Origin of the sequence: Desulfitibacter alkalitolerans DSM 16504, from assembly GCF_000620305.1 — a bacterium.
Classification (GTDB): Bacteria; Bacillota; DSM-16504; order Desulfitibacterales; family Desulfitibacteraceae; genus Desulfitibacter; species Desulfitibacter alkalitolerans.
Genome location: NZ_KK211103.1, coordinates 187,664 through 238,958, shown reverse-complemented (window position 1 = coordinate 238,958; position 51,295 = coordinate 187,664). Strand labels below are relative to the sequence as shown.

58 protein-coding genes and 2 riboswitches are annotated in these 51,295 nt (G+C 39.1%); of the genes, 54 read left to right on the top strand and 4 right to left on the bottom strand.

All coding sequences use genetic code 11. From position 1 onward, the window contains the following. Positions 1-439: 439 nt before the first annotated feature. The 11 genes from K364_RS0117670 (at position 440) to K364_RS0117615 (ending at position 10,761) form a co-directional block, all read left to right on the top strand. On the top strand, positions 440-853 hold the full coding sequence (locus K364_RS0117670; protein WP_028309128.1) for a hypothetical protein: 414 nt from the start codon (positions 440-442) through the stop codon (positions 851-853). Between the two features lie 198 nt (positions 854-1,051). Continuing rightward, a complete protein-coding gene (locus K364_RS0117665) occupies positions 1,052-1,699 on the top strand; it encodes a hypothetical protein (protein WP_028309127.1) in 648 nt (215 codons plus the stop codon). Positions 1,700-2,457: 758 nt separating this feature from the next. After that, the gene (comX, locus tag K364_RS0117655; RefSeq protein WP_156946515.1) at positions 2,458-2,706 is read left to right on the top strand and encodes a competence pheromone ComX; all 249 of its coding nucleotides are present in this window, start codon (positions 2,458-2,460) and stop codon (positions 2,704-2,706) included. Between the two features lie 90 nt (positions 2,707-2,796). Beyond that, positions 2,797-3,750 carry a polyprenyl synthetase family protein gene (locus tag K364_RS0117650; protein ID WP_028309125.1) on the top strand — a complete coding sequence of 318 codons (954 nt, stop codon included), beginning with the start codon at positions 2,797-2,799 and terminating at the stop codon, positions 3,748-3,750. Between the two features lie 19 nt (positions 3,751-3,769). Further along, positions 3,770-4,390 carry a response regulator transcription factor gene (locus K364_RS0117645; protein ID WP_028309124.1) on the top strand — a complete coding sequence of 207 codons (621 nt, stop codon included), beginning with the start codon at positions 3,770-3,772 and terminating at the stop codon, positions 4,388-4,390. Between the two features lie 55 nt (positions 4,391-4,445). Beyond that, positions 4,446-6,320 carry a sensor histidine kinase gene (locus K364_RS0117640; RefSeq protein ID WP_028309123.1) on the top strand — a complete coding sequence of 625 codons (1,875 nt, stop codon included), beginning with the start codon at positions 4,446-4,448 and terminating at the stop codon, positions 6,318-6,320. A 344-nt stretch (positions 6,321-6,664) separates the two neighbouring features. Further along, positions 6,665-7,273 carry a hypothetical protein gene (locus K364_RS0117635; RefSeq protein ID WP_156946514.1) on the top strand — a complete coding sequence of 203 codons (609 nt, stop codon included), beginning with the start codon at positions 6,665-6,667 and terminating at the stop codon, positions 7,271-7,273. Between the two features lie 183 nt (positions 7,274-7,456). Next, entirely contained in the window at positions 7,457-8,014 is a 558-nt protein-coding gene (locus K364_RS0117630) for a hypothetical protein (RefSeq protein ID WP_156946513.1), read from the top strand. 2 nt (positions 8,015-8,016) lie between these two features. Continuing rightward, on the top strand, positions 8,017-9,729 hold the full coding sequence (locus tag K364_RS0117625) for a transposase (RefSeq protein ID WP_028309120.1): 1,713 nt from the start codon (positions 8,017-8,019) through the stop codon (positions 9,727-9,729). Continuing rightward, the gene (locus K364_RS26400; RefSeq protein ID WP_084295473.1) at positions 9,671-10,045 is read left to right on the top strand and encodes a transposase; all 375 of its coding nucleotides are present in this window, start codon (positions 9,671-9,673) and stop codon (positions 10,043-10,045) included. The genes K364_RS0117625 and K364_RS26400 overlap by 59 nt, the downstream gene beginning before the upstream one ends. Positions 10,046-10,170: 125 nt before the next feature. Beyond that, positions 10,171-10,761, top strand: coding sequence for an ABC transporter ATP-binding protein (locus tag K364_RS0117615; protein WP_051534188.1), 591 nt, complete (start codon positions 10,171-10,173; stop codon positions 10,759-10,761). Here the strand turns inward: K364_RS0117615 and K364_RS0117610 are convergent. After that, the gene (locus K364_RS0117610) at positions 10,753-10,998 is read right to left on the bottom strand and encodes a hypothetical protein (RefSeq protein WP_028309118.1); all 246 of its coding nucleotides are present in this window, start codon (positions 10,996-10,998) and stop codon (positions 10,753-10,755) included. The genes K364_RS0117615 and K364_RS0117610 overlap by 9 nt on opposite strands. A gap of 129 nt (positions 10,999-11,127) precedes the next feature. Between K364_RS0117610 and K364_RS0117605 the strand changes: the two genes are divergently transcribed. From K364_RS0117605 to K364_RS0117590, 3 genes are all read left to right on the top strand, one after another. Next, entirely contained in the window at positions 11,128-11,388 is a 261-nt protein-coding gene (locus K364_RS0117605; RefSeq protein WP_028309117.1) for a hypothetical protein, read from the top strand. Positions 11,389-12,791: 1,403 nt separating this feature from the next. Continuing rightward, positions 12,792-13,124 carry a nucleotidyltransferase family protein gene (locus K364_RS0117595; protein WP_028309115.1) on the top strand — a complete coding sequence of 111 codons (333 nt, stop codon included), beginning with the start codon at positions 12,792-12,794 and terminating at the stop codon, positions 13,122-13,124. Next, positions 13,090-13,428, top strand: coding sequence for a HepT-like ribonuclease domain-containing protein (locus K364_RS0117590; protein ID WP_028309114.1), 339 nt, complete (start codon positions 13,090-13,092; stop codon positions 13,426-13,428). The genes K364_RS0117595 and K364_RS0117590 overlap by 35 nt, the downstream gene beginning before the upstream one ends. 30 nt (positions 13,429-13,458) lie before the next feature. On the opposite strand, the gene K364_RS0117585 is transcribed toward K364_RS0117590, so the two are convergent. Together K364_RS0117585 and K364_RS0117580 are read right to left on the bottom strand one after the other, a co-directional pair. After that, positions 13,459-14,613: an aminotransferase class V-fold PLP-dependent enzyme gene (locus K364_RS0117585; protein WP_028309113.1), complete on the bottom strand. Its 1,155-nt coding sequence runs from the start codon at positions 14,611-14,613 to the stop codon at positions 13,459-13,461. Beyond that, positions 14,610-15,512, bottom strand: a complete 903-nt coding sequence (locus K364_RS0117580; protein WP_028309112.1) for a selenium metabolism-associated LysR family transcriptional regulator — start codon at positions 15,510-15,512, stop codon at positions 14,610-14,612. Before K364_RS0117580 ends, K364_RS0117585 begins: the two co-directional genes overlap by 4 nt. Before the next feature lie 267 nt (positions 15,513-15,779). After that, positions 15,780-15,955, top strand: a riboswitch (cobalamin riboswitch). A 197-nt stretch (positions 15,956-16,152) separates the two neighbouring features. Between K364_RS0117580 and K364_RS0117575 the strand changes: the two genes are divergently transcribed. The 32 genes from K364_RS0117575 (at position 16,153) to trxB (ending at position 43,934) form a co-directional block, all read left to right on the top strand. Beyond that, entirely contained in the window at positions 16,153-17,538 is a 1,386-nt protein-coding gene (locus K364_RS0117575; RefSeq protein ID WP_028309111.1) for a cobyrinic acid a,c-diamide synthase CobB, read from the top strand. Positions 17,539-17,577: 39 nt separating this feature from the next. Further along, positions 17,578-18,759 carry a cobalt-precorrin-5B (C(1))-methyltransferase CbiD gene (cbiD, locus tag K364_RS0117570; protein ID WP_242841744.1) on the top strand — a complete coding sequence of 394 codons (1,182 nt, stop codon included), beginning with the start codon at positions 17,578-17,580 and terminating at the stop codon, positions 18,757-18,759. Next, positions 18,747-19,376 (top strand): precorrin-6y C5,15-methyltransferase (decarboxylating) subunit CbiE, encoded by a 630-nt coding sequence (gene cbiE / locus K364_RS0117565; RefSeq protein WP_028309109.1) that lies wholly within the window; start codon positions 18,747-18,749, stop codon positions 19,374-19,376. Before cbiD ends, cbiE begins: the two co-directional genes overlap by 13 nt. Further along, positions 19,369-19,959 (top strand): precorrin-6Y C5,15-methyltransferase (decarboxylating) subunit CbiT, encoded by a 591-nt coding sequence (gene cbiT, locus K364_RS0117560; RefSeq protein ID WP_028309108.1) that lies wholly within the window; start codon positions 19,369-19,371, stop codon positions 19,957-19,959. The genes cbiE and cbiT overlap by 8 nt, the downstream gene beginning before the upstream one ends. Before the next feature lie 4 nt (positions 19,960-19,963). Then, on the top strand, positions 19,964-20,689 hold the full coding sequence (cobI, locus tag K364_RS0117555) for a precorrin-2 C(20)-methyltransferase (RefSeq protein ID WP_028309107.1): 726 nt from the start codon (positions 19,964-19,966) through the stop codon (positions 20,687-20,689). Then, positions 20,686-21,432, top strand: coding sequence for a precorrin-4 C(11)-methyltransferase (gene cobM, locus K364_RS0117550; protein WP_028309106.1), 747 nt, complete (start codon positions 20,686-20,688; stop codon positions 21,430-21,432). The genes cobI and cobM overlap by 4 nt, the downstream gene beginning before the upstream one ends. After that, complete coding sequence (locus tag K364_RS24675; RefSeq protein ID WP_051534187.1) at positions 21,410-22,528, top strand: cobalt-precorrin 5A hydrolase; 1,119 nt, start codon at positions 21,410-21,412, stop codon at positions 22,526-22,528. The genes cobM and K364_RS24675 overlap by 23 nt, the downstream gene beginning before the upstream one ends. Continuing rightward, positions 22,465-23,175, top strand: a complete 711-nt coding sequence (gene cobJ, locus K364_RS0117540; RefSeq protein ID WP_028309105.1) for a precorrin-3B C(17)-methyltransferase — start codon at positions 22,465-22,467, stop codon at positions 23,173-23,175. The genes K364_RS24675 and cobJ overlap by 64 nt, the downstream gene beginning before the upstream one ends. Beyond that, complete coding sequence (gene cobK / locus K364_RS0117535; protein ID WP_028309104.1) at positions 23,172-23,933, top strand: precorrin-6A reductase; 762 nt, start codon at positions 23,172-23,174, stop codon at positions 23,931-23,933. Before cobJ ends, cobK begins: the two co-directional genes overlap by 4 nt. An 85-nt stretch (positions 23,934-24,018) precedes the next feature. After that, entirely contained in the window at positions 24,019-24,393 is a 375-nt protein-coding gene (locus K364_RS0117530; RefSeq protein ID WP_028309103.1) for a sirohydrochlorin chelatase, read from the top strand. A gap of 156 nt (positions 24,394-24,549) precedes the next feature. Continuing rightward, positions 24,550-25,188, top strand: coding sequence for a precorrin-8X methylmutase (locus K364_RS0117525; protein ID WP_028309102.1), 639 nt, complete (start codon positions 24,550-24,552; stop codon positions 25,186-25,188). Beyond that, positions 25,181-25,753: a bifunctional adenosylcobinamide kinase/adenosylcobinamide-phosphate guanylyltransferase gene (cobU, locus tag K364_RS0117520; protein ID WP_035270039.1), complete on the top strand. Its 573-nt coding sequence runs from the start codon at positions 25,181-25,183 to the stop codon at positions 25,751-25,753. The genes K364_RS0117525 and cobU overlap by 8 nt, the downstream gene beginning before the upstream one ends. Positions 25,754-25,883: 130 nt before the next feature. Continuing rightward, positions 25,884-27,422 (top strand): cobyric acid synthase, encoded by a 1,539-nt coding sequence (locus tag K364_RS0117515; RefSeq protein WP_028309100.1) that lies wholly within the window; start codon positions 25,884-25,886, stop codon positions 27,420-27,422. Then, on the top strand, positions 27,413-28,357 hold the full coding sequence (gene cbiB / locus K364_RS0117510; RefSeq protein ID WP_028309099.1) for an adenosylcobinamide-phosphate synthase CbiB: 945 nt from the start codon (positions 27,413-27,415) through the stop codon (positions 28,355-28,357). Before K364_RS0117515 ends, cbiB begins: the two co-directional genes overlap by 10 nt. Positions 28,358-28,384: 27 nt before the next feature. After that, positions 28,385-28,948: a cob(I)yrinic acid a,c-diamide adenosyltransferase gene (locus tag K364_RS0117505; RefSeq protein WP_035270036.1), complete on the top strand. Its 564-nt coding sequence runs from the start codon at positions 28,385-28,387 to the stop codon at positions 28,946-28,948. After that, on the top strand, positions 28,948-29,694 hold the full coding sequence (cobS, locus tag K364_RS0117500; protein WP_028309097.1) for an adenosylcobinamide-GDP ribazoletransferase: 747 nt from the start codon (positions 28,948-28,950) through the stop codon (positions 29,692-29,694). The genes K364_RS0117505 and cobS overlap by 1 nt, the downstream gene beginning before the upstream one ends. Next, positions 29,694-30,557: a GHMP family kinase ATP-binding protein gene (locus K364_RS24670; RefSeq protein WP_035270035.1), complete on the top strand. Its 864-nt coding sequence runs from the start codon at positions 29,694-29,696 to the stop codon at positions 30,555-30,557. The genes cobS and K364_RS24670 overlap by 1 nt, the downstream gene beginning before the upstream one ends. 1 nt (position 30,558) lies before the next feature. Then, positions 30,559-31,647 (top strand): threonine-phosphate decarboxylase CobD, encoded by a 1,089-nt coding sequence (gene cobD / locus K364_RS0117490; RefSeq protein WP_028309096.1) that lies wholly within the window; start codon positions 30,559-30,561, stop codon positions 31,645-31,647. Beyond that, positions 31,647-32,234 (top strand): alpha-ribazole phosphatase, encoded by a 588-nt coding sequence (gene cobC, locus K364_RS24665; RefSeq protein ID WP_035270032.1) that lies wholly within the window; start codon positions 31,647-31,649, stop codon positions 32,232-32,234. The genes cobD and cobC overlap by 1 nt, the downstream gene beginning before the upstream one ends. Positions 32,235-32,381: 147 nt before the next feature. Then, positions 32,382-33,215, top strand: coding sequence for a methyl-accepting chemotaxis protein (locus K364_RS0117480; protein WP_028309095.1), 834 nt, complete (start codon positions 32,382-32,384; stop codon positions 33,213-33,215). 158 nt (positions 33,216-33,373) lie between these two features. After that, on the top strand, positions 33,374-34,039 hold the full coding sequence (locus K364_RS0117475) for a DUF3786 domain-containing protein (protein ID WP_169734770.1): 666 nt from the start codon (positions 33,374-33,376) through the stop codon (positions 34,037-34,039). Between the two features lie 18 nt (positions 34,040-34,057). Further along, positions 34,058-34,726, top strand: coding sequence for a cytochrome c biogenesis CcdA family protein (locus K364_RS0117470; protein WP_028309093.1), 669 nt, complete (start codon positions 34,058-34,060; stop codon positions 34,724-34,726). A gap of 68 nt (positions 34,727-34,794) precedes the next feature. Beyond that, a complete protein-coding gene (locus tag K364_RS0117465) occupies positions 34,795-35,301 on the top strand; it encodes a TlpA family protein disulfide reductase (protein WP_028309092.1) in 507 nt (168 codons plus the stop codon). Positions 35,302-35,333: 32 nt separating this feature from the next. Next, positions 35,334-36,746, top strand: a complete 1,413-nt coding sequence (gene scfB / locus K364_RS0117460; RefSeq protein ID WP_277995611.1) for a thioether cross-link-forming SCIFF peptide maturase — start codon at positions 35,334-35,336, stop codon at positions 36,744-36,746. Between the two features lie 116 nt (positions 36,747-36,862). Further along, a riboswitch (cobalamin riboswitch) is annotated at positions 36,863-37,055 on the top strand. A 347-nt stretch (positions 37,056-37,402) separates the two neighbouring features. Further along, positions 37,403-38,125 (top strand): energy-coupling factor ABC transporter permease, encoded by a 723-nt coding sequence (locus K364_RS0117455; RefSeq protein WP_028309090.1) that lies wholly within the window; start codon positions 37,403-37,405, stop codon positions 38,123-38,125. Between the two features lie 33 nt (positions 38,126-38,158). After that, on the top strand, positions 38,159-38,449 hold the full coding sequence (locus tag K364_RS0117450; protein WP_028309089.1) for an energy-coupling factor ABC transporter substrate-binding protein: 291 nt from the start codon (positions 38,159-38,161) through the stop codon (positions 38,447-38,449). Then, a complete protein-coding gene (gene cbiQ / locus K364_RS0117445) occupies positions 38,446-39,219 on the top strand; it encodes a cobalt ECF transporter T component CbiQ (RefSeq protein ID WP_028309088.1) in 774 nt (257 codons plus the stop codon). The genes K364_RS0117450 and cbiQ overlap by 4 nt, the downstream gene beginning before the upstream one ends. Position 39,220: 1 nt before the next feature. Beyond that, entirely contained in the window at positions 39,221-40,072 is an 852-nt protein-coding gene (locus tag K364_RS0117440; protein ID WP_028309087.1) for an energy-coupling factor ABC transporter ATP-binding protein, read from the top strand. Between the two features lie 79 nt (positions 40,073-40,151). Next, entirely contained in the window at positions 40,152-40,901 is a 750-nt protein-coding gene (locus K364_RS24660; RefSeq protein WP_051534186.1) for a precorrin-6A/cobalt-precorrin-6A reductase, read from the top strand. A 225-nt stretch (positions 40,902-41,126) separates the two neighbouring features. Beyond that, positions 41,127-42,542 (top strand): peptidoglycan DD-metalloendopeptidase family protein, encoded by a 1,416-nt coding sequence (locus K364_RS0117430; RefSeq protein WP_028309086.1) that lies wholly within the window; start codon positions 41,127-41,129, stop codon positions 42,540-42,542. Positions 42,543-42,591: 49 nt separating this feature from the next. After that, positions 42,592-42,975 (top strand): CoA-binding protein, encoded by a 384-nt coding sequence (locus K364_RS0117425; RefSeq protein ID WP_028309085.1) that lies wholly within the window; start codon positions 42,592-42,594, stop codon positions 42,973-42,975. Positions 42,976-43,025: 50 nt separating this feature from the next. After that, a complete protein-coding gene (gene trxB, locus K364_RS0117420) occupies positions 43,026-43,934 on the top strand; it encodes a thioredoxin-disulfide reductase (RefSeq protein WP_028309084.1) in 909 nt (302 codons plus the stop codon). A gap of 10 nt (positions 43,935-43,944) precedes the next feature. Here trxB and K364_RS0117415 read toward each other — a convergent pair whose 3' ends face one another. Beyond that, positions 43,945-44,703 carry a tRNA 2-thiocytidine biosynthesis TtcA family protein gene (locus K364_RS0117415; protein WP_028309083.1) on the bottom strand — a complete coding sequence of 253 codons (759 nt, stop codon included), beginning with the start codon at positions 44,701-44,703 and terminating at the stop codon, positions 43,945-43,947. A gap of 196 nt (positions 44,704-44,899) precedes the next feature. Here K364_RS0117415 and K364_RS0117410 point away from each other — a divergent pair, with 196 nt between their 5' ends. The 8 genes from K364_RS0117410 to K364_RS0117375 all read left to right on the top strand — a co-directional run bounded on the left by K364_RS0117410 (position 44,900) and on the right by K364_RS0117375 (position 50,931). Continuing rightward, positions 44,900-45,136, top strand: a complete 237-nt coding sequence (locus tag K364_RS0117410; protein WP_156946509.1) for a copper ion binding protein — start codon at positions 44,900-44,902, stop codon at positions 45,134-45,136. 141 nt (positions 45,137-45,277) lie between these two features. Beyond that, entirely contained in the window at positions 45,278-45,655 is a 378-nt protein-coding gene (locus tag K364_RS24655; protein ID WP_051534184.1) for a cytochrome c maturation protein CcmE domain-containing protein, read from the top strand. 15 nt (positions 45,656-45,670) lie between these two features. Next, complete coding sequence (locus tag K364_RS0117400) at positions 45,671-47,575, top strand: heme lyase CcmF/NrfE family subunit (protein WP_028309081.1); 1,905 nt, start codon at positions 45,671-45,673, stop codon at positions 47,573-47,575. A 19-nt stretch (positions 47,576-47,594) separates the two neighbouring features. Beyond that, positions 47,595-48,293 (top strand): ABC transporter ATP-binding protein, encoded by a 699-nt coding sequence (locus K364_RS24650; RefSeq protein WP_051534183.1) that lies wholly within the window; start codon positions 47,595-47,597, stop codon positions 48,291-48,293. Position 48,294: 1 nt separating this feature from the next. Continuing rightward, positions 48,295-48,975, top strand: a complete 681-nt coding sequence (locus tag K364_RS0117390) for a heme exporter protein CcmB (RefSeq protein WP_028309080.1) — start codon at positions 48,295-48,297, stop codon at positions 48,973-48,975. A gap of 31 nt (positions 48,976-49,006) precedes the next feature. Then, positions 49,007-49,681, top strand: coding sequence for a cytochrome c biogenesis protein (locus K364_RS0117385; protein WP_207640879.1), 675 nt, complete (start codon positions 49,007-49,009; stop codon positions 49,679-49,681). Positions 49,682-49,686: 5 nt separating this feature from the next. Continuing rightward, complete coding sequence (locus tag K364_RS0117380) at positions 49,687-49,896, top strand: CcmD family protein (RefSeq protein WP_028309078.1); 210 nt, start codon at positions 49,687-49,689, stop codon at positions 49,894-49,896. 153 nt (positions 49,897-50,049) lie between these two features. Further along, the gene (locus K364_RS0117375) at positions 50,050-50,931 is read left to right on the top strand and encodes a peptidase MA family metallohydrolase (protein WP_051534182.1); all 882 of its coding nucleotides are present in this window, start codon (positions 50,050-50,052) and stop codon (positions 50,929-50,931) included. The last annotated feature ends 364 nt before the right edge of the window (positions 50,932-51,295 follow it).

Here is a 51,295-nt window from a genome sequence, read left to right as displayed (position 1 = left end):
GGGAGTGGACCCTACTTTACCAAAGGCAAAGGTCAGGTTTAGCTTTATTTTAAACCTTCCCCGGCCTGAAGTAAAGGAGAGATTAAAGGCTGGGGAGGTGGTGATTATGATGGTGATCTAGGATTTTTCTTTAACACTCAATCGAATGATTTAATAGTTATTGAACAAAATCTTGACGTAATAAGTAAGGATTTGAATAAGATGTTCAATAATTTAGAAGTGGAATATGCTATAACAGATACTTGGGAGCATAAAATATTTAAACCATCAGATATAGTTGTAAGACATACAATTCAAAATGGCTCTATACCTAATTATATATTTTAAAAATCAAACCATGGAGAAGTTTTCCCAAAGAGTTTTGTTGAAGACTATACAGAATACTGGGTTTCTGTACGATATGATTTAATAGCTGGTCCTCGTTGGGATGAAATGAGAATTGGCGTTTAGGCATAATAATACTCACCGGGATTTTATTGGACATATATATTGGAGTGGTCGACATCTTGAAAGAAGTCAAATTTTCAGTCCATTTATAGGTTTTGCAATAAGCGCAGGGCCCCTAACTGGAGGTACTGTAGTAAATCTTAATCCAACTGTTCGAGAAATAACTTGGACAAATGTATATGAAGGTGGCGGAAATTATCCTTTTAGAGCCCAACATAATTTTAACCAAACTAAAGCTACTAACGACTCTCATTCTTTCATGTGCAATTATCGTATTGTTAAACATGCAGGCAACTCTGGTACAAAAAGGATTACGGTATCTTACCGAGCACCTTATTATGAGAATTTTGAAAACAGGCTTATCACAACACCTAATGTTACACTTACTTTAAATTATAACAATTAAAACATTAAAAATTATATGTTTTACTATTGGTTTATCAGGGGGCAAGGGTTTTAAGTTCCTTTAATCTTTGCCCTAATTATTCTTATTGCTAATGTAACATTTAATTTAAATGGCTGTTCTCTCTTTACTTTTCTAATATAGTACAATTATTAAGATTGAGAATTAAAGATAAGAATAATTTATCCCAGAAGGTTGTGAGTGAAAATGTTTAAAAAAATTGTGATAGGAATTTTGATAATAGTGGTTGTCACAATTGCTTTTACTCAGCATCAACAGAATAAGAAATACGAAAGATATATTTCTTTGGAGGTAAGGAACAGCCTTCTTAATGTTATTAATGCTACAATATTTTGCAATCACATTTTTAGTGAAATCTATCAAGCTAATGAAATTACCTATGAGCAAGTGCAATTGCTCAGACATAGTTTTGGAATAATTGGTCCATCAACCCACCGCTTAATTTCTATAGCACAGATATATAATGAAAATGTTCCTCAAGGTATTTTTGCGGCTAATGCAGAAATGGATATCTATATACTCCAACAATTTGCGGATATCCTTGTAAAAGAAGGCGATTCCATTTTATTAACTGAAGAACAAATTTATACCATAAAGTGTTTTAATTTAATTATTGCTGGTTTTATAGATGAAATAGAAAAGAAAATTGCAGGTGTTTACGTTCCGGATGCTGAAGAAATTAAAGAATTCTATTTTGGTGAGGGTAGATATATCGTTGATATAGATGTATGGAACAAATATTATGGCGATAATATGGTTAGACATAAGGACTGGCAGAAGCTGCTTTGGGCATTAGATGAAGCATATCGGGAAAAATATGATTTTTGATAGCGGTAGAGTATTTGCAGTATCTTTATGAGGTGTCACAAAAGATATTTTGGATTTCAGGTATCATGTATTTCTGCCAAATTTTCCAACTGTAAATTTGGAATTCTGCTGAATTCGTCAGTATTATTTGTCCTCTTTCTTCAAGCTTAACACGTATTTCCCCGTAATATAAAGCTGCCTTATCAGAAAAAGGAAAAGCCCTGCATTTGGCAGGGCTTAATCGTTAATTATCTTATTTAAATCAAAACTGCAATTATTTTATTTCTATTGAGCTGAAAAGATTTTTAATGAACTGACCCAAATCCCAAAAAAAGAGGTTTTTAGATCAGTTTATGTTAAATACTAGCAAGTTAAAACTATACTAAATGCAAATACTGATATGGTCCCATAATAACTATAAAATTATATTTGATATGGTCCCCTTGGTAAACTGTTTGTTGTAAGATAAAAATTCCAAAAGTTCCCAGTCAAATACCCATAATATTGCAATTGGGAATTCCAATATTATTACAAAAAAGCTATTGCAGGCATAAACCATACCAAGTATCCTTGTATCTGGCCAAAGAATGCAAGGAGGAGAGGAGAATGCTTACAATAGATATGATCATTATAACCCCATATAATATTTGGCATTACATTACTTCCCACTAACACAAGTTGTGTGGGATTTTTTATTTAATTCGACAAAATATGTCACTATTATACAAGGACATTACATCAAAAAAGTCGAATATATTAAGTAGAAAAAAATAGCAGATATGGATAATGAAGCAATTAAAGAAAAAAGGAGGATGACAAATAAAATGTATAATGAAAAATTTGCTAAATTAGTTCATAAGTTAGTAAAAAACCCACAAGAACAAGAAAAATTTCTAAATGGTAAGGCTTCACTTGGAGTATCTTGCAACTCTATTGAACACAAAGCCTTAACAAATGTATTCTCTCAACAAGAAAGGATTATGTCTAGTTCAGTAGTAGGTATTGTTCCTATGGGATATTGGATGTAACTTCTTATACCAGGTAACAGTATTATCCCCTATTCTGTTTGAATAGGGGATAATACTATATAAAGCAAATAAAAACTCGGGAGTAGGATCATGAATATAGACAAACAAATATCTATTAAACTAAATGATGTCCTATTAAATTCAATGTTGGATTTAGAAATGAGAAAGTTAATTATTTCATGCTGGGAAGAATCGTTAAAAACAGCAGACCCATATAAGTGGGCTAAGCTGACATTTTTTAGTTCTGAACTTTTTACTGGAGATGAGGAAAAAGTCTTGCCAGGAGCACTGGCAATGGAATTGTTTGCTTTAGCAGCAGACATTTTTGATGATATCCAGGACCAAGATAATCACCAGATGCCCTGGCGAAAAATACCTTTTGCTCAAGCCATCTCTCTAGCGAATTGTTTACTGTTTCTCAGTTACCAGGCTTTACTGACCATTGAAAATACCTACAAGCTTAGTAAGATAGTTCAAATATTTAATGAAACAGGTCTAAAGGCCAGTCAGGGGCAGTATAAAGAATTTGAAGAACAAACAAGGTATTCCTTTAGCATTGATGAATATATAGACATACTAGCAAAAAAATCCGGTAGTTTTGCAGAATGTGCCTGCAAAATAGGAGGAATATTAGCAGAAGCACCCCAAGAAGCAATAAATGATATGGGTGAAATTGGGACCAATATAGGGATTATTGCACAAATAAGTAATGATTTAAGAGATATAACGGATTTTGAAAATAAAAGTGATTTTGTGTACAAAAAGAAAACCCTTCCTTTTTTATATTTGATTAATGTACTAGAAAAAGAAAGAGCTGAAGAATTTGCCAACCTGATTAGAGTTGCTCGTATCAATCAGACAAATCTCAGCCAAAAAGAACAAGAGTCATTATTAGCAATAATTAAGGAGGAGGGAGCAATCCATTTTTGCCTTATTTTTCAAGATATGTTTAGACAAAAAGCATTAAAACTATTGGAACAAATCCAAGTAAAAGAAGAAAAAAGGAGTAAACTAGAACAGCTGATTAATGTTATTTCCCAATAGGATGGCAGGTGAAGCTGCTTTGCAAACAAATATTAGTGAGAAAATAAAAGTACTAATAGTGGATGACCACCCGGTGGTTGTGAAGGGTATAGTTTCATTATTGGCTGATGAGCTGCAAATTAATGTTGTAGGAATAGCTAATGATGGAGCAGAGTGTATAAGATTAATTCGAGATACGAATCCAGATGTCATATTACTTGATATTAATTTGCCGGATATTTGTGGAATTAAATTAATTGATAAAATAAAGGAAATTAACTCCCAGGTAAAAATAATTTTAATTACCGGTCAGGATATTGAGCCATATAAAAGAGCAGCAATGACAAAAGATGTGGATAGTATCTTATCAAAAGACTGCAGTGGACATGAAATTATTAATGCTACTCTTATGGTATCAGGCAGAAAACCACCAACTGAACAGAAATCTAACAGCTCAGATAATCTATTGACTTCTAGAGAAAAAGAAATAATGGATTATATCGTCAATGGACTACAAAACAAAGAAATAGCCTCTGAATTAAAAATTAAAGCCAGAACAGTTGATTTTCATGTAAGTAATATATTTAAAAAGTTGAAAGTCAACACTCGCCTAGAGGCAGCATTAAAATGGTCAAAAATTATAACTGACAGAATTGATTGAGCGATTGCCTGTTTTGGTAACAGGCTTTTTGGCTATTTGAAGGGAAGATTATTTAATGATATTACAAAATTTATTACAGAATAAAAAATATGCTATTGCTAATTTAGCATTTATCATCACATGGGTGATATATTTTACCGCCACATTTTATCACCCATATATTGGGATTGATTTGGAAAAAGAGGAAGAGCAATGGAAAGTTGTCAAAGTGGATCCCCAAGGTAAGGGTTATAAACTGGGTATTCAAAAAGGCGATATAATTGTCAAGGTTAATCAGTTGAATCCAGACCAATTTCCAGCAGTAAAAAAATGGCGGGAAATAGAAGGGGCAAGACAGTTAGAAATTCAAATTCCTGGACAAGCAAGTAGAATAGTTGAGGTTCCTCGGGTTTTTTTTGTTAAAAATTTATTTTACGAAGCACCATATGCCTTATTAAGCTTGGGATTTTGGGTTACGGGTTTTATAACCCTGGTAAGAAGACAATACACTTCCCAGGTCCAAGCCTTATTTTGGTTCAGCTGGCTAGTAGCTATAGCCATAGTTCTAGCCTCTGCTTCTAGCCGACACTTGTTATGGGGTAGAGAGTTAGGTGCAATAGTTTATTCTTTTATTCCAGTCATGCTGCTGAATCTTATTGCTGTTTTTCCTTATGAGCGCAGGACCTTGATTTTTCGATATACATATAGACTATTTGCTGTTATACCCATATTAACTATAATGTTACTCTACTCCAGATATGCCATTACAATATCAAGCTTTCTATTAGTTGCATTGATAGTTAGCTCCATCACTGCGTTAGGTCACCTTATTATATCTATATCAAAGTTGTCAAAAAACAGCCCAGAAAGGAAACAAACTGCTACAATACTAACTGGTTTGATAATAGGACTTTTGCCATTTATAATTCTTACTGCAGCGCCTACTATTCTTTGGGGAGACCCTATAGTGAATCCTCGTTTTAGCATAATGTTTGTATTGTTTATACCATTGACATTAAGCTATGTTTTTATAAAAAAATACTTGCCTGCGGGAGAATTAGTATTATTTGAGTTGAGCATCTTTTTACTGGCTGCAATTATAGCAGGTGTAATATTGTCCAGCTTGATGTTTTTAAATGACCTAACTAATGACCCCCGCCTGGCTAGAATTGTTTTTTCACAAGCTTTAATTGCTATTTTGATTTTTTCAAGCGTTAAAGTAGGCATTGGTTATTTATTCAACAAATTAAGCTTTATGAATAAAGAGGATAACAATCCAAACAAAGAAGAAGTACAAAGTTTGAAATTATTAAGAATTATCAATAGAGCGTTGTTTTTAGATATAGAAGAAGAGAAGAAAAGAATAGCTAGAGAGCTTCACGATGGCCCTTTACAGTTGGGAATGGAACTTAATCGAAGGATTAAGCATAAGTGTGAGGGTGAAAAAAATGGTGTTTGTGAAGAGTTAAAAGAGTTGGCTGATGAGCTTAATTACCAGCTCCGCTACTTATGTTCAGAATTACGTCCAGCTACCTTATCAGACCTTGGACTTGTTCCGGCAGTGGAAGTATTATGCCAGGAACTAATGGAAAGGAATCTTATCGAAATTTCTCTTAGTATAAAATTTATTTCTAGAGAACAACGATTTAGTGAAGAGTTAGAAATCACAGCCTACAGGTTTATTCAAGAGGGATTAAATAATGTCATAAGGCATTCCAAAAGTAAAATAGCAAAAGTTGAAATATCTATAAAAGAAAACTGTTTGATCATACTAATACAAGATTATGGAAAGGGATTTGATAATGAACTGATTAGTCAATGGGCACTGCAAGGAGAACGCCTGGGGATAGTAGGAATGAAAGAAAGAATTGCTAGAATTGGTGGTGACTTGAAAATAAAGGCACAGCCGGGCAAAGGAGTTATTCTTACTGCAACTATTCCTATAGATTGAAATAAAACTCTAATGAACTGACCCAAATCCCAAAAAGAGGTTTTTAGGTCAGTTTTTTAATCTAGGACCTGTAGAAATTACCAGGTATACAAGGAGAAGAAAATATGGTAGGTTAATGGTAATATATTCTAAAAGTACTCCCAGACAAATTGCGCCAACCTGGTAAGTTCCAATTTGTCCGGGAGTGGACCCTCCTTTACCAAAGGCAAAGGTCAGGTTTAGCTTTATTTTAAACCTTCCCCAGCCTGAAGTAAAGGAGAGATTAGGCTGGGGAGGTGTGCCAACATGATTGTTTTATCACTCATAATTATAACAAAATAACAAGTATTTACAGAAAATCTTTATTGGAGAATGAATATAAACCTTTAGGCATACTTGATTCTTATCCTCTCATGGCTGATGTTTCTTCTTACACTATTTCATGGGTAAAAACAGAACTTTCAGCAAAAGAACTTAGAGATATTGTTGCAAAACAAATTCCAGAATATAGCTTTATGATTTTGAACCGCATTGAAATTATTGAAAATATTTTAAACCAATACGGTTTTCTAGATTTTAAAAATTTGATATTGTTTATCTTCATTACTATTTTAATACTACTGTTCATTAGCTATCGTGAAGCTGTGGCCTTTAAAATGGACTTTGCACCTTATCAGTTTGTTTTAGAAATAATTGGTCTTAATAAAAGAATTCTTTTTTTTGGGAGAGTATTCTATATTATTTCTTTATTAACTATAAGCAGTTTGTTAGCTTATTTCACTACAATATATATAACCTACCCTTTTATACTGAAAAGCATTACCTCTTTGCCCATGCCCTCATTATTGAAACTATACTTATTGGTCATTACACTAATTATTACCGGTGTTGTAACTTTAGGAACTATTTTATTTTATACATTTAGTAACTGCTATAGAATACAAGAACTATACGATTTTAGATGGGAATTCTAACACTAAATATTTATATAGGAAAGGTGTTATTGATCTATGTATATATGGAAAATATTTTTTAATGATTACCAAACGGTTGTAAAGAGGATTTTCTACTTATTCATTATACTTAGCTTTGCTAGTGCTATGTTTTCATTCTCATTTTATAATATAATAGGCTCTTTATCATGGAGTGTAAATCAATTGAAAGATTCAGAATATGTTGGCCTTTTAAAGGAAGAAGATCTAAAAAATATTGAATTCAACGGCTATGCTCAAATGATGGGAAATATACTAGTTGCTAAACCCAATGCAAAAGATCCTGTTTTTCTGCCAAATTCATCATACGCAAATGTTATATTATCAAATGAGAGAGAAATTCCATCAGTTATGGGGAAAGGAAATATATTATACACTAATAACAAGGCAAATCAACTTCCAAAAGCCTGGATAGATTATAATACAGCTAAAAGATTAAAAATTAGTTTAAACGATACAATTTGGGTCTTATATATAAAGGAGGAAGAAAATGGTATGCCAGTTAGACTCGACTTAGAGTTTCAAGTATATGGTTTACTAAGACCATATTTTGGATTGTTAGAAAATGCAAACAATGGCCGATTAGTTGCTTTAGAAAAGCCTGGATTAATTGCGTATTTAAAAGAATACAAAGAGGCTCTTGCTCATAATCGTGGGAAAAAGCTGGACATTGACCCTGCTCTATGTTATGATATAATTAAATTTTGTGAGCGGGAGAGATGATTATGTCAGGTAAATTGAGTTGGAAAGACGTCCTCATAAATCAGTTAATAAAGGGCGGTTTCAGCAAAGAGGAATCACACTCGGTCTATCTGGTTGAAATGGAAGCAAGAAAGTTTTTTGATTTCGATGGAATAGTGCCAAGCAGTCTGATACTGCAGAACATTGAGCAGGACAAGAAAGAAATACAGTACTTCTGGGAATCGGATTCTGTGGAAGCACTATGCCCATTTTGCGGAGCGCTGAGCACAAGGCCGAGCAGCGACTACTACACCAAGCTAATACAAGATATACCATACAACAACAAGGCTGTGTATCACGTCATACGCTTCAACAGATACTTCTGCGAGAATTCAGAGTGTAAATACGAGGAATTCATTGAGCGATTCAGTCATTTTTCCGAAGAGAAAGCAAGGAAAACGGTTCGTTTCAAAAAATACTGTATAGAACGTTCACTTGGATGTGGATGCAACCATGCGGAATACGAGCTAAGGATGGAAGGCGCTGTGATAAGTAATGATACACTTGGGAGATATTTAAAATCCGAAGCCGCGGCAAAAATTGAAGACAACATAACGCGGGATGATGTGAAAGTGTTGGCAGTAGACGACATTAACCTGCGCAAGGGAGACAAAAAGTCGGGTTGTACCGTACTGCTGGACGAAGAGACGCATAAGGTTTTAATCATCATAAAAGGCACGACAAAAGAAATGACCAGGCGTGCATTGGAGATGTTTCCCTCAGCACAGTTTTTTAGCAGAGACAGGGCAACTTCATATTCTTCAGCAGGTGCTGAGTGTGGGAAGATACAAATCGCGGATCGGTTTCACCTGATTAAGAATGCACAGGAAGCGATTCAAAACGCGCTGATGGCATCTATTCCGGCGACAATATTCGTACGTGACGGGGATGGTTGGGTACAGACAACACCGGAGGATTCCGTCAATTCCACGTCATATTTTTACGTTCCGGATGAGAGGGCTGAGGAATATATAAAGCTTGCGGGGCTGACACCTGCCAAGGCCAGAAAATACAGAAACACCTTAAAACTATTGGAACTGGCGGACAAAGGCCTGAAAACAGCCGACATAGCAAAGGAAATGGATGTGCCGTATAAGGACGTACAGGCTCTCCGCAGGAGTGCCGCCAGCACACTTCGCTATGTTGAAGACAGGATCAAAAAAAATATTGATGCTCAGAACGATGCCATAGAAAACCGCGAAGAAAGACTGGGTAGTCATACACCAAAGACAGTGGGAGGTCCGAATGTGCGACCGGCAAGTGAATCCATCGTCGAACCGTATAGAGAAACGGTTATGGCCATGGTGAAGTCAGGCGGAAATCACAGAACGATATACCCGGTTATTCAGGAGATGGGCTATACCGGCAGCAGTAATGCCATTTATCAATATATTTTGAAACTGCGCAAGGAAGTTCCGGATCAACTCAATCGCAACCTGACCGAGATGCCTCCTGAAATGACACTGGAAAGCTATCCCAGAGACAAAATATATTCAGCGATTTTGAAAGAAGCATCAAATAGTCGACCAGGAAATGCAGAGAACAGCGAGCAGGACACAAAATCTGAAGCAACAAAGAAAACCCCTAAGGCTAATAACTCGCCTTTCAGCGCAAAAGTGACCGAACTGATTTTGGGGCCTGAAAAGGAAATACCTGAGGAAAAGGAAAAACCTAAAAAAAAACCAACTCTTCCATAAAGCAATAGAGATGTACCCGATAATCCTGATTCTCATCCAATTCCTTAAAGACGTGTATAACGTATTCGACTCCCGTGATGTCGGTGCGCTTGATATGCTGATTCATACATACAGTGAAAGCGATGTCGACGCTTTGGCGCAATATGTGAAGGGACTGTCCGATGATTATGAAGCTGTAAAAAACAGCTTAATTTATGGCGAGATAAGCAATGGCCCCATGGAAGGAGTCAACAGCAGGATCAAAGCAATCCACCGAAGAAGTTCGGGCAGAGCAGGCATTTTCTTGCTCAATGCGTACATGGTTTTGCCAGGCTAAAATACACAGAAATTGCAATATTACCCACGCTTATGAGCAAGAGCCTACAAAGATTATATTACCTATCCATTATTTCAATAGAAAATGTATATGTGAGTTTTAAAAACCGTGAGAGAAGGGTAGATGTGCTAGAGGATTTTAGCTTACATGTAAAAGAATATGAACTTTTAGGCATAACGGGTCCATCAGGCAGTGGCAAAACAACACTACTCAATTTAATGACCGGGTTATTAAAACCCGATAGTGGTAAGGTTAGGCTTTTTAACAAAGATATAAATACTTTGAAACAATCGGAGCTGTCTGAATTAAGGCTTAATTTAATAGGTTTTGTATTTCAAAATTTTTATTTATTCCCTAGACTTAATGCTCTGGAAAATGTAGCCCTACCTTTATACATAAACGGACTGAAATCAAAAGAGGCTCAGAAGAAAGCCAAATTATTATTAGAGTCATTTGGGTGTAGTCATAGATGTTTTCATTTTCCTGCTGAGCTATCTGTTGGAGAACAACAACGAGTTGCACTCGCTAGGGCACTTGCCAATGATCCACCATTAATAATAGCAGATGAGCCTACAGGAAATTTAGATATTAAAAATAGAGAAAATATATTTAATATGTTTGTTGAGATTAATAAGAAAAAAGCAAAAACAATACTATTAGTAACACATGATAAGGAGCTGATACAAATGTGTTCAAGAATTATTTCTTTAAAATAAAGTTCCATTGAACCGCAAATTAAAGAATTCATCTACTATTCCAACTATAGGTTGAAGTTCAAACTGTCCTCCATTTATTGGAGGTGGGTCAAAGTCACTGTAAGCTAATTCTAAATTTTCACAGGGGCTTATATTAACTGTTAGAATTCCATTTGGATTAACTACCCCATCAACGTCAAATATTATATTATATGATCCAGCTGTGTATATACCTTTAAAGTTGAAGATGATTATCAATATAGAGTGATAACTCGCATTGAAGACGAGCTAAAATTAAAATTGGAAGCTCTCGTAACGTCTTCCATTGATATATCTACAGATAGTTTGCAGATTACGCCTATTATTTAAGAGTCGTTAACACTAAATATGTCAAATGAAATTGAAACAGATATTCCTATAGAACTTAATGTAGAAATAAAAAATAGCTATTCAGACTTAGATAAGTTTTCATTGGATGTTTATAAAATCTTAAATAGTCTATATTCCTCTAGTCTTAAATTTACAAAAATAGAGATATACTCATTTTTCCCTGGTGATGGAGACAAGTTATATTTTTTTTACACTGAAGATACTGAAAAAACTTATTCTTTAGAAGAAGTTATGGAAATAGTTTATGTTAAATACTAGCAAGTTAAAACTATACTGTGAATGATAAAATAAAGTATACCATAGTATTGCATCTCTATTTTTCATAAAATTGCAAGTTCTATTTCCCTATTGCATTCCCAAGTAGCAACACAAAGAAGAGTTTGCGCCGTAAACAATAGTTCCACATGTGCGAAGTGAGCTGGTTCCGATTGAGCATAACATGAAGTTAATCCTAGGTTCTGCTTAGCTGTACGATAAAAAACTTCAATTTTCCAACGTTTAAATAATACCATCCATTTCGATTATGGGGACATTTTGCAATTGTCAAGTGTTTTTGGAATTATCTGGTTGCATTTTGAAAATATTTTTGGATTATGCTTTGGTGTTATTTCCATCAACTGCATAAGTCCTGTAGATTATTGGAGGAGAAATATGAAATCAAAGTCAATTTATATTTATTGGGTTTTAATAGTGCTATCAATAACAGGGTTTTATTCTCTTATATATTCAAATTTTCTTTTAGATATTAAGTTAATAAACAGACTAAACATTTTACATCTATTTTTAATATATTTTTTCCATTTGTTATTAGGTGTATCTCTGGGAGTATATAACTTTTATACCGAATATCTTAAAAAAGGTCAATGGAGTTTTAACTTCTTAAAAATGATCATACTTGGAATACCCTCATTAATATTATCAACTACTTTAATAGCTTATTTGCCCTTTATGCCAACATTGCCATTACTTGTATATTTATCACCTGATGGGCTGATGGTGTTTTTTAGAATAACCTTAGGTTATATAATTATTACATCTTTTTATAAAAAGCCATTTTAAAATGATTTCTTTACTGTACTAATGATTAACTCAACTTTCGCAGCTCAAATTTGCGAATAAAGCTTTGATATGACTGGGCAAATCGCCAATCCATTGCTGTAGTTGACAAAACAACGAAGTTCTTTCCATATTGGAAACTCTATTTAGAACGGCAAATACAAATACCATGATATTTTTTAAGGCAGTTCTTAGGTCAATATCTCTGACTTCATCACAGAACGTTCAAGATGCTGAAGAAAAATTAAATAAAGTAATTAGATTTTCTTTCTTGATGCTGTATTTTATAAACCACTGATTTCTATATGATGGAAAATCCTTAGTAAAATATTATAAACAAAGGCGAAACCCTGCACTTGGCAGGGCTTAAACGTATATTCATTAGATCCGTAATATATAATATAATTAAAATATGATATGTGGTATAATACATTAGGAGATAAGCAGATAAGCAGATAAGTTGATTGGCGATGTATTCAATTAATAATAAAGAACTCTTATTACCAAATAAAGATATCAGTGCTATCTATGACTTTTCTAAGACTTAAAAAAATAGCTAAGGTATATTTTCTATGAATAAGGAACTTATTAGGAGGTTGAGAAAAATGGCTTCCGATACAATTTTAATAAAAGAATTAAAAAGAAAAACCATACCGATTTTTAAAGAATATCCGGTTGATAAGGTAATACTATTTGGCTCTTATGCCAAAGGGGATGCTGCTAAATCTAGTGATATTGATTTATTTATTGATACTAATGGTAAATTAAGAGGTCTAGATTTTGTGGGATTAATTGAAAGACTTGCAGATGCCCTAGGGGTAGAGATAGATTTAATTGATAAAATGCATATAGAACCTGGCTCTTTAATTATTCAAGAAATTGAAAACAAAGGAGTAGTTTTATATGAAAAATCAAAAAATATTATTAAAAATAATTAAATATATTAATTCTATACTAAAATATACAAATAATGTAAATTATACTGAATTTAGAAACAATAGCATGATGGTTGAAGCATGTGTATTTAATTTAAGCCAGATTGGCGAACTGGTTAATAAATTAGACAAGGAATTTATATCAAACCATCCTGAAGTTCCTTGGTTTAAAATTAAAGGTTTAAGAAACCGTATTGTTCATGACTATGAGGGAGTAAACCTAAATCTAATATGGGATATTATAGATATTGATTTGAAAGTATTAAAAGAGCAATTAATGAGGTTAGACTCAAAAACTGAAGAATAATGTAAAGTATAGCCCTGCATTTGGCAGGGCTTAATCATTAATTATCTCTTTTAAAGCTGTGAGTGTATAATTGATTTCTTCATGGGTGTTAAACCAACCAAAGCTAAAGCGAACTGTCCCTCCTGGAAAGGTTCCCATGGTTTCATGTGCCCATGGTGCACAGTGTAAGCCTGAGCGGGTCATTATTCCATAAACTTGATCGAGGATAAAGCTGAGCTGGCCGCCATCCATATTCTTGATATTTAAGGATACACAAGGGGTTTGCCGTGACAAATCCCTGGCGCCGTAGATTTCTATTTCAGACAGGTCATTACACCCAGCTATGAAGTGCTTTAATAGGTCCATTTCATGCTGCCTGATTTTCTCCAGGCCGGTTCTCTTTATAAACTCAAAACCTGCAGTCAGGCCCATTATTCCAGGAGTATTGGGCGTACCGCTTTCCAATCTATCGGGAAATGCCTCAGGCTGCTCCAATAGATGAGATTTACTTCCCGTACCTCCCAGAATAAAAGGCTCCAGAACTGTTTCATCGTCCATGTCAATGCAAAGTCCTCCAACGCCTGGAGGTCCAAATAGCCCCTTATGCCCCGTAAAGGCCAGAAAGCTTAGATTTAACCTTTTCATGTCAATTGGTATGCTGCCGGCAGTTTGAGCTGTATCCAGCAAATATAAAAGACCGTGGTCACCTGCAATCCCGCCTATCTCTTCTGCAGGCTGCAGGCTGCCAAAAACATTTGAGGCATGATTTAGGACAATAAGCTTTGTATTAGTTTTAAGTGCCTTCCTGATTTTATCTGGATTAATAAAGCCGTCTCCATCTGCTTTGACGGTGGTATAATCAATTATTCCAGATTTTTTGAGAGCTTCCAAGGGACGGGCAACTGAGTTATGTTCTATGCTTGATGTGACAACATGGTCCCCCTTTTTTAAAACCCCTCTTAACACAAAATTAATGGCATAGGTTATGTTCATTGTAAACACAACCTTAGCCGGGTCAGGGCAATTAAAAAAATCAGCTATAACCTCTCTAGCTGCTAGGAGCTTTCTGCCGGCTTCCAGACCTAATCTATATCCTCCCCTGCCGGGACTTACACCTATAGTATTAAAATATTCATTTATTGCCTGAACTACTGTGGGTGGTTTGGGATGGCTTGTTGCTGCATTATCAAAATATACCTGTCTCATATCTTATGTGCCTCCTGATAGCCTGGTTTGCAAAATTTAATAAATTCCAGATTAATGGGGGATAGGGTTTTAGTTTTATTATAGGCTATATAAAAATTGCGTGTAGCAGGCATTTCCAGGATTTCATAGGTGTTAATTAGCTTGCTTTTTGCATAATCTCTTGCAGCAATTTCTGAAATAATGGAAAATCCCATGCCTTCCTTAACACCCTGCTTGATGGACTGGACATTATCAAAATATCCAATGACCTTTAAAAGAGACAATTCCAGCCCCGAAGAATGCAGTACCTTTTCTATAAATGCCTGGGTTCCTGAACCTGGTTTTCTAAAGATGAAGTTGTTATCTAACAAGCTGGTTATGGATACGGGAGTATCAAGTTTGATATTTGCAGGTGTAATAAGAACCATCTTTTCCTCGTGAATAGGAATGAATTCCAGTTTATCAGCATAAAAAACCTCACCCAGCATTCCAATGTCTGCTTCGCCATTAACCAAAATATCTGCTACTCCCAGAGAATCCTTTTGGGTAACGGTAAAATTTGTTCCTGGAAACCTTTTAATGAAATTTGCAATTAAAGCTGGAACCATGTATTGATTAGGCACAGTACTAGCGGCAATATTTATTGTGCCTACGGTTTTGCCGGTCCAGTCCTTCAGATCCCACATGGCCTTTTCCTTAATGTTTAGTATCTCCTTTGACCAGTAATATAATCTTTGTCCAAAGGGTGTGAGAGTAACTCTTTTGCTAAGTCTATCAAAAAGCTTTTGACCAAAGTATTTCTCAAGGCTATTAATATGTGTGCTAACTGTTGATTGACTTAAGAATAAACTGTCTGCTGCTTTAGAAAAACTCTGATGTTCAGCAACCTTAACAAAAGCCATTAACTGATGAAACTGCATAATAACCTCCATAAAAGAATTATCTCTTTTTATTCCATTTTATTGTATCTATTGTCTCGATATAATTCAATTGTTTTTTTAGATTAAGGTGTTGCTTTAAAGCTTGGTTGAAGGACCCAAATTATTTAAAAAAGAATGTCATTGAAAGGTTACTGTTTTCCGGCAATACTTTTTTTGCAGTGAAATCATTAAATAGAATAAAAATCACATTAGTACAAAAGTTACCTTGTCTATTTGACCATGTTTACGTTATAATAGGTATAATCTGAATATATTTTAAGAATAGGTGCCCGTTAGGGTTAAAAGGGAAACCCGGTGCAATTCCGGTACGGTCCCGCCACTGTAACCAGCTACAATCCGTATCATAACCACTGAGTCTTCGGGAAGGGATACGGGGAGGATTATCTGGAAGTCAGGAAACCTGCCTGTTTTTGAAGTTACATGAAAGACCCTCGAGGAAAGTGGTCAAATGTGGCAATTTCTAAGAATATTGCTTCTACCCTTGGGGTAGAAGTTTTTTTAAATTTGGGGACATTCCTTGACAAGAGGCTAGACAAATGATGCACACCAAAGCAAGGTTTTGGAAGTGTTATTCTGACTTCTGACTTCTGAAGAGGTGTGTCCCCTGGAGGTAGAAAACATGAGCTTCCCCCGTATATTGATTGCAGGTGTACAAAGTGGAGTTGGCAAGACGACCCTTACCCTGGGATTGTTGGCTGCTTTAAAAAGAAGGGGCATCAAGGTACAGCCATTCAAGGTTGGTCCCGATTATATAGATCCTGGGCTGCATTACCATGCAGCTGGTGTCAAAAGCCATAATTTAGACAGCTGGATGGGCAGTGAGGAGGTTGTTAAAACAGTCTTTGCTAGAAATGCCCAAAATGCTGATATTTCTATAATAGAAGGAGTGATGGGGCTATTTGACGGTGCCAGGGGAGAAAGGCTAAAGGGCAGTAGTGCTCATATAGCCATGATCTTAAAAGCACCTGTAATCCTGGTGGTTAATGTTAAGGGAATGGCCAGAAGTTGTGCAGCATTAGTTAAAGGCTACAAGGAGTATGTTTCTGGATTGGACCTCAAGGGAGTTATATTAAATAATGCAGGCAGTGACTACTATAAAACAATATTAGCTGGGGCCCTGGAGGATGAATTAGGAGTAAAAGTGTTGGGCTGCCTGGCAAAGAATAAGCATATAACCATGCCGGAGAGACATCTGGGACTGCTTCCAGCTGAGGAAAACAATGAATTAAGTTCAGCCATCAGCTTAATGGCAGACTTAGCTGAAGCCGAGGTTGATGTGGATGCACTCCTTGCAGCAGCCAGGGCCTCTGAGCCTGTAGAATTTAAAGAGTATAATAGTTCGAGCACGCCTCGCAATCAATATAAAAACACCTTCATTGGAGTGGCAAGGGACCAGGCTTTTACCTTCTATTATCAGGATAGCCTTGATTATCTCCAGGAGCTAGGGGCCAGACTTGTATATTTTAGTCCCCTTAAAGACTCCTCTGTACCAGATGTGGATGGGTTATATATAGGCGGCGGTTTTCCAGAGATGTTCATTAAAGAACTCTCTGAGAATCAATCCATGATTACCTCTTTACATAATGCCCATGACAAGGGGCTGCCCATATTTGCAGAATGTGGTGGCTTCATGTATCTTACTGAAAAGGTTGTGGATTTTCAAGGTAACAGCTGGCCTGGTGTAGGGCTTGTACCTGTTGAAGTGAAAATGACAAATAAACTGGCTGCCCTGGGATATGTCAAGGCATCAGCCCTGAAAAAATCCATTATTGGAGATTTGGGTGATGAAGTAAAGGGCCATGAATTCCATTACTCTGTCATGTCAGGAATACCAGAAGAAGACAGCGCTTTTTCTCTTGTTGGGGGCAAGGGTGCTGATTATAGAAGAGATGGATATGCCAGAAGAAACCTTTTTGCATCTTACGTCCATATACATTTGCGATCAAATCCAAAGGCAGCCCTGAATTTCCTGGATGCATGCCGGGAGTTAAAGCAAAGAAGATAAACTATTAAGTTAAAATACCAAGGGATGGAAGTGTAGCTGGTGGTCATAGATAACAACAAGGATGGGAAAAAGCTGCGCTCTGGATACACTACTGGAACCTGTGCTGCAGCTGCTGCCCAGGCAGCCTTGAAGCAATTATTAGAGCTAAGAAAACAAAAAATACACAATTTAACTCCAATAATCTTTCCAATTCATGTTGTTGCAGTTGATTTGCCCCAGGGAGGTACTGTCAGCATTCCCATAAAGAGCATAACTGTTAAGGGAGATATAGTAACAGCAGAGGTTATAAAGGATGCGGGAGATGACCCTGACATTACCAATGGTACAAGTATCTGTGCGTCTGTAGAAATCCTGGAGGCAAATTCTTTAGAGATACTGGAGCATAATAATGAAATAATTCTCCTTGGAGGAAAGGGTGTTGGCAGGGTAACCAAGCCTGGGCTTTCAGTACCAGTGGGGGAGCCAGCAATAAATCCTGTGCCCAGGAGGATGATTATACATGAGGTTAAAAAGCTTCTTCCCAGGGGTAAAGGAGTAAAGGTTACAATAGCAATTCCAGAGGGGGAAAGGCTTGCAAAAAAGACATTAAACCCCAGACTTGGTATTGTTGGCGGCATATCAATACTAGGCACCACTGGGATTGTCCGTCCCATGTCTGAGGAGGCATATGTGGACTCCTTGATACCACAGATTGACCAGGCAGCAGCCCTGGGACATAGCCTGATAGTTCTGACACCTGGTGGAATGGGTGAAAAAAAGGCCGTTGAATTGGGAATGCCCAGGGAGGCTGTTGTTCAGACAAGTAATTTTATAGGGACAATGCTTAAGGAAAGTGCTAAAAGAGGTATCAAGGGAATACTCCTCTTTGGCCACATTGGCAAGATTATCAAGGTGGCAGGGGGCATTTTTCACACCCACAGCAAAATAGCAGATGGCCGAAGAGAAATCCTGGCAGCACACGCGGCCATGATGGGTGCTTCTCCTGCTTTAATTAAAGAAATAATGGAGCTAAATACTATTGATGCTTCAATAGAGCTTATAAAAAGCCATGGTCTCCATGAAGTCTATAATACTATTGCCAGGTGGGCAAGCAAACGTTCCCTGGAACTTCTTGGAGAAGAGCTTAAAATTGGTACTGTAATGTATTCCCTGGACGGGGAGATAATAGGTTATGATGAGGAAGCTGTAACATTAGGGAGGGAGCTAGGTTGGCAGGTTTAGTTAAAGTCGTAGGAACAGGTCCTGGGCACGAAAGCTATCTTACACCCATAGGCCTGGAAACAATAAAACAGGCGGAAGCACTTGTTGGAGGACAGCGCCTTCTTGATACCTTTGCATCTAAAGGTCAGGAGCAGTTTTCTGTGGACAAGGAACTTAAAAAAGCCATTGAATATATTAATGAGCACAGACACACCAAAAGGATTGTGGTGCTGGTTTCTGGAGATACAGGGATTTACAGCCTGGCAAACTACCTGGCAAAGCACATCCCAGCCAATGATCTGGAGTTTGTGCCTGGAATCAGCTCCATCCAGCTCATGTTTGCCAGAATCAAGAAACCCTGGAATGAGGCTCAGATATTAAGCATGCATGGCCGCTCAGTGGATTTGGTAGTAGAAGCCGTTGAGCAGGCTCAGATAACTGCACTTCTTACTGGCAGCCCCTGGACACCACAGAGGATAGCTGAATATCTCCTTGCAAAGGGGGCAGCAGATATGCAGGTTATTGTAGGTAAGGACCTATCATATCCATGGGAAAGGCTGGTATATACAACTTTAAAGGCCTTGTCTAAGGATGAGGAAGACTATAGTAATAGTGTGATGGTGATTTTAAATGAGTAAATGGGTGTATATAACGCCTGGAATCCCTGACGAGGAGTTTATTCGGGATGAGGGTGTTCCAATGACTAAAAATGAAATACGGGTTCTATCACTGTCAAAGCTCCGGCTTTTTCCAGGGGCTGTAGTATATGATGTAGGTGCAGGCAGTGGTTCTGTAGCTGTGGAATGTAAAATTCTGGCAGCTAATGGCAGGGTATATGCCATTGAAAAAAATCCCCGGGGTATTGGCTTAATTCAGGAAAACAGCAAAAAATTTGGTGTGGATATAAATATTATTGAAGGGACAGCCCCGCAAGCAATGGCAGACCTGCCAGAAGCAGACAGAATATTTATAGGGGGCAGTGGGGGGAATCTGGGAGATATTTTAGAAACATGTGACAATAAGCTAAAGCCTGGGGGCTGGCTGGTAGTTAACTCAGTGACTCTGGAAACAGGCCCAGAGGCATTTAATATACTAAAAGAGAAAAATTATACATTAGAGGCAGTACAGGTTAATATTGCTGTGGTTAGCCAGAGGGGCAGGGCAGCACTCTGGCAGGCAAGAAATCCTGTTACCATAATTGCTGCTGGGAAAAGGGGGTAGTAACTTGTCATTAGGAAAATTTTATGGTATAGGAGTAGGGCCTGGAGACCCTGAGCTGTTAACATTAAAGGCCAAGAGGGTTCTGGGTGAAATAGACGTACTTTTAATACCAAAATCTAAAAGAGAAAAGAGAAGTCTGGCTTTATCAATAGCTTCAGAGCTTGTCAACAAGGACTGTGAGACTGTTGAGCTTATACTGCCAATGATTACTGACCAGGAGGATTTGAAAAGGCACTGGCAGCAGGCTGCTGAACAGGTGGTGGAGGTCTTGAACCAGGGTAAGGACACAGCTTTCATAACCCTTGGTGATCCAACTATTTATAGTACCTTTACATACCTTTTAAAATATGTGAAAAAGCTTGCTCCAGAAGCTGAAGTAGAAATAATTCCTGGAATCAGCTCAATTAATTCAATATCTGCCTGGATTGGTCAGCCCCTGGCTGAAGGCGAAGAAAGCCTGATTATAGTTCCGGCATTAAATGATAAACAAAGCCTGGAAAAAATCATAACCGAGTTTGACAACATTGTGCTCTTAAAGGCAGGCAATCAGGCAGATAAGGTCATTGATATATTAGAGGAGAAGGGCATACTTGACAAGGCTTTTTATGCCAGTCGCTGTGGATTTCCAGATGGGTTTTACACCAATGAATTAAAGGAACTTCGCAATAAAAAGTTTGACTATCTCTCCACAATGATAATTAAAAAAAAGCTAGGAGATGATGCAAAGTGATTTTCTTTGTAGGGGCAGGTTCAGGGGATCCTGAACTAATCACTCTAAAGGGCTACAAGCTGCTTCAAGAGGCAGATCTTGTTGTATGGGCAGGATCCCTTGTAAATGAAAAAGTTCTCGATTATACGAAAGCAGGAGCAAGGCTGGTCAACAGTGCCCATTTGGACCTGGAAGAAATAGTTGAGACAATGGTTGAGGCATACAACAAAGGTGAAAAGGTGGTCAGACTCCATACTGGTGATCCAAGTCTTTATGGTGCCATAGGAGAACAGATGGAGCTGCTCAAGCAGAAGAATGTTCCCTTTAAAGTAATTCCAGGGGTTAGCTCGTTTCTGGCAGCAGCAGCAAGTGTTCAGAAGGAATACACAGTTCCTGACGGAACCCAAACAGTAATTATCACCCGTATGGAGGGAAGAACCCCCGTACCTGCAAGAGAAAATCTTGCCAGTCTGGCAGCCCACGGTTCATCCATGGCAATCTTTCTGTCTGTGGGCATGATTGAAAGGGTTGTTGAGCAGCTTCTGGAGGGTTATTCGCCAGATACACCTGCTGCAGTAGTGGAAAAGGCATCCTGGCCCGAGGAAAGGGTTTTAAAGGGTACCCTGGCAAACCTGGCCCAGCTGACCAGGGATGCAGGAATTACCAAAACAGCGCTAATTCTGGTGGGGAACTTTTTAAAGGATACAGGAAAATCCAAATTATATGATAGGGAATTTACCCATGAGTACAGAGAAGGAAAATAACCTCACAGCAGTAATATGCTTGACTGAAAAGGGTGCAGAGCTTGCCGTGAGGCTGGGGAAGCTTCTTGACGGGGCTAGGGTAGTATACATTCCAAAAAGGCTTGAAAAAACCATAGTCCAGGACAGGCCAGTACAGATCGAGTATTTTGAGGGTTGGCAGCATACCTTTGCTGAGGTTTTTTCCAGATACACCCAGATAATATGCATCATGGCCACAGGAATAGTAGTTAGGAGCCTGGCTCCATTGGTTCAGTCCAAGTATTGCGATCCTGCAGTAGTGGTGGTGGATGAAAAGGGGGCCTTTGCCATAAGCCTGTTATCAGGTCATGTAGGGGGAGCCAATGACCTGGCAAGAAAAGTGGCAGATAAGCTAAAGGGTCAGGCAGTAATAACTACTGCAACTGATGTAAGGGAAAAGCCGGCGGTGGATGTGCTTGCTGCAGAACTAGATGGACTGGTGGTACCCAGGGAAAAGGTAAAGGTTTTTAATAGGCTGCTGGTAGAGGGAAAGAAGGTATATTTATCCAGTCCCTTTCCCATTGTTTCGTCTATTAAGGATGGCTTTATCTGGCAGGAATGGCCGGAATTTAATGAGCCTGTGGTATTAATCAGTCCCCATGTTCAGGGGGCAGCAGGCAAGATACTGCAGATTTTACCGCGTATTCTGGTGGTTGGTATAGGCTGCCGCAAGGGGGTAGCTTTAGAGACTGTAACCAGTGCATTAAGAGAAACTTTTAAACGCTTTTATCTTGATGAAAGGTGTATTAAAGCCCTGGCTACCATAGATTTTAAGGGAGAGGAGGAGGCACTAAAGCTCCTTTCTAAGGAAATGAAGGTTCCCTTGAGAACTGTAACTAAAGAGGAGATTAGAACCCTGGAAGGAACCTTTGAGCCTTCTCATTGGGTGAAAAAACAGATAGGAGTTGGTGGAGTATGCGAACCTGCTGCAAAGCTAGTGGCAAACAAGGGCTGCACAATTGTGCCGAAGCAAAAGGTGGGCCCAGTAACAATAAGTGTGGCTGTGGAAAAATCCTGGTGGTTGGACTTGGACCAGGGAATAGAGATCTCTTGGCCCCTGCAGCCCTGGAAGCATTAAAAATATCGGACGTTATAATAGGCTACAAAACATACCTGGACCTAATTGAGGATTTAACAGAGGGCAAAGAGGTTATCAGCTCTGGAATGCGCAAGGAAATAGACAGGGCCCAATTGGCTGTAGACCTTGCACAGCAGGGCAGGACAGTTTCTGTTATCAGCAGCGGTGACCCTGGAGTCTATGGCATGGCTGGAATAGTATTGGAGCTTGCCGGGGATAGTGTGGATGTGGAGGTAGTGCCTGGTGTAACAGCGGCTACTGCAGCAGCAGCAGCTTTAGGGGCTCCCCTTATGCATGATTTTGCTGTCATTAGTTTAAGTGACCTGCTTACCCCCTGGGTGAAAATAATGAACAGACTGGAAGCTGCAGGTCTGGGAGATTTTATAGTTGTACTGTATAATCCCAAGAGTCATGGCAGACAAACCCACATTGAATCAGCAAGAGAAATACTTTTATGGCATAAGAACCCTGAAACACCTGTAGGCATAGTTCGCTGTGCAAAAAGAGGGTTAGAAAGTGTAGTTATTACAACCCTCAGGGATATGCTAAAGGAAGAAATAGATATGCTAACAACAGTAATAGTTGGTAATTCCCAAACAAAGGTTGAAAATGGCAAAATGGTCACTCCAAGGGGTTACAAGGTATGATTTTCGTTCTGGCAGGCACTTCAGAAGCCAGGGAAACAGTTAAGCTTTTAAAAGAGAGTGGTCTCCAGGTATCTGCTTCCGTGGTCAGTACCTATGGCTATGAGCTCTTGGCCAGTAATAGTATAACCTATTTAAAGAAGGGGGCCTTTGATAAAGAAGAGTTAATCAGGTGCCTCAAGGAAAGGGAAACAGTATTTCTGGTTGATGCCACCCATCCCTTTGCCGGGGAGATTAGTAAGCTGGCCATGGAAGTGGCTGCCCAGCTGGATATTGAATATATCAGGGTCGAAAGGCACAGCTGTGAGCTTGCAGATGATCCATTAATCAAGAAGGTGGAAGGCCTTGATGAAATAGAACAGCATCTCCAGAGAGGGCAAAATGTTTTCAGTACCCTTGGCAGTAAAAATTTACCGCAAATTGCAGCCATGGTTCAAAGGGCTGGAGCAAATTTAACTGCAAGGGTGCTGCCACTCAGTGCTTCCCTGAGGGTCTGCGAAGATCTTGGGTTAAAGCCGGAGCAGATTGTTGCATTAAAGGGACCCTTTTCAAAGGAGTTAAATAAGGCCCTGTTTAAGCAGTATGGAGCCCAGGTAATCCTTACCAAAGAGAGTGGAGATATTGGGGGTTTCCATGAAAAGCTTACCGCTGCATTAGATTTAAATATACAGGTCATAGTATTATGCAGACCAAAACTAAATTATCCTGTGGTGGTGAATTCGCCGCAAGAGCTATTGAAGTATATTGAAAGAAAAATATAATTATGAAGTGAGAAAATCTGATGTCTGACATCCGACATCCGACATCCGACTTCTGACTTCTGATATGAAAGGTAGGTTTTGAATTATGAAGGAAGGCGTTATTCTATTAGGCCATGGCAGTAGAAGAGAAGAGGCAAATGAAGAAATACGTCAAATGGCTAGAATGATACAGGAAACTGATAAGGACGGACTTTATGAGGTTGCTTTTTTATCCTTTGGTCATCCCCATTTGGCAGATGCTGCAGAAACCCTCATTGAAAAGGGCTGTGAAAAGATAATTGTCATGCCAATGTTCCTGGTAACGGGCAACCACATTAATAGAGACATTCCCAGCAGACTGCTGCTGCAGAAAACAACCCATCCCAATATTAAATTTGTCCTGGCAAAGCATTTTGGCCCCCATCCTGGAATTATCAGCATAGTTCAGGAAAGAATTAAAGAAGCAACAAGTTTATTATAAAAAAATAGAATTCAGGAGTCAGGAGTCATAAATAGCAAAGAAATGTACAATTCGGGGATATTCCCAGACACTTTATTAAGAGTGTGTCCCAGTTTAAGCTATAATCTGACCTCGGACGTCTGATATCTGAATTCCGAAACGGCAGGTGAATATTAATTGGAGATTATATGGAATCCCAGGGAAATTGAAGATAAAAGCATGCAGATTATAGATGAATATCTAGTGGGGTACAGCTTTACACCTGTTGAGAAGGATGTAGTTAAAAGGATAATCCATACCACAGGTGATCCAGCTATACTCAGCAGTGTACTATTTCATCCTGATGCCACAAGGGATGGAATCAAGGCCTTGAGGGGAGGGGCAAATATATTTACTGATGTAAATATGCTCAGGGCAGGAATAAATGCCAGAACCTTAAATGAGTTTGGTGGTGAAATATTTTGTGGAGTTGCAGAACTGGAGACCATTGAAGCCGCCAGAGACTGGGGGATAACCAGATCAGCTGCTGCAATGAGGCTGTATGGCAAAAGGCTTAATGGATCTGTCATTGCCATAGGAAATGCCCCTACTGCTTTATTTGAAGTGTTAGACTTAATTGAAAAGGGTATTGCCATGCCTGCTCTTATTGTGGGTACCCCTGTTGGCTTTGTAGGAGCCATGGAGTCAAAGGAACTTATGATTGAGAAAAATCTGGTACCCTACATAACTGTAAGGGGAACTAGAGGCGGCAGTCCCATAGCAGCCTGTATTGTCAATGCTCTCATGTATTTCAAAGGGGACGAGGCAGATGGCTAGAATAGTTATGGTAGTAGGTGGCAGCAGCAGCGGTAAAAGTGTCTTTGCGGAAAAGATGGCACATGACCTTGAGCAGAAACAGGCAGGATATGTTACCTATGTTGCCACTGGTACTATCTGGGATCATGAGTTTGCAAAAAGGGTAGAAAAGCATAAAAACAGGAGGCCAGAAAGCTGGGGTATAATTGAAGAGCCCCATAATCTGCATGATGCATTAGCAAATAACGGGGACAATGGGATCTTCCTAATAGACGGCATAGGAACCTGGGTTACTAATCTCATGTATGCCATTTCCCCAAAGGGTGAGGAGCAACCCCGGGACTTTATTTGGAACAAGGAGCATGAGGATAAATTTGCTGGGTATCTAAGACTCTTTATTGAAGCATGCAAAAATTTCAATGGCACCATTATAATGGTTGCAGATGAGGTTGGCATGGATGTGGTGCCTTTTTATAAGGAAGCAAGGGTATTTAGAGATTTAAATGGAATGGCTAACCAGCAGCTGGCACAATATGCAGAAGAAGTACATCTGGTGGTTTGCGGTATATCTTTACAAATCAAGTAGTAACTTACTAACGGATAGTTCAACCAATTACTAATATATAGATCAACCAGGCCTGGTGAATTAGAAGCTTGACTTGGTATTTTGGACATCTGGCAAGGGGGAGATTTGTTTGCAGGACTCAAAGGCAATTATGTTTCAGGGGACATCTTCAAATGTGGGAAAAAGTGTATTATGCGCCGCCTTTTGCAGGATATTTTATCAGGATGGCTATAGAACCGCTCCCTTCAAGGCACAGAATATGGCGTTAAACTCAGCAGTTACTCCCGATGGCGGAGAGATTGGCAGGGCCCAGGGGGCTCAAGCCGAGGCTGCAGGTATAAAGCCTACTGTTGACATGAACCCTATTTTAATAAAACCAAAACAGGATATGCATGCACAGATTATTGTAAGGGGCAGACCCATAGGTGACATGTCAGCAAAGGATTATCGCAATGATTATCTGCCAAGGGCAGTAAGTGTTGTTCTTGAAAGTCTAAATAGGCTTAAGGATGAATATGAAATCCTGGTCATTGAAGGAGCCGGCAGTCCAGCAGAGGTCAACTTAAAGGACAGGGATATTGTCAATATGAAGACAGCCGAGCTTGCAGATGCTCCGGTTCTTCTTATTGCTGACATAGACAGGGGTGGGGTTTTTGCTTCGCTTATTGGGACCCTTGAGCTTTTAGAGCCCCATGAAAGGGATATGGTCAAGGGATTTATCATTAATAAATTCAGAGGTGATCTGGACCTTTTAAAGCCTGGTCTTGACTTTCTAGAGGAAAGGACCGGCAAGGAGGTTTTTGGAGTAATACCCTACATGCATGATCATGGCATAGATGAAGAGGATTCAGTATGCCTATCAGAATACAAAACCAGGGGCAGTATTGATGCACCTATCCAGATTGCAGTTATCCAGCTGCCTAGAATCTCTAACTTTACTGATATTAATCCCTTTTTGGATTTACCAGATACTTGTGTTAGGTTTGTGAAAAAGGGTGAGGCAATAGGTGAGGCCGACGTGGTTATCATACCTGGAACTAAAAACTCCGTTTTAGATCTGGTATATCTAAAGGAACAGGGTTATGATGATGAAATTCTCGCCCTGGCTGACAAGGGAAAATACATAGTTGGCATATGTGGCGGCTATCAGATGCTTGGCCTGGAGCTGCTGGACCCAGAAGGAACTGAAGCGGGGATAGGCTCCCAGAAGGGCCTGGGCCTTCTTAAGTGTGTTACAACCTACGGGGCTGAAAAAAGCACCCACCAGGTTGAAGCCACTATTGCAGCAGCAGAAGGCTTATGGCAGGACTTGAAGGGCCAGACAGTTAAAGGCTATGAAATTCATATGGGTCAGGCAGACATACTGGATTACAAAAGCTGTTTGCTTCAGATAACTGAACGCTCTGGCAGGGATGTCCAGGTTATGGATGGTGCTGTGGTAAATGACGGAAGGGTTTTTGGCACCCATCTGCATGGATTTTTTGACAACCTAAATGTTATGTTAACCTTTATCAATGCCATCCGCAAAGAAGAGGGTCTGAGCTTGCTTCAGGAAAGGGATTTAGATACTTATCAAAGGGAAAGAAACTATGATAGGGTAGCGGAGATAGTGAGGAATTCCGTTGACATGGAGAAGATATATAAAATCATGGGAATAAACCCTGAGAAGGATAAAGGAAAATGGAAATAATCTTAGCTGCCATTGTATTAGATTTAATCCTTGGGGACCCGAGATGGCTTCCCCATCCAGTTGTTTATATCGGAAAAGCAATTTCATATGGGGAAAAAATAATTCGCAGGGTGGCCAGCTCTCCCAGGGGATTAAAGATAGGAGGAACCCTTTTAACTATCAGCATAGTCCTTGGAACTTATTTATTTTTTCTGGGAATCATCTGGATAGCCTTCAAGGTCCATTTATACCTGGGAATAGCATTAAGCATATTTATTATGAGCCAGACCCTGGCCATAAACAGTTTATACAAGCATGCCCTGGCAGTTGCCAGGCCTTTACTGGCAGGTGACCTGCCAGCTGCCAGGAGAGAGCTTTCCATGATAGTGGGAAGAGATACAGCTAATCTGGAAGAACATGATGTTGTCAGGGGTGTTGTGGAAACAGTATCAGAAAACACTGTAGATGGCATTACCGCCCCCTTGTTTTATGGTTTTCTTGGAGGCCCTCCCCTTGCCATGGCTTATAAAGCTGTAAATACACTTGATTCTATGATAGGATACAGGGATGAAAGGTATATTGACCTTGGCTGGGCAGGTGCAAGGCTGGATGATCTGGCCAATTATATTCCGGCAAGAATCACAGGTCTAATCTATTTATTAATTTCCTTCTTTACCCCTGGTGGTTTTCAGGGGGTTTGGAACGCAATGAGGGAAGATGCCCCAAAACACCCTAGTCCCAATAGCGGCATATCAGAAGCGGCAGTTGCAGGAGCTTTACAAATACAGTTGGGAGGCCTCAACTATTACAGGGGTATAGCATCCAACAGGGCATTGATGGGCAAACCCATTAGGAAGCTTGAACTCAGGCACATTTATCAAAGTCTTTACATCATGTTTGCTGTTTCTGCGGCAATGGTAGTCCTTGGAGTGATTTATTTGCTTATGAAGGGTTAAAAGTTAGAAGGTCAAGGAGTGATAGGAATGATCCAGATATATACTGGCAACGGCAAGGGTAAAACTACAGCAGCCTTTGGGCTGGCAATGAGGGCAGTTGGCCATGGCTTTAAGGTCAGGATAATCCAGTTTATGAAGGGCAGTACATACAGTGGTGAATTAAATTCAGCCTACAAGCTTGGCATTGAAGTATTTCAATTTGGCAGGACTTGTCCCCATGCCTCTGTTATCAAAACAGGGTTTATGAAGTGCCAGGGATGTGGTGAGTGCTGGATTGGTTTAAAGGAAGTAACAGATCTGGATATACAGAAGGTGAAAATGGCCTGGCAGCTGGCAAGGGATACAGCTGATGAAGGAAAACATGATTTGCTCATTCTCGATGAACTGCTAAATAGTTTTAAAAAGGATCTCCTTAAAGTAAGTGAGGTTGCTGACTGGTTGAGACAGGTTCCAGATGACATAGAAGTGGTATTGACTGGCAGAAATGCTCCCCCTGAACTAATTGAAATGGCCCACCTGGTATCCGAAGTTAAGGAAATCAAGCATTACTATAAAATAGGCGTTGAATCAAGAAGAGGAATAGAATACTAATGGCCAGTTTTTTGCTTGCCCTTAGCTTTTTGACAATTATACCGGCATATGGAAATAGAGTTGCAGGGGAAAAAGAAATGGCAAATTCACTTTATGCTTATCCCCTGGTGGGGCTCTTAATTGGGGGATTGCTGGCATTAGCGGCTTATGTGAGTGATATTCTTGCTCTGGGTCTTGGTGGAGATGGAGTTATAGTTGTCCTATGGATAATCTTAACCGGCGGCTTGCATATGGATGGTTTGATGGATACGGCAGATGGGTTGTTCAGCGGCAGGGACAGGGAACGCAAGCTTGAAATAATGAAGGACAGCAGGGTTGGTGCCATGGGAGTTATTGCCCTGGGTGCAGTATTGCTGCTCAAATTTTCATTGCTGGCATCCCTGCCTGTCTACCATAAAATATTAGCCCTGCTCCTTGCACCTGTCATAGGCAGGGCAGCCATGGTTTATTCCATTGTGCACTTTCCCTATGCGCGCTCTGGGCCTGGCCTTGGGAAATGTTTTGGTGAGAAGGCAGGCAGGGGAAAATTTTTGGCGGCTGCAGCCTTTACTCTAATTGCTGCATTTATTGCTGCCGGGCTGGCAGGAGTGATGCTGACACTAGCCACCCTGTTAACAGCTGCAGTCATGGCCAAAGGGATTGGCAGCATACTGGGAGGACAAACTGGGGATACATATGGAGCCTTGTGTGAGGCTTCAGAAACTATATTTTTAATTGCTATTGTCATAGGAATGGCGGGGTTTTAATGGAATATAAAAGTGCAGCAGCTTTAGCTCCGGGGACATGTGGAGAGCTTGTCCAGGGTTCAATAAACGGCAGGGATTTTTTAGTTACCTGCCCTGTTGACCTATGGTCAAGGCTTTCAGTATTTTATACAGACCATGTTGAGCAGCATAAATTGTTTCCCAAGGCAGCTAAAGCTATCCAGATGGCTTATGAGAAAAAAGGAGCTGCAGGTGGCAGGATAGGCTTTATCCGTGAAAGTGACCTGCCCATTGGCAAGGGAATGGGGAGCAGTACAGCTGATATTGCTGCCGCCTATGCTGCAGCCTGCAGACTGCTGGATGTTAAAATAAATGAAGATGAGATAGCAGATGTGGCACTTGCCATTGAACCAAGCGATGGCTTAATGTATCCAGGAATCTGCTTGTTTGACCATCGTAAGGGGTTATGGAGAGAACCATTAGGCAGTGCTCCACCCTTGAATGTGGTAATTATAGATCCTGGAGGAGAAGTTGACACCCTGGAGTTTAATGGCAAAAAAGATCTGCAGAACCTAAATGCTAAAAAGGAACAAGAAATTGTCAAGGCACTGGCCTATGTTAGAGAGGGAATTGCCGAGAGGGATCCTGAAAAAATAGGCAGGGGAGCAACAATAAGTGCCATGGCCAACCAGGAGACCTTATTCAAACCCCACCTTGAGGACATTATTAAGCTTTCAATACAGTTTAAAGCAATGGGAGTAAATGTGGCCCATAGTGGGACAGTAATAGGTATTCTCCTTGCTGAAATAGGTCCTCATGTAATGGAGGCTGCTGAATATATAAAGAAAAAGTTTCCACAATTTAATATATATACTTCAAAAATTATTTCTGGAGGTATCAAATAAAGTGCAACTAGAAAAAGGCAAGCCTGCCCACGGCGGCAACGTATGGGCAGCATCTCAAAAGTGGGGTATTCCACCAGAACAATTCCTGGATTACAGTGCAAATATCAATCCCCTGGGGCCTTCTCCAAAAGCAATCAAGGCCATACAGGATAATATAGGTGTGTTGAGCCATTATCCCGAACCTACTGGGGAAAGCTTTAAAGCTTGTTTGGGCAATTTTTTTAGGATGCCTACCCAGAACATAGTCCTAGGCAATGGTGGAGCCGAACTAATATATCTGGCTGGGAGAATGTTTTATAATAACAGGGTTATGCTCCTTGCACCTACATTTTCCGAATATGGGGAGGGTATTGAAAATCCCAAGATTATTCGGATAGGCCTGCAGCCTGAGGATACATTCATGTTACCAACTGAAGAAATAATTCATACAATGAAAAGAGATGATCTAATTTTCATTGGGAATCCAAACAACCCTACAGGCACTATTTTTGCCAAAGAGGAGATTAAAAAGATACTTGAGGCTGCATTAGATAAGAATGCCTGTGTGGTTGTTGATGAAGCATTCATTGATTTTTTAGGTGATGATTCCTATTCAATAAGATATTGGGTAGAGGACTATAAAAATCTGATGGTAGTGGGCTCATTGACAAAATTTTTTGCAATACCTTCATTACGCCTTGGGTATGCAGTAGCAGCAGAAGAAACAGCCCGTAAAATGGAATATCTGCTACCTACTTGGAGGGTCAACACCTTTGCTTTAAAGGCCGGTGAGGCTTCCATCAAGGATGAGGAATATATGGAGAAAACCTTAACCCTTGTTAAGGAGGAAAGAGAATTTCTTGCCAATCAATTAAGATTAGTCAAGGGGCTGAAGGTTTATCCAGGGGTGGCTAACTATATCCTGGTTGATGGTGAGGGACTTGCCTTAACCAGCGAGGAACTGCAGGAAAGGCTTGGCCCCCATGGTATATTGATTAGAAAATGCACATCCTTTTTTAACCTTAGCCCATATTATTTTAGATTAGCAGTAAGAAAAAGGGAAGAGAACACAAGGCTCATAGAGACCCTAAAGAAAGTGGTTGATATTTAATGAGAGTTATTTTGATAAGGCATGGTCAAACAGAATGGAACCTTTTACAAAAATATCAGGGCCAGACAGACATACCCTTGACTGACCTGGGAAGAAGCCAGGCCCAGAGAGCAGGGGAATATTTAGCTAATAATGAAAACATAGAAGTTTTATACTGCAGTGACCTGTCCAGAACAAGAGAAACGGCTGAAATAGTTGGCAGGAGTATTGGCCTGAGTCCAACCTGCGATGCTAGGCTCAGGGAGCTTTCCTTTGGGGAGTGGGAGGGACTGACCTTTACACAGGTATATGAAAAATATCCTGAAGAATTTAACAACTGGTACAATGATACCTTTAAAATTAATGTTCCGGGAGGAGAGTCCTTTGATCAGCTTATAGAAAGGGCCATGGAAGCAGTAAAAGAAATAATAGCAAAACATAAAGGAACCATAGCAATAGTTACCCATGGTGGGGTAATTAAAGCAATTCTTTCCCAAAGTGAGGCCAAAAGTGATTTGTGGCAGACTGGTGTTGAGCCAGGCTCAATAACCATCTTGGATATAGCTAATGGAAAATTCATACCTATAGAGATTGGGTTGAAGCCATAATTGATTCACATGGGGATTACAGGTTATATGTACCTTACCCATGGATGGAAAACTTCAAATCTTAACCATTTCTTAACAAATTTTTGACAGGTTTTTGACGAAAAATGTCGAATAATCTCCTAAAGTTAAAAGGGAGATGATATGAACATGAGTTTTAACACACCTACAGAAATTCTAACGGCAATTGGTTTTACCAGCAAATATTTAAAGGAGCTTTTTCCATTAGACTGCATGACCAGCGTTACTGACAGGGAAACATTTATAGCCTATTATCCAGGTGAAATAATAGATGTGGGAGCCAGGGTTGGTCAGCCCATTCCTTCAGCTGATGTTATACATAAGGCAATAGACACAGGCAAAAAGATTGTGGCAGAAGTTCCTAAGGAGGCCTATGGCTTTGCATTTAAGGGTATTATAATGCCAATACGCGATAATAGTGGTGAAGTAATTGGAACATTTAATGTAGGTATAGACCTATCTACTCAGAACAATATGATGGAAATAGTGGAAAACCTGGCTGCATCCTTTGAGCAGGTTTCGGCTAGCTCGCAGGAGCTGGCATCTTCGGCCCAGGAACTAAATAACATTCAAAATGAGCTGCTGGTTCTAGCACAAGAAGCTAAAGAAAGCCTTAATCGTACAAACCAGATCTTGAAGCTCATTGATGATGTTGCTTCCCAGACTAAAATGTTGGGACTTAATGCAGCAATAGAGGCTGCTAGAGCCGGCGAGGCAGGCAGAGGTTTTACTGTTGTAGCACAAGAAATACGTAAACTATCTGATAACACTACCAGGTCAACAAGTGAAATAACTGAAGTATTAAACAGCATAAAGGACAACATGGAACAAATTGTAGAAAACATCCAGAAAGCAGAGGACATAGGCAATAGCCAGGCTGCCGCCAGTGAAGAGATTTCAGCATCTATTACAGAAAATGCCACAGTAGCAGAAAAACTAACCCATATTGCAAGGTTATTTTAAAAATATCAGAAATAATAAGTTTTGAAAAGCTTTCTGTATAATATTTACAGGAAGCTTTTTAAAATAACCTTTTACTATTATTGCAGGTGATTTATTGGAGGCTGAAGAATAAATTAGAATAAAAAAAAGAGATGTTAATGTTAAATGAGGTGTTAAATATGGATATAAGAAATTATATGCTGCAAAAAACGAATATTCCATCATATGATGACGCCTTTAATGCAGCAATTAATTCTTTTTCTAAAAAAACACCTGATAGTATGTGTGAAAAAGCCGGAGCAGTGTATAATGAAAAAACCAGCACTATTGCTTTAACAAGTCTAGCCAAATGCCTGGAGGTCAAATATCCAGCGGGTGAAGTGGTTTTTAAAAACACCCTTGAGATTCCCTTGCTGGAATGGAGACTCATTGCAATAAATTATCTTGCTAGAGCAACGGGAACAAAACCGGCAAATGAACCCGTAAGCTTCAGGCAGTTGGAAGGCGGCAGCCTTTATTATCCTGCCTTTGAAAAAAGAGCTATAAGGCCCCTGGTAAGTCTCTTTGACAGCTCCAGCATGTACGACCTTAAGAGGGTTTTTGAATTTTACAAGGGTTTTTTCATTGAAAGGAGTTTTGGTGACTTTACAGTAGTTTTTGATTTTTTCCCAATGCTCCCCATTGAGATAAAGTATTATAAAGGGGATGGAGAGGTGCCATCAAATGTGAGTATGCATTTTGACTCAACTGCTAATCAATACCTGCATACTGAGGATGCTGCTGTTGCCGGTGAGCTTTTAATTTTATTATTAATTCAAGAAAATAAATTCTTGAAATCATTGTAGCCTAAAGGATGTGATGGGATGCTGTTGATTTTAACGTCTTTTGCTGCAGGGCTTCTTTCCTTTTTTTCTCCCTGTATAATTCCTCTAATTCCTGGCTTTCTGGCTTTTCTGACAGGGGAAACAGCCATGGAACAGGGGAAAAGCTTAAACTGGAATGCTTTTTACAAGTCATTGAGCTTTGTGGCAGGCTTTTCTGTTATCTTCGTTTTAATGGGCTTGTCAGCAAGTACAATTGGACAGTTTTTAACTGCATATCAAACAAGTATTAATATAATTGGGGGAACAATTATAGTCATTTTTGGGCTGCATATGCTGGGTCTGGTTGAACTATCATTTCTCCATAGAGGGGGAATGAAGTCTCCCAAGTACAGCAATGGCTTTTTATTGGGGGTAGCTTTTTCTGTAGCCTGGACCCCTTGCGTAGGTCCCTTTCTAGCATCTATTCTTATAATTGCCAGTACAGAAGCCTCAATTGTCTATGGAGGAATGCTACTAACATTTTATTCACTGGGACTTGGCATTCCCTTTGTGGCTGCTGCATTATTCTGGGGTAAAATAATGAAATCGGCCAATAATCTTGCAAGATTCAGCTGGTACCTTAATAAAATGGCTGGGGCAATTCTCATTATTCTTGGGTTCTTAATCATGACTGGAAAGTTTACCCAACTGTCTGCTTACCTCTCATAATAAGATAAAGGGATGGGTTCCACTATCTTATTGTTTATATCCCATTAAATTAACCGGAGGTGTTTTCATTGAGCAAGAAAAACTATTTAACCATAGGATTGCTGTTATTGGTGCTAGGTGTGGCTGGTGTTTTATTTTATCAGCAAAGCACTGAAAAAACTGAAGGACCTATGGAAGCTTTGATGACCATGGAGGTAATTAATGGTGAAATGATTTCAGAAAGTGATCTTGCTTCACGGCCTACCCTTGTGGTAAAGTGGGCCACGTGGTGTCCCTCCTGTGTAGATGAATTGTTATACCTAAAAGAATCCCATGACGAGTTTGCAAAAAGGGTTAATCTTGTTGCAGTTAATATCACTCGAAATGAAAGAAACTTTAATGATGTAATTAATTTGTTAGAATGGGCTGATCTGCCCTTTCTGGTGCTGGCTGATAAAGAAGGTAAAACATCAGAATATTTTCCATCTAGATTTATACCAGCTAACTTTTTGTTAAATCCTAATGGGGAGCTGGTTGAAAGTGTTGAAGGACCAATAGATCTTAAGACATTAAATAATTGGCTTAATAACATGTGATTAGAGAGACAGCAAATGGGGGTTTTTTATTAATGATAGACTTTTTTTTGGAAAAGGCAGCACTTGGGCAAATGGAGACAGAGATTCACTTCTTTGCTTATGAGGACTTATATATTTTGTTTGACGTAAATAGTGGAAGTGTTCATATATTAGATGAGATAATGTGGAGTACTTTGGATGCCTTAAAAAACAGCGGCGCCAATGAAAAGCTTTTTAGGAAACAGTTAGAAAAGTACTCTAATGTAGTTGTTGATGAAGCTTTGCAAGAGCTTTATTCCCTGGTTGAGGAGGGTACCCTTTTTGGGGCAAGTACCATATCCCAGGAAAGTGTTGTAAGTAAATTGGAAAATGTAATTAAATCCTTGTGCCTACATATTTCCCATGACTGTAATCTTGCTTGTTCCTATTGCTTTGCAGGCAAAGGTAACTTTGGTGGTCCAAAAAACAGCATGAGCTTAGAGGTAGGAAAAAGAGCTTTAGACTTTCTTATTGATAATTCCGGGAATAGGCCCACATGCGAAGTGGACTTTTTTGGGGGGGAGCCTTTACTAAACTGGGATACAGTTAAAAAACTAGTTGAATATGGAAAACAAAAGGCTTCCCAAAAGGGTAAAACCTTCAGGTTTACCTTAACTACAAATGGATTACTTTTAAATCAGGAAAAGGAAGAGTTCTTAAACAGGGAAAATATTAGTGTGGTATTGAGTATAGATGGTCGAAAAGCAATTCATGATAAAATGCGGCCAGTACCTTCCGGAGATGGAAGCTACGATCTAATATCACCAAAGATAAAATCCCTCGTGAATTCTCGCAAGGGTGAAAACTACTATGTTAGGGGAACCTTTACAAGGAACAACCTGGATTTTGCAGAAGACGTCTTGTTTTTAGCCGATGAGGGTTATACTGAAATTTCTTTAGAACCAGTAGTAGCCAATTCTGCTGAGGCGTTTGCCTTTCAAGAAAAGGATAAGGAAAGGCTAAAAAATGAGTATGCCAGACTGGCCAGAGAATATCTAAAAAGAAAAGCAGCAGGGAAACCCTTCAATTTCTTTCATTATAATGTGGATCTGGAGAGGGGCCCATGTTTACCCAAAAGATTAACTGGTTGCGGTGCAGGCTTTCAGTATCTTGCAGTGACGCCGGAGGGTGACCTGTATCCATGCCATCAATTTGTTGGCAAAGAAGAATATCGTTTGGGGGATTTATTTCAAGGCGTAGTTAACAGTGAGCTAGTTGAGGGTTTTAAAAAAGCCCATATTTATAACAAGGAAGAATGTAAAAGCTGTTGGGCTAGATATCTATGCAGCGGTGGCTGCCATGCCAATGCAGCTGCCAATAATGGAATAATAGAAAAGCCTTACCAAATGGGGTGCTTTTTGCAGAAAGTTAGATTAGAAGCAGCAATCTATTTGTATGTAAGTGAAAGAATAGCTAATGAGCGATAGGACTTAAATCTAAAAATGCAATAATGCAATAGTTTGCTCAAATGCAATAGTTTTTTTAAAATGAATTGAAATAGAAATTGAAATTATCCAAATATCATGATAGAATAATTATTAATTAAATATGGTATTAAACAAGTTTCCATAATGGAAATTAAATGGGAAGCTGGTGTAATTCCAGCACGGTCCCGCCACTGTAATGGTGAATTTCTTAGCAATATGCCACTGGGTTTAACTCTTTAGGGAGTCTGGGAAGGTGCTAAAGAAATGATGAGCCTAAGTCAGGATACCTGCTTGTTTAGTATTTCTTGTCGTACCCACGGTGTATGGGCGTATGAAATAATTTCGTTATATTCCTGTATCCCATGTGGTACAGGTTTTTGTTTTATATCCATGGTTCTAAAGTAAATAATGTTAGGTGCTTATCCTGAGGGATTAAGCTTAAAATAAATCGGTGAAAGTCCGAGCCTATGACTGTAAGGGGAATATGCTTAAGATAGCTTATGCATATGATGACACTATAGCCAGTACACAGCCTATTCTAATTCATCTATTGTGAGGTGATTAGTTTGGTGCTGTTTTTTTATGTATTTTGCTGCTGATAGGTTTTGAATGGATTGGATTAAGAGTATTGAATAAAAATGGGGGAGTGAATTTATATGAGGTTATTAACTGGATTAGCAGTACTATTATGTTTGTTTATTATTCCTGAGGAAGCAGCTGCAATGCATATTATGGAGGGGTTTTTGCCCATGGGATGGGCAGGGTTTTGGTCAATAATAATGCTGCCATTTTTAATCCTAGGGATTCGATATATTAACAGGCTTGTTAAGGAAAATCCAAAAACAATTTTGCTTGTTGCTTTTGCTGGTGCTTTCACCTTTGTAATGTCGGCTTTAAAACTTCCTTCTATTACTGGGAGTTCGTCACATGCTACAGGCATGGGTCTAGGGACTATTCTTTTCGGGCCAACTATTATGGTTGTTATAGGTTTGATAGTTCTGGTATTTCAAGCTGTTCTTTTAGCCCATGGAGGACTAACAACCCTTGGTGCAAATGTTTTTTCAATGGCAATTGTGGGTCCCTTTGTTACATATGGATTTTACATAGTTTTAAAAAAGCTTGGAGCTCCCAGATGGGCATCAATTTTTTTTGGAGCAGCAATTGGAAGCTTTGCCACCTATATGGTGACAGCTTTACAGTTAGCATTAGCCCATCCCTCTGAGGTTGGTGGCATTTACGCGTCATGGATAAAATTTGTGGGTGTCTTTGGACTTACTCAGATTCCCATTTCCATAATTGAAGGAATTTTAACAGTTATGGTTCTAAATTTACTTTACACATACAGTAAGCAAGAGATAGAGGGGCTAAATATTTCTTGATTCCTAATTTTTGTTTAAGGGTGGTGACTTCTAGTGTCTGGTAAAAATAATGTTTTATTGATGTTGTTGCTAATTGGATTAATTATTGTCCCTTTGATAATTAACTTTGGTACAGAGTTTGAAGGTGCGGATGGGTTAGCAGAAGAAGCAGTTGGAGAAATAAATCCTAATTATGAACCATGGTTTGCTTCTGTATGGGAGCCTCCAGGGGGAGAAATTGAAAGCCTGCTGTTTGCACTGCAGGCCGCCATTGGTGCGGGGTTTATCTGTTTTTATCTGGGTTATAGAATTGGTCAAAAAAGAAGTGGGTGTAATGCTGCATGACACACATTGATCAATATGCTTATTTTTCTTTTCTCCGGGATGTTCACCCCGGAGAAAAGTTCATGTTTGCTCTTCTAACCATGGCCCTGGTCCTTATTCTTAACTCCATAGTCATTTCTGTTTTTGTTGCCATTATAATGTCGCTGATAATAATTATAGTGGCCAGGGTAAATTATAAAACCTTTTTAAAATTAATGCTGCTGCCAATGGGGTTTCTGATAATAGGATGTGCTGCAGTTGCTGTGAGTATTACCATTACACCCTTAAATTTTTTGCTGTCATTTAAAATTGGTTCTTTATGGATTGGCGTAACAAATGAAACTTTATTAAGCTCAATCAACCTATTTTTTAGAGCTAATGCAGCAGTGACATGTTTGTACTTCCTGGCACTTACCACACCAATGACTCAGATTATCTATGTTCTTCGCAAGCTTATGGTTCCAGATATCATAATTGACTTAATGGTCCTTATTTACAATAATATTTTTGTATTTTTTAAAACAGCCAATAATATTTACATTTCACAAGTATCCAGGTGTGGTTATAATGGCTTTATGGGTAAGCTCAAGTCACTTTCTTACCTGTGCTCTAATTTGTTTATTAAATGTATTAAAAATACTGATGAAACATACAATGCGCTTCTTTCTAGAGGGTTTAATGGTGAATTAAGGGTTATTGAGGAAGAATATCAGCCTAAAAAAAGAAACCTTGCTGGGATATTAGCCTTTGATGCCGTAATTGTTCTAACATACTTCATTGGGAGGTTTTAGGTTGCCAAAAAATATTATTGAAGCCAAAAATTTATCTTATCAGTATAGTGATGGAACTAATGCACTGCAGGGAGTTAATATGGCCATAGAGCTTAATACCAGGGCAGCAATTTTGGGGCCAAATGGCGCTGGAAAATCAACTCTGCTTTTACATTTAAATGGATTATTAAAACCAACCTCTGGGGAGATGTTTTATAAAGGTGAACAATATACATATCAAAAAAGTTTTTTAAATAATATCAAGAAATTAGTAGGTATTCTTTTTCAAAATCCTGATAACCAGCTTTTCTCTGCAAGTGTTATCCAGGATATCTCTTTTGGCCTAATGAACATTGGTGTTCCTAGAGAAGCAGCATTAAAAAGAATACATCAGGTCGGTGAGCAGCTTGGTATTGACAATTTATTTCATAAACCAACTCATTTTTTAAGTGTGGGTCAAAAAAAAATGGTTGCTTTGGCAGGGGTATTAGTTATGGAACCGGAAATGGTTGTTTGTGATGAGCCAACTGCAGGACTAGACCCTTGCAATTCAAAGATAATGATAAATGTGCTTAATCAACTGCATCAAGATGGAAAAACTATTCTTATTTCGACACATGATGTTAATATGGCATATTCATGGGCAGACACCATATTTATACTGGACAAAGGAAGGATATTGGGTAAAGGAACTCCCTTTGAGGTATTTTCTAATAATGCATGGGTAAGCAGCTCCTGTATGGAAACACCGGTAATACTTGATATCTGGGATTATTTAAAGAAATGTGAATTAGTAGATTTAGAATCTAACCCTCCCAAGAATAAGCAAGAACTTTTTCAAATTTTTTCATTAATTAAACGCGCACGCGCGTAGAACTATTTAGTCCCAACTGGGGGTTATTAGTTTTTTGCTCTTAGATGTACTTTATTATTCCTTAATTGGGGTGGCTTAAATGATTTTTCTTTTGGTAGGTGTAAGGGAAGGAATAGAAATTGCTGAAAAAATTGCTGCTCAAGGCCATGAGCTGAGAATTCTGGCTAAAACACGGACCAGCAGGGAGAATCTTAAAAAATTATCATTTGATGAATGCTTAGTTGACGCTGAGACTTTCCATTTGATTGACTTTTCTAAAGTAAAATGTGTGGTGGATGCTGATTTGGAAAATAGCAATAACTACCACAGCATGCTCTCTGCCCTGGCAAACAAACCAAGATATATTCGTTTTTTAAGAGAGGAATTGGAGCTTCCCAGCAGTCCTTTAATAAAAACAGTCTATTCCTTTGAGGAAGCTATTGAAAAGATAGCTATAAAGGGTATCAACACTATTTTCCTGACAACAGGGAGTTATAATCTGGAGAAGTTTATTAATAATGATAAATTAAGGGGGAAAAGAGTTGTAGTCAGGGTTCTGCCTGATTGGAAGGTTATTAAGAAGTGTCAGGATATGGGAGTGGCGGCAAAAGACATTATTGCCATGCAGGGACCTTTTTCAGTAAAAATAAATAAAGCAACCTTTAGAATGTACAATTCTGATATTATAGTTACACGTGACAGCGGCAAGTCTGGGGGTACAGATAATAAGCTTGCAGCTGCATTAGAAACCAAGATTCCCATAGTAGTTATTAAGAGAAAGATTACACATGACTTTCCTGTGGCTACTAGTATTGAAGAAGTCTTAAAATTTGTCTGCCAGAATCACTAGTCACTGGTGTCTTCTGCCTGAGTTGACTAAAAAGAGAGCTGCATGGATTTAATTTTTAAATCGATAAAATAACCAAGGTTTTTCTTCAGAAATTTAGTTTTTTATGGTATAATTTTTATGTGTGAATTTTACCAAATAGAATAATTTTACACAATTTGGACAGGCCCAAAAGCATACAATAGATTAGGGGCTCAAAATCTCGGAGGGAGGATGTGGGGGAATAAAGTGTCATCAACGAGTAAAGAGAAGCAAGCCAGGTCGCGTTTTGGGGGTATAGATAGAGAAAACCTTGGCAGATTCAAGGGCGCAGCAATAGGTGGTTTAGTATTAATACTTTTAGCAAGTGTATTTGCATATAATATATATATTCAACCAAATGCAGTAAATGTAATAGTTGACGGTTCGGTTGTGGGTACAGCACAAACACAGAACCAGGTAGAGGAAATAGTAGAGGAACTACATAAAGAAAAGGAAGCTAATGGGTTAAGTGTAAACTGCATAAGCGTTATTGAGTTTGAACCAATAAAGCTGACAAAAAAGGCCATAATGGCACAGGAAGATATTGCTAATATATTAAGAGATAGTCTGGTATTCCACTATGGAGCCATTGGTATATCAGTTAATGGCGAGATTAAGGCAATATTAGAAAACAAGCAATTAGCTGAAAAGGTAATTCAGGAAGTAAAGGAAAGTTACTTGCCTAAAAACGGTAATGGCTTTGAAGTAAATGTGCTGGAAGTTTCCACAGCAGAAAATATCACTTTTGAACCTGTGGATGTTGAAATGGAAGAGATAATATCATTTGAAGAGGCTTTGGAGCTTTTAAAGTTTGGTGAGGAAAAGGTCACCTACTATGAAGTTGCATCGGGAGATTCTTTGTGGACAATTGCCCAGAAAAATGGAATACGTGTCAGTGAACTAGAAGAAGCAAATCCTGACATTGATGTTAGTCGTCTGCAGATAGGACAAAAACTGAGGTTAGTAAAACCAGAGCCTGCTTTTAACGTACAGGTAAAGTATGAACAAATTGCACAGGAAACTATTCCCTTTCCTGTGAAAAATGTATATAATGACTCTCTCTGGAGGGGCCAGAGCCAGATTCAGGAAAGAGGAACAAGGGGCAAAAAAGAGGTAACATATATTGTAACAATGGAAAATGGCAGAACCTTGGAAAGGAATAAGATTAATGAAGTAGTAATAGAGGAGCCCAAAACCCAGGTTGTTGCTGTTGGTACCAAGTTATTAGTAGCTTCCAGAGGTGGCGGAGGGACTGGTCCGCTAGGTTGGCCCCTCAGGGGTAACATTACATCGCCCTTTGGTCAAAGAAGGGGTGGGTTCCATTCAGGTATTGATATTAATGGTAAAACTGGAGATCCAGTATATGCAGCGGAGGCTGGCAGGGTTATATTCTCCGGTTGGCAAGGCGGATACGGCAATCTAGTTATTATTGACCATGGGGATGGAGTTACAACCTATTATGCCCACGCATCTCAAAGACTAGTAAGTAATGGAGATCAGGTGGAACGAGGAGATTTAATTATAAGGGTTGGCAGTACTGGTAGAAGCACTGGGCCCCATCTGCACTTTGAGGTAAGAATAAATGGTCGACCGGATAATCCTACTAAATATTTGAGAAACTAAACTAAAGCCCCGGAATTGTCCGGGGTTTTCCATTAAGGAGGCAAGTGAAGTGGACTGGAAAACTGTTAAAACAATTGCAGTAGTAGGTGTTTCAAATAAACCTGATAGGGATAGCCATATGGTGGCAAAGTATCTAATAGATGCTGGCTTTGAAGTAATACCAGTAAACCCCAGGATAGATGCTTTTCTTGGAATTAAAGCCTATCCAGATCTTCTATCAATTCCGTCTGAAAAGAAAATTGATATAGTTAATATTTTCAGAAAGTCATCAGAAGTACTGCCTGTAGTAGAAGAGGCCATTAAAGTAGGTGCAAAGGCAGTATGGCTGCAGTTGGGAATTATAAATGAGGAAGCAGCTCATATGGCAAAAAAGGCCGGGCTGGAGGTTGTCATGAACAGGTGCATAAAGGTTGTACATGGGTGTGAAAAATAAGTAATATTAAGTCTGTTTGGCGTTTCATAATCTGAGAAGAGGTGAAAAAAATGTACGAGGTAGCTATAATTGGAGGAGGGCCTGCAGGGCTTACAGCTGCTCTCTATACTGCAAGAAGTGGAAGGAAAACAATTATTATTGAAAGAAGCATGCCGGGAGGGCAGGCAGCCTTGACAAGCTGGATTGAAAACTTTCCTGGGTTTCCAGAGGGAGTGTCAGGACCTGACTTGATGATGAAATTTTATCAGCAGGCCTCCCAATTTGGTGCTGAAATGATAACAGAGGATGTAGTAAGTGCAGATTTACGTGATGATGTTAAAATAATAAAGACAACAGGCAGAGCTATTGAGGCAATGTCGGTAATTATAGCCTCAGGTGCACAGGCAAAGAAGCTGGGCGTGGAAGGCGAGGAACGGTTTCAGGGCAGGGGAGTATCCTATTGTGCAACCTGTGACGGGGCTTTTTTTAAAGATAAGAAGGTTGCAGTAGTTGGCGGGGGAGATTCTGCTGTGGAAGAAGCAATCTTTCTGACAAAGTTTGCCGGCGAGGTGCATATTATACATAGACGTGATGAGTTAAGGGCAACCAGGATTCTTCAGGAAAGGGCACTAGAGAACCCCAAAATTAAGTTTATCTATAATACTGTAGTTGAGGAGATCAAAGGTAATAAGGGTGTTGAAAAGATGCTCCTTAAAGACGTTAAGACTGGAGAGCTGAGGGAAGAAGCTATGGATGGGGTTTTTGTGTTTATAGGTACAGTACCAAATACTCATTGGCTTGAAGGCGTTGATCTAAACCAAGGCGGCTATATCCAAACAGATGATTTTTTAAAAACCAATCTGCCTGGAGTGTTTGCAGCCGGTGATGTAAGAGAAAAATTCCTGCGTCAGGTTTCTACTGCAGTAGGCGATGGAGCAACCGCTGCCATGTCTGCAGAAAGATACCTTGGGGAAAAGTAGTTATAGGCAGTTATTTAGTATACTGCTCCGGATTCCAGAAGTTGTCGAGGCTTACATTCTGTACTGCACAGAGAAACTTGTAGCGGATATCTGAATACTCCATGCTTAAGCTGGAAACAAGCTTTTTGATTTCCTCTCTTTTTGTCTTTTTGTTTGCGGGACAGGGGTTCTTGATAACTGGAATGTTTTTATTCTCGACAATTCTAATAATAGTACTCTCCTCAAGGGACATTAATGGCCTAATCAGGGTAATATCTGTTCTGTCCAAATATGATTTGGGCTGAAAGAGGCCCATTTGACCATTGAATATAAGGTTCATGAAAAAGGTTTCCACTGCATCATCTAGATGATGTCCAAGGGCAACCTTGCTGCAGTTTAATTTTTTTGCAGCTTCATATAGTGCTCCCCTTCTAAGATTGGCACACAGGGCGCAGGGGTTTTTCTCCTGGCGTATCTCAAATACAATTTTGCCAATTAAAGTAGGTTCAACATGAAGCTTATTTCCCAAATCTGAAACAAAGTCAGCTAGAGGTGTAATATCCATATCATCAAAGCCCAGGGTAAGGGTTATAGGGACCAGGTCAAACTTAACAGGCATTTGCCTTTGCAGGGCAGATAGAATATAAAACAGGGTTGAGCTGTCCTTGCCCCCTGATAAGCCTACTGCAACACGGTCACCATCCTCAATCATCTGGTAGGTATAGATATTTTTCTTTACTGGTGTAAGAAACCATTTTCGATCAGTTCTTTTGATATTTAATGCCACCATATATGTTCCTTCGCCGCCTTACCTTATTAGTGTTATTTTTAAAGAGCTTGTACTCCACCAGCCTTGTACTCTCTGGTCTTGTGCAGCTTAATTGTACAGGCTTATGCATAATAGTATATCAAAAATATAGTTTCCCTGCATAGTCTAATGTTAATGAGGCAAAAATGAAAGTGTTGGAAAAGGGGAGGTGATTATTATGTGCGAAAACTGCAATTGCGGCAAGGAACTGCAAACCATGACCATAAGCATTGAAGGCATGTCCTGCGGCCATTGTAAAAAAGCTGTGGAAGCTGCTTTAAAAACCCTAGATGGGGTTTGCGAAGCAGAGGTAAACCTGGATGCCAACAGTGCCCTTGTTGCCTATGAAAAGGGTAAGGTTACTGAAGAAAAAATCAAGGATGCTGTAGTTAGTGCCGGGTATGAAGTTAAATAGGCTTCTGGACTTAATAGTCAACTGCAATTTTGTGGTTGGCTTTTTTATTTTTTAGGGAGTTTTCAAAAAAATTTAGTTTAATTTTTTGGTTTAATAAATAAAATTTTCGCTACTAGTAAATAATGGATAAGAGGTGATGATATGAAGCTTTCTAAGATGCTGTTAGTTGTATTATTACTGCTGGTTTCCTCCTATACATTATTTTTGTTTTCTCAAAATGTTAGGGTGAGTTATGAAACTTCCCTTGGGAGCCTTATAGAACAAGAACCCTCTGACAGGTTGTACCTGCTCGTTGGTTTAGCAGAACCGGCCTCGGTAATATGGGATAGTGCCTTACAGGAACTAAGCTTTAATCTTACAGACGGGGAGTACTCTATTCCTGTAACATATGACAAGCCCATCAGCACTGTCATGGACCTGGCAGAGGTGGAGATAATGGTGGAAGGCTATTACACTGGTGGCATTTTCAGGGCAAATAAACTCCAGACGCGCTGCCCTTCTAAATACGATGCAAAATAATAATGAGGTGAGGATATGGGATCTATTGGATACTTTTTTCTAGGTATTGGGCTTTTAGCTGCTTTAGTAAATTTGTTATTTATCGTGTCAGGGTGTTTTAGCCATAAAAGGTTCTGGATAACAGGTGTACAAAGGCTGTCTTATGGCACTATGGCTAGTATTGGCATATCATGTTTGGCTCTTTTGGCCATTCTTGTTAAAGGTGATTACGGAGTTGTGTATGCCTTTACCTACACAAGTGAGCACTTGCCCCTAATCTATAAAATATGTGCATTCTGGGCAGGAGATGCTGGCTCGCTTCTATTTTGGACAGGTCTTCTAGCGTTAATACTGGGCATATATATTTATTCTGAAAGAAAGAAAAAAGACAGCAGCATCCTTCCTGTTATTGGGGTGGTTATTCTAAATATTGCTCTATTTATGCTTATTCTCCTTGCAAAGTCTAATCCCTTTGCGTTAATGGAAACACAAGCACAGCAGGGCATCGGATTAAATCCCATGTTGAGAAATCCTTACATGGTATCTCATCCATTGACCCTGTTTATTGGCTATGCACTGCTGGTTGTACCCTTTGGGCTAGCTGTTTCCTATTTGATATTTCCAACCAAAAGAACCTGGACAGAAAAGGCTAGAAACTGGGTCCTGGCATCTTGGATCTTTCTGACTTTAGGCAATCTGCTAGGAGCCATGTGGGCCTATCAGGAGCTGGGCTGGGGAGGTTATTGGGCCTGGGACCCTGTAGAAAACGCTTCCTTCATACCATGGCTCCTTGTGACAGCACTTTTACATACAATGCATCTTGAAAGAAAGTTTTCCATGTGCAGGCTGTGGAATTTGCTTTTAATATGTTCAGCATATCTGCTCACAATTTTTGGAACCTTTATTGTAAGAAGTGGAATTCTCCAGTCAGTTCATGCCTTTTCAAATACTGGTACGGGTATTTACTTTTTATCTTATATTTTCATTGTCATAATGGCTTTTGTTTATCTTGTTTACAGGGCAAAAACAGTTCTAGGGGAAGTAAAAAACAGGGATACTATAGGAATTAACATGCTCATTGGAGGAGCTATAATTTTATCCATAACTGGATTCATAGTATGGGCTGCTACAATCTATCCATTATTTACTCCCTTTATAACTGGGGAAACCATGAATCTTACTGGGGAGTTTTACAATACAGTTACAGCACCACTGTTTGCCTCTCTAATACTGCTCATGGGGGTCTGGCCTATAATTGGATATGGAAACAGCCTGCAAATAAAAAAACTAAAATGGACAGTACTTCTACTTCTAATTTCATTGGGAACAGGAACCTTTTTATACTACCTCACAGGCGGTCCTTTTACTGCTGTCCTTGGGTATACCATCTGTGCTTTAGCATCCATATCCCTGGTAAAAGAAACAGCCGATTTAATCTATAAAAGAGTTAGGGAAGGCAAAATAAAGTCCATCAACTTACTTCAGAGAATACCAGCTGCCGCTCATCTAGTACACCTGGGGGTGGTGATACTTGCAGTAGGAGTAATTACAACCCAGGTATACTCACAGCACCATACCAAAACCCTTCATCAGGGAGAAACAATAGAGGTATCAGGTTATTACATTACTTATGAAGGTCTGGGTAAGGAAGCAGGTGCTGACAGAACAACCATCTATGCTTACCTGCCTGTTTCTACTGGTGGAAAGGCCGTATATGAGTTAAATCCTAAAAGATCATTTTATGAAAACTGGAACCCTATAGCCAGGGTTGCCATTAGTGGTACCTGGGCAAAAGACATATACGTGCAGCTGGCAGGGTGGGATGATTTTGGTAATCAGGCAACGTTTATGATACATATTAATCCCCTGGTACGCATGATATGGCTAGGCGGCTTTTTGTTAGCCCTGGGAGGATTTATAGCCTTTTTCAGAAGATTATAGTGAATAGGCAGGAAGGATTATGACACTAGAGATAAAAGAAATTTCCAAAACTATCAATGGTATGCAAATACTTGATAAAATCCAATTCACCGCACCAAGGGGTACCCTTACTATTCTCTGTGGACACAATGGAGCAGGGAAAACAACCCTGCTCAGAATTCTGGCAGGCTTAGTAAAACCAACCTGGGGCAGTATAGTATGGCAGTCAAATATATTTACACACCACTATACTTATAGAAGATTTGTTGGATATGCAGGTCATGAGCTAATGCTCTATGAGAACCTAACAGCAAGGGAAAACCTGCTGCTGTTTGCAAAATTATATAAAGTGAAAAATCCAATGGATGAAATAGAAATTTTGGGAAAAAGCATTGGCTATTTGACCTATATGGATCAAATTGTTGCTAATCTTTCTAAAGGAATGAGACAAAAAGTATCCATAGCCCGTTCCCTGCTTCATAATCCTCAAATAGTTTTGATGGATGAACCCTTTACAGGCCTGGACATTCGAAGCAAGGAAAGGCTTGAAACTATTATCAAAGACCTGTTAAATCAAGAAAAATGCATAATTATAGCTCTACATGATATAGAAAAATTGGCTTACCTGGCACATCAGATGGTATTTTTAAACAGAGGGACCATTAGTCATATTGAGTTTTCATGTGGAAAAAGTAAAAAGTGTGAGGACAAAAAATTAGCGGTTAGTGGTGGAGAGTAGAATGGATTTCATTAGAGAGGTTGCAGTACTGTTAGAGAAGGAAATTCTCCTGGAAAAGAAACAAAAAACAGTTGTGGGTCTGGGCATGTTTTTTGCTTTTCTGCTGGTTTTTGTATTTTCTATAATATTTATGGATACCAGTGTGGATTTGAGACTTGTTTCCGGGCTCCTGTGGATAGCAGTTACATTTACAGTAATTCTTGTAGTTAATCGTTCTTTATATGTGGATCAGGAGAATAACTGTATTGAAGCTTTATTCATGTCACCCATAAGCAAACATGCTGTCTTTTGGGGCAAGTGTCTGGCCATATTCATTATGCTTGCAGTGCTGCAGTTTTTTATGGCCATTGTATTTATAGTTTTTTTTCAAGTGATTTTACAGGCAAACGCCCTTGGAAAGCTAATTTTTACTCAACTTCTGGGTACCTTTGCCATGAGCAATATCACCATTCTAGTGGCCATGATGATTTCAAAAATAAAGGGTGGAGAAATTCTGCTGCCTGTTATACTCCTACCCTTATTAATACCCCTCATAATAAGTCTGGTAGAGACAACTAGTTTAATACTAGGTGGTAATGGTAATGAAGGTCAATTGGGTCAATGGATGAGGCTGATAGTTTTTTATAGTGCTGCAGTGATAATTGTTCCAAGCTTGTTTTTAGACAACATTACCAATGAATAGACTTTGACCAATGATAGAAGGAGGCATGAAAATGGTAAGGAAATTAGGCATTTTAACCTTTGTATTTATGGTAATAGCACTGACAACTGTTTTTTTCTTTGCTCCAGAGGAAAGGATAATGGGACCCATTCAGAAGATATTTTATTTTCATGTGGCTTCAGCCTGGACTGGTTTTTTTGCCTTTTTTGTGGTTTTCATAGCCAGCATGCTATTTTTAGCCACCAGGGATGGCAAATATGATAGAATCGCTGTCTCTTCAGCAGAGTTGGGTACTCTTTTTATTACTATTGTCCTCCTAACTGGGCCTATTTGGGCAAGGGCAGCCTGGGGTACATGGTGGACCTGGGAACCCAAGCTTACCACCACCCTTGTACTCTGGTTTATTTATATAGCCTATCTTGTGGTACGAGATCTGGGTGCAAATGATACAAGGGGAAAGAATACCGCTGCTATCTTTGGCATAGTGGGGTTTTTAAATGTTCCCCTGGTGTATTACTCAGTTGAATGGTGGGGCCGCAAGCTCCATCCTGCAGCAGTAACTGGTGGAGGCCTGGCGGAAGAAATGGTGATAACACTAATTATTAGTGTTATTAGTTTCAATATGCTTTACTTATATTTAATGTTTCAGTCATATGGTTTGATGCAGATAAAAGAAGAATTATTCAATAGAAAAAGAGAAGCAATTAATCTTATTACCTGGGAGTGATGATAATGACCTATTTATGGTTAGCCTGTGCAGCAATCTGGGCTGGCATTAGTGCATATTTACTAATGCTAAATAAAAGGGAAAAACATCTAAAAGATGAATTACAGTTCCTGGCAAAATTACTCAAGGAATATGAACATGAAAGAAAAACCTCTATGCTGCAAAAAGAAAAAGGGGAAGAAGTATATAAAGAGGCTAAAATTAAGCCCAGCTGATGACACAAAAGATGGGTTCCCCTTCTTATTTTCAGCCATTTAACTTAGGTTCAGCTTTTTGTTATATTTTCCAATGATATTGGTGCTAAATGATAGTATAATCTAATAAGCATAGATATAGCTGCAAGTTAGCAAAAGGGGGAGGGGCTAACCATGCTGCAAAGAACCGCTTACTTTAAGTGTACAGTAAGGTTCTTAAGGCTGTGTGTAAATATTGCTTTAGGATTCATACTAGTGCTACTGTCATTATCTGCAAAAAATCCTGCTTTGCCAAAATCCCTTGCTTATGGTTTTGTGAGGGAAACGGCAAAAAAAGAAGTAGAATTTAGAACAAGAAATTGGAATTCTCTAAAGAATGAGCAATTTCTTATCAAATACCAAAACCAGGATCTAGAGAATGTAAACCTTGTGCTTGACACAATTAATATGGATTTTCAAAAGGTAAATGAAATGCTGAACTTTACAAATAATGGCAGGGTACCTATTATTATTTATCCTGACAGCCCAAGTCTAGGTAAAAGTTTTGGATGGGATTCTGATCAAAGTGCCATGGGCGTATACTGGGCAGGGGTTATAAGAATAGTGTCTCCAGAAGAATGGTTGGGTGATTTATCTCAAGAGTCTGCCAGGGAAGTGTTTCGCAAAAAAGGACCCATGGTTCACGAGTATGCCCATTTGGTAGTTGATTACAGGACTCGAGGAAACTATACAAGATGGTTTACTGAGGGTATTGCCCAGTTAATAGAGAAGGAAATAACTGGCTTTCAATTTGAAAATACTGCTCTTAATACTGATACAGCTCATTGGTACGATTTAAAGGATATGGACAGAGACTTTGATACTCTGCCAAGCCAGGCCTTGGCCTATAGTCAATCCCTAGTCATGATTCAATGGCTTGTGGATGAGTATGGTTATGATGATTTAAACACCATTCTAAATCATTTAGGGGCCGGAAAAACATTGAATCAGGCTTTTCAAATAGTAATAGGAAAGACACTGAATCAATTCATGGAAGCATGCAAAAATTCATATTAACTTAATAGTTAGTTCACAAATACTTCACATTTATGTTTTATCCTATAGATAACTCCTTTAACTGACCTCCAATATATAAAACCCCACGTTAAAAGCCACAAAAAGGCTTTTACAGGCCAACAGGTCCTAGGCATGACTCAAAACTGCCTTCTTTTTTATACTTATAAAAAAGCATTCCTGTTTTTCTATCCTGGAATAACTTCATGATATATAGGCAAAATATTTATTACAGTAGTTATGCACTTCCAGGATAATAATCCCAGTTCCATAACCTTAGTGATAAAAATTTTGGCCAAAATTTATCAATAATCCTTGCAAAGCGCTCGGTTGCTATGTCAAAATAGACTTGGATCAGCTGATTGTG

Excerpts from the sequence above, each read along its gene's own strand:
- comX (WP_156946515.1), top strand. The coding sequence starts at position 2,458 with ATGGATAATGAAGCAATTAAAGAAAAAAGGAGGATGACAAATAAAATG.
- K364_RS0117575 (WP_028309111.1), top strand. The coding sequence starts at position 16,153 with ATGAGCTTCCCCCGTATATTGATTGCAGGTGTACAAAGTGGAGTTGGC.
- K364_RS0117475 (WP_169734770.1), top strand. The coding sequence starts at position 33,374 with ATGGATATAAGAAATTATATGCTGCAAAAAACGAATATTCCATCATAT.
- K364_RS0117470 (WP_028309093.1), top strand. The coding sequence starts at position 34,058 with ATGCTGTTGATTTTAACGTCTTTTGCTGCAGGGCTTCTTTCCTTTTTT.
- K364_RS0117595 (WP_028309115.1), top strand. The coding sequence starts at position 12,792 with ATGGCTTCCGATACAATTTTAATAAAAGAATTAAAAAGAAAAACCATA.
- K364_RS0117400 (WP_028309081.1), top strand. The coding sequence starts at position 45,671 with ATGGGATCTATTGGATACTTTTTTCTAGGTATTGGGCTTTTAGCTGCT.
- K364_RS0117515 (WP_028309100.1), top strand. The coding sequence starts at position 25,884 with ATGTTTCAGGGGACATCTTCAAATGTGGGAAAAAGTGTATTATGCGCC.
- K364_RS0117580 (WP_028309112.1), bottom strand. The coding sequence starts at position 15,512 with ATGCAGTTTCATCAGTTAATGGCTTTTGTTAAGGTTGCTGAACATCAG.
- trxB (WP_028309084.1), top strand. The coding sequence starts at position 43,026 with ATGTACGAGGTAGCTATAATTGGAGGAGGGCCTGCAGGGCTTACAGCT.
- K364_RS0117530 (WP_028309103.1), top strand. The coding sequence starts at position 24,019 with ATGAAGGAAGGCGTTATTCTATTAGGCCATGGCAGTAGAAGAGAAGAG.
- K364_RS0117650 (WP_028309125.1), top strand. The coding sequence starts at position 2,797 with ATGAATATAGACAAACAAATATCTATTAAACTAAATGATGTCCTATTA.
- K364_RS0117380 (WP_028309078.1), top strand. The coding sequence starts at position 49,687 with ATGACCTATTTATGGTTAGCCTGTGCAGCAATCTGGGCTGGCATTAGT.
- K364_RS24675 (WP_051534187.1), top strand. The coding sequence starts at position 21,410 with ATGAGTACAGAGAAGGAAAATAACCTCACAGCAGTAATATGCTTGACT.
- K364_RS0117415 (WP_028309083.1), bottom strand. The coding sequence starts at position 44,703 with ATGGTGGCATTAAATATCAAAAGAACTGATCGAAAATGGTTTCTTACA.
- cobK (WP_028309104.1), top strand. The coding sequence starts at position 23,172 with ATGATTTTCGTTCTGGCAGGCACTTCAGAAGCCAGGGAAACAGTTAAG.
- cobC (WP_035270032.1), top strand. The coding sequence starts at position 31,647 with ATGAGAGTTATTTTGATAAGGCATGGTCAAACAGAATGGAACCTTTTA.
- cbiQ (WP_028309088.1), top strand. The coding sequence starts at position 38,446 with ATGACACACATTGATCAATATGCTTATTTTTCTTTTCTCCGGGATGTT.
- K364_RS24655 (WP_051534184.1), top strand. The coding sequence starts at position 45,278 with ATGAAGCTTTCTAAGATGCTGTTAGTTGTATTATTACTGCTGGTTTCC.
- K364_RS0117505 (WP_035270036.1), top strand. The coding sequence starts at position 28,385 with ATGATCCAGATATATACTGGCAACGGCAAGGGTAAAACTACAGCAGCC.
- cbiT (WP_028309108.1), top strand. The coding sequence starts at position 19,369 with ATGAGTAAATGGGTGTATATAACGCCTGGAATCCCTGACGAGGAGTTT.
- cbiB (WP_028309099.1), top strand. The coding sequence starts at position 27,413 with ATGGAAATAATCTTAGCTGCCATTGTATTAGATTTAATCCTTGGGGAC.
- K364_RS24670 (WP_035270035.1), top strand. The coding sequence starts at position 29,694 with ATGGAATATAAAAGTGCAGCAGCTTTAGCTCCGGGGACATGTGGAGAG.
- K364_RS0117375 (WP_051534182.1), top strand. The coding sequence starts at position 50,050 with ATGCTGCAAAGAACCGCTTACTTTAAGTGTACAGTAAGGTTCTTAAGG.
- K364_RS0117410 (WP_156946509.1), top strand. The coding sequence starts at position 44,900 with ATGTGCGAAAACTGCAATTGCGGCAAGGAACTGCAAACCATGACCATA.
- K364_RS0117385 (WP_207640879.1), top strand. The coding sequence starts at position 49,007 with ATGGTAAGGAAATTAGGCATTTTAACCTTTGTATTTATGGTAATAGCA.
- scfB (WP_277995611.1), top strand. The coding sequence starts at position 35,334 with ATGATAGACTTTTTTTTGGAAAAGGCAGCACTTGGGCAAATGGAGACA.
- K364_RS0117590 (WP_028309114.1), top strand. The coding sequence starts at position 13,090 with ATGAAAAATCAAAAAATATTATTAAAAATAATTAAATATATTAATTCT.
- cobU (WP_035270039.1), top strand. The coding sequence starts at position 25,181 with ATGGCTAGAATAGTTATGGTAGTAGGTGGCAGCAGCAGCGGTAAAAGT.
- K364_RS0117605 (WP_028309117.1), top strand. The coding sequence starts at position 11,128 with ATGTCAAATGAAATTGAAACAGATATTCCTATAGAACTTAATGTAGAA.
- K364_RS0117625 (WP_028309120.1), top strand. The coding sequence starts at position 8,017 with ATGTCAGGTAAATTGAGTTGGAAAGACGTCCTCATAAATCAGTTAATA.
- K364_RS0117455 (WP_028309090.1), top strand. The coding sequence starts at position 37,403 with ATGAGGTTATTAACTGGATTAGCAGTACTATTATGTTTGTTTATTATT.
- cobS (WP_028309097.1), top strand. The coding sequence starts at position 28,948 with ATGGCCAGTTTTTTGCTTGCCCTTAGCTTTTTGACAATTATACCGGCA.
- K364_RS0117640 (WP_028309123.1), top strand. The coding sequence starts at position 4,446 with ATGATATTACAAAATTTATTACAGAATAAAAAATATGCTATTGCTAAT.
- K364_RS0117585 (WP_028309113.1), bottom strand. The coding sequence starts at position 14,613 with ATGAGACAGGTATATTTTGATAATGCAGCAACAAGCCATCCCAAACCA.
- K364_RS24660 (WP_051534186.1), top strand. The coding sequence starts at position 40,152 with ATGATTTTTCTTTTGGTAGGTGTAAGGGAAGGAATAGAAATTGCTGAA.
- K364_RS24650 (WP_051534183.1), top strand. The coding sequence starts at position 47,595 with ATGACACTAGAGATAAAAGAAATTTCCAAAACTATCAATGGTATGCAA.
- K364_RS0117480 (WP_028309095.1), top strand. The coding sequence starts at position 32,382 with ATGAGTTTTAACACACCTACAGAAATTCTAACGGCAATTGGTTTTACC.
- K364_RS0117390 (WP_028309080.1), top strand. The coding sequence starts at position 48,295 with ATGGATTTCATTAGAGAGGTTGCAGTACTGTTAGAGAAGGAAATTCTC.